Annotated in this window: 34 protein-coding genes and 1 pseudogene (1 of these 35 running past the window's edge); 12 read left to right on the forward strand and 23 right to left on the reverse strand. The window is 62.2% G+C overall.

What is annotated here, in order from left to right; genetic code table 11:
* The 4 genes from FW800_RS25630 to FW800_RS25645 all read left to right on the forward strand — a co-directional run.
* Window positions 1-1,630 (forward strand): RHS repeat-associated core domain-containing protein (locus FW800_RS25630; RefSeq protein WP_446438745.1); only part of this gene is annotated, 1,630 nt, incomplete at its 5' end.
* A complete protein-coding gene (locus FW800_RS25635; protein ID WP_078821558.1) occupies window positions 1,627-1,938 on the forward strand; it encodes a contact-dependent growth inhibition system immunity protein in 312 nt (103 codons plus the stop codon). The genes FW800_RS25630 and FW800_RS25635, both read left to right, overlap by 4 nt.
* A gap of 49 nt (window positions 1,939-1,987) precedes the next feature.
* A complete protein-coding gene (locus tag FW800_RS25640) occupies window positions 1,988-2,272 on the forward strand; it encodes a hypothetical protein (protein WP_446438746.1) in 285 nt (94 codons plus the stop codon).
* Window positions 2,266-2,682, forward strand: a complete 417-nt coding sequence (locus tag FW800_RS25645) for a hypothetical protein (protein WP_446438747.1) — start codon at window positions 2,266-2,268, stop codon at window positions 2,680-2,682. The genes FW800_RS25640 and FW800_RS25645 overlap by 7 nt, the downstream gene beginning before the upstream one ends.
* A 155-nt stretch (window positions 2,683-2,837) precedes the next feature.
* Here the strand turns inward: FW800_RS25645 and FW800_RS25650 are convergent, their stop codons facing one another.
* The 3 genes from FW800_RS25650 to FW800_RS25660 all read right to left on the reverse strand — a co-directional run bounded on the left by FW800_RS25650 (window position 2,838) and on the right by FW800_RS25660 (window position 5,885).
* Window positions 2,838-4,067, reverse strand: coding sequence for a M20/M25/M40 family metallo-hydrolase (locus FW800_RS25650; protein WP_446438748.1), 1,230 nt, complete (start codon window positions 4,065-4,067; stop codon window positions 2,838-2,840).
* Window positions 4,068-4,113: 46 nt separating this feature from the next.
* The gene (locus tag FW800_RS25655) at window positions 4,114-5,172 is read right to left on the reverse strand and encodes a diguanylate cyclase (protein ID WP_005788976.1); all 1,059 of its coding nucleotides are present in this window, start codon (window positions 5,170-5,172) and stop codon (window positions 4,114-4,116) included.
* A gap of 80 nt (window positions 5,173-5,252) precedes the next feature.
* The gene (locus FW800_RS25660) at window positions 5,253-5,885 is read right to left on the reverse strand and encodes a LysE family translocator (RefSeq protein ID WP_446438749.1); all 633 of its coding nucleotides are present in this window, start codon (window positions 5,883-5,885) and stop codon (window positions 5,253-5,255) included.
* A 172-nt stretch (window positions 5,886-6,057) separates the two neighbouring features.
* Between FW800_RS25660 and FW800_RS25665 the strand changes: the two genes are divergently transcribed.
* Complete coding sequence (locus tag FW800_RS25665; RefSeq protein WP_446438750.1) at window positions 6,058-7,494, forward strand: aminotransferase-like domain-containing protein; 1,437 nt, start codon at window positions 6,058-6,060, stop codon at window positions 7,492-7,494.
* A gap of 124 nt (window positions 7,495-7,618) precedes the next feature.
* On the opposite strand, the gene FW800_RS25670 is transcribed toward FW800_RS25665, so the two are convergent.
* Window positions 7,619-8,089: an Lrp/AsnC family transcriptional regulator gene (locus FW800_RS25670; RefSeq protein WP_446438751.1), complete on the reverse strand. Its 471-nt coding sequence runs from the start codon at window positions 8,087-8,089 to the stop codon at window positions 7,619-7,621.
* Between the two features lie 123 nt (window positions 8,090-8,212).
* Between FW800_RS25670 and FW800_RS25675 the strand changes: the two genes are divergently transcribed.
* The gene (locus FW800_RS25675; protein ID WP_248128343.1) at window positions 8,213-9,457 is read left to right on the forward strand and encodes a methionine gamma-lyase; all 1,245 of its coding nucleotides are present in this window, start codon (window positions 8,213-8,215) and stop codon (window positions 9,455-9,457) included.
* A 228-nt stretch (window positions 9,458-9,685) separates the two neighbouring features.
* The gene (locus FW800_RS25680) at window positions 9,686-10,357 is read left to right on the forward strand and encodes a helix-turn-helix transcriptional regulator (RefSeq protein WP_177327439.1); all 672 of its coding nucleotides are present in this window, start codon (window positions 9,686-9,688) and stop codon (window positions 10,355-10,357) included.
* 131 nt (window positions 10,358-10,488) lie between these two features.
* On the opposite strand, the gene FW800_RS25685 is transcribed toward FW800_RS25680, so the two are convergent.
* From FW800_RS25685 to FW800_RS25700, 4 genes are all read right to left on the reverse strand, one after another.
* On the reverse strand, window positions 10,489-12,447 hold the full coding sequence (locus FW800_RS25685) for a MacB family efflux pump subunit (RefSeq protein ID WP_446438752.1): 1,959 nt from the start codon (window positions 12,445-12,447) through the stop codon (window positions 10,489-10,491).
* A 3-nt stretch (window positions 12,448-12,450) separates the two neighbouring features.
* Window positions 12,451-13,602: a macrolide transporter subunit MacA gene (macA, locus tag FW800_RS25690; protein ID WP_005788987.1), complete on the reverse strand. Its 1,152-nt coding sequence runs from the start codon at window positions 13,600-13,602 to the stop codon at window positions 12,451-12,453.
* 866 nt (window positions 13,603-14,468) lie between these two features.
* Window positions 14,469-25,796 (reverse strand): amino acid adenylation domain-containing protein, encoded by an 11,328-nt coding sequence (locus tag FW800_RS25695; protein ID WP_446438753.1) that lies wholly within the window; start codon window positions 25,794-25,796, stop codon window positions 14,469-14,471.
* On the reverse strand, window positions 25,793-38,710 hold the full coding sequence (locus FW800_RS25700; protein WP_446438754.1) for an amino acid adenylation domain-containing protein: 12,918 nt from the start codon (window positions 38,708-38,710) through the stop codon (window positions 25,793-25,795). The genes FW800_RS25695 and FW800_RS25700 overlap by 4 nt, the downstream gene beginning before the upstream one ends.
* 598 nt (window positions 38,711-39,308) lie before the next feature.
* On the opposite strand from FW800_RS25700, the gene FW800_RS25705 reads away from it, so the two are divergent.
* Both FW800_RS25705 and FW800_RS25710 read left to right on the forward strand, forming a co-directional pair.
* Window positions 39,309-39,560 (forward strand): DUF6124 family protein, encoded by a 252-nt coding sequence (locus FW800_RS25705; RefSeq protein WP_446438755.1) that lies wholly within the window; start codon window positions 39,309-39,311, stop codon window positions 39,558-39,560.
* A 201-nt stretch (window positions 39,561-39,761) separates the two neighbouring features.
* Window positions 39,762-40,706, forward strand: coding sequence for an aliphatic sulfonate ABC transporter substrate-binding protein (locus tag FW800_RS25710; protein ID WP_446438756.1), 945 nt, complete (start codon window positions 39,762-39,764; stop codon window positions 40,704-40,706).
* Window positions 40,707-40,873: 167 nt separating this feature from the next.
* Here the strand turns inward: FW800_RS25710 and FW800_RS25715 are convergent, their stop codons facing one another.
* The 3 genes from FW800_RS25715 to FW800_RS25725 form a co-directional block, all read right to left on the reverse strand.
* Window positions 40,874-42,055: a sugar transporter gene (locus FW800_RS25715; protein ID WP_122734009.1), complete on the reverse strand. Its 1,182-nt coding sequence runs from the start codon at window positions 42,053-42,055 to the stop codon at window positions 40,874-40,876.
* 112 nt (window positions 42,056-42,167) lie between these two features.
* Window positions 42,168-42,530, reverse strand: a complete 363-nt coding sequence (locus tag FW800_RS25720) for a type 1 fimbrial protein (protein WP_446438757.1) — start codon at window positions 42,528-42,530, stop codon at window positions 42,168-42,170.
* An 86-nt stretch (window positions 42,531-42,616) separates the two neighbouring features.
* Window positions 42,617-43,615 carry a bile acid:sodium symporter family protein gene (locus tag FW800_RS25725; protein WP_032880734.1) on the reverse strand — a complete coding sequence of 333 codons (999 nt, stop codon included), beginning with the start codon at window positions 43,613-43,615 and terminating at the stop codon, window positions 42,617-42,619.
* Between the two features lie 85 nt (window positions 43,616-43,700).
* Between FW800_RS25725 and FW800_RS25730 the strand changes: the two genes are divergently transcribed.
* Both FW800_RS25730 and FW800_RS25735 read left to right on the forward strand, forming a co-directional pair.
* Window positions 43,701-44,489: an AraC family transcriptional regulator gene (locus FW800_RS25730; protein ID WP_446438758.1), complete on the forward strand. Its 789-nt coding sequence runs from the start codon at window positions 43,701-43,703 to the stop codon at window positions 44,487-44,489.
* 92 nt (window positions 44,490-44,581) lie between these two features.
* Window positions 44,582-45,019, forward strand: coding sequence for a hypothetical protein (locus tag FW800_RS25735; RefSeq protein ID WP_446438759.1), 438 nt, complete (start codon window positions 44,582-44,584; stop codon window positions 45,017-45,019).
* 29 nt (window positions 45,020-45,048) lie between these two features.
* Here FW800_RS25735 and FW800_RS25740 read toward each other — a convergent pair whose 3' ends face one another.
* From FW800_RS25740 to FW800_RS25790, 11 genes and pseudogenes are all read right to left on the reverse strand, one after another.
* A complete protein-coding gene (locus tag FW800_RS25740) occupies window positions 45,049-46,167 on the reverse strand; it encodes a carboxylate-amine ligase (protein ID WP_446438760.1) in 1,119 nt (372 codons plus the stop codon).
* Window positions 46,168-46,173: 6 nt separating this feature from the next.
* Window positions 46,174-47,118 carry a methyltransferase gene (locus tag FW800_RS25745; RefSeq protein ID WP_032880730.1) on the reverse strand — a complete coding sequence of 315 codons (945 nt, stop codon included), beginning with the start codon at window positions 47,116-47,118 and terminating at the stop codon, window positions 46,174-46,176.
* A gap of 11 nt (window positions 47,119-47,129) precedes the next feature.
* Window positions 47,130-48,509, reverse strand: coding sequence for an iron-containing redox enzyme family protein (locus tag FW800_RS25750; RefSeq protein WP_446438761.1), 1,380 nt, complete (start codon window positions 48,507-48,509; stop codon window positions 47,130-47,132).
* A gap of 186 nt (window positions 48,510-48,695) precedes the next feature.
* A pseudogene (locus tag FW800_RS25755) lies at window positions 48,696-48,956 on the reverse strand (type II toxin-antitoxin system RelE/ParE family toxin); the annotation flags it as partial.
* 15 nt (window positions 48,957-48,971) lie between these two features.
* Window positions 48,972-49,166, reverse strand: coding sequence for a type II toxin-antitoxin system RelB family antitoxin (relB, locus tag FW800_RS25760; RefSeq protein WP_078821576.1), 195 nt, complete (start codon window positions 49,164-49,166; stop codon window positions 48,972-48,974).
* 148 nt (window positions 49,167-49,314) lie between these two features.
* Window positions 49,315-51,057, reverse strand: coding sequence for an ABC transporter substrate-binding protein (locus FW800_RS25765; protein WP_003192009.1), 1,743 nt, complete (start codon window positions 51,055-51,057; stop codon window positions 49,315-49,317).
* A 32-nt stretch (window positions 51,058-51,089) separates the two neighbouring features.
* Window positions 51,090-51,362, reverse strand: a complete 273-nt coding sequence (locus tag FW800_RS25770) for a DUF2160 domain-containing protein (RefSeq protein ID WP_003192011.1) — start codon at window positions 51,360-51,362, stop codon at window positions 51,090-51,092.
* 11 nt (window positions 51,363-51,373) lie between these two features.
* Window positions 51,374-52,174 (reverse strand): carbohydrate ABC transporter permease, encoded by an 801-nt coding sequence (locus FW800_RS25775; protein WP_446438762.1) that lies wholly within the window; start codon window positions 52,172-52,174, stop codon window positions 51,374-51,376.
* A 10-nt stretch (window positions 52,175-52,184) separates the two neighbouring features.
* Window positions 52,185-53,051: a carbohydrate ABC transporter permease gene (locus FW800_RS25780; protein WP_005789024.1), complete on the reverse strand. Its 867-nt coding sequence runs from the start codon at window positions 53,049-53,051 to the stop codon at window positions 52,185-52,187.
* Complete coding sequence (locus FW800_RS25785; protein WP_446438763.1) at window positions 53,048-54,145, reverse strand: ABC transporter ATP-binding protein; 1,098 nt, start codon at window positions 54,143-54,145, stop codon at window positions 53,048-53,050. Before FW800_RS25785 ends, FW800_RS25780 begins: the two co-directional genes overlap by 4 nt.
* Entirely contained in the window at window positions 54,145-55,239 is a 1,095-nt protein-coding gene (locus FW800_RS25790; protein WP_446438764.1) for an ABC transporter ATP-binding protein, read from the reverse strand. The genes FW800_RS25785 and FW800_RS25790 overlap by 1 nt, the downstream gene beginning before the upstream one ends.
* Window positions 55,240-55,605: 366 nt before the next feature.
* Here FW800_RS25790 and FW800_RS25795 point away from each other — a divergent pair, with 366 nt between their 5' ends.
* Complete coding sequence (locus FW800_RS25795; RefSeq protein ID WP_446438765.1) at window positions 55,606-57,420, forward strand: sigma-54-dependent Fis family transcriptional regulator; 1,815 nt, start codon at window positions 55,606-55,608, stop codon at window positions 57,418-57,420.
* 1 nt (window position 57,421) lies between these two features.
* Here FW800_RS25795 and FW800_RS25800 read toward each other — a convergent pair whose 3' ends face one another.
* Window positions 57,422-57,671: the 3' end of a TonB-dependent receptor family protein gene (locus FW800_RS25800; RefSeq protein WP_446438766.1), read on the reverse strand. It continues 1,868 nt past the right edge of the window; only the last 250 of its 2,118 coding nucleotides appear in the window; its start codon lies off the right edge, out of view — the gene reads right to left on this strand; its stop codon occupies window positions 57,422-57,424.

Here is a 57,671-nt window from a genome sequence, read left to right on the forward strand (position 1 = left end):
CGACGGTCACTGGGCGTTAGCCTATGAGTACGACAAACAAAACCGCCTCACCGCCGAGCATCAAGGCTGGGGCACCTTGCGCTACGGCTACGACGCCTGCGGCCAGCTGAAAAACCTGCGCCTGCCGGACAACAACCGCATCACCTTCAACCACGACAAAGGCGGCCACCTCGCCACCGTCGAACTCAATGGTGAAGTGCTCACCTCGCATCTCTTCAAGAGCGGCCGCGAACACCAACGCCAACAAGGTCAACTGCTCAGCCATTACCACTACGACGACCAAAACCGCCTACACGCCCACGCCGTCACACAGCAGGAAAACTACCTTTACCAGCGCCAGTACGACTACGACAAATCCGGCAACCTCACCCGCCTGCTCGACACCCGCAAAGGCCAGCACGACTATCGCTACGACCCGCTTAACCGCCTAACCCGCGCCGATCATTCCCAAGACGTCCAGGAGCGCTTCGCCCACGACCCGGCGGGCAACCTGCTGATGCAAGACCGCCCCGGCCCGGACATCGTTGCCGGCAATCGCCTGATGATCCAGGGCGACCGCCATTACGACTACGACGCCTTCGGCAACCTGATCCGCGAACGGCGCGGCAAGGGCCAGCAACTCGTTACGGAGTACCGCTACGACTGCCAGCATCGGTTAATAAAAATCACAAAACCGAACAGCGAAACCGCTAGTTATCGCTATGACCCCTTTGGGCGACGTGTCAGCAAGACCGTGGATGGCAAGACCACCGAGTTTTTCTGGCAAGGCGACAAGCTGATTGCCGAGCACCATGCAGAGCGTCATCGCAGCTACCTCTACGAACCCGACAGCTTCCGGCCACTGGCACTGTTGGAAGGTTTCGGCCCAAAAGAGACCAAGGCCTACCACTACCAACTCGACCACCTCGGCACACCGCAAGAACTGACCGACACCGAAGGTGAAATCGTCTGGTCAGCTCACTACCGCGCCTACGGCCAGATCGCCCGGCTCGACGTAGGCAAAATCGACAATCCGTTGCGTTTCCAGGGTCAATACTTCGATCAGGAAAGCGGCCTGCACTACAACCGCCATCGCTACTACAATCCGGATATTGGTCGCTACCTGACGCCGGATCCGGTGAAGTTGGCGGGTGGGATCAACGGTTACCAGTACGTGCCCAATCCGACGGGATGGGTAGATCCCTTAGGGCTGAGCTGTAAGGTTGGAATTTGTCCTGGCTCAAAAATCGACGCTCCAGCAAAAAAAATACCCAGCGGCGTACTAGACGGGCATGAAAAAGCAGGCGGACATCTGATTAAAAAGCACGTAGAGCGGACTGACTATCAATTGGTAGAAAGGCTTGAGGTGGAGCCACATATACCTGCAGCGTCTACGTTCAAAACTTTAGAAGACGCAGAAGCACTTGTATCCAAAAGCTTGGCTTCGCACAGTCAGGAAATATCCAAATTCCTACAAGGAACGAAGGACAAGCATATTATCAGAGAGCATTCGAGCCAACCCGTAGGGTTGAGCGTTATAAGAGGCACCACAGAATCCATACCTGTTTATAAGTTTATGCTAGTTTTAATTCGAAAACCAAAAATGCCAGACGGCTACCTTTTACTGACAGGATACCCAATAGAAAAATGAACAACCAACTAACTGAACTTCAGCAATTCTTTGGAGCTTACTTCCATCAAGACTGGGTAGATGAGCACGCCACAGCTGACGAGGTCATTGATGCTTTTCTACTAGACTCATCTACGGATGTAATCATCACCGTAAAAGAAGAAATTCTAGAACTGCTCAAATACTATACAAACGAATCAAATCTTTTGGAGAACCTGCTACACAAACAGTATTGCTATTATTACTATCCGCACGAGTGGGCATCAGGGCCGCTTTGGCTGAGCCACATCGTAAGAAAAATTGAGAACTACTTACTCCTCAAAAAATAATCGATCGCCCCCCTAAACAAATCAGCACAGCCACTAAAGGAAAAATCCTATGCAGTTAAGTACGCAGTTTAAAAGTCATCGAGCGCAACTCGCTGTACTAAATGAGGTAAACACCAGAGCAGAACGCAACCTACCGCCTTTTACCGGGGAAGATTACTACGGCAACCCAGTTGTCCGAATCGAAATGCAGGGTTGCGGAAGAGGATACATACCAAACCCTTCTGACCGAAACAATCCAATACTTGATGAAAATATGGATGCAGCGATCGCGAAATTCGATCGCGAAACCAAAGAACTTTATACCGTATTCCCTGTGAGCAATGACCAATGCTGAAACACCCTTTTCTAGATATCCCTTACGCACCGAAACTTCGCCATTTACTCAGCCCGTTCGATATTTATGATCGCGAAGAGACTGTAGGTGAAGAGCTTGCATGTTACGACATCAATCTTGACACAGATAGAGAGCGGCTGATCAAAAAATACATAATTGAGAAATTTTCAGATCTAAGCTATCGACATCGCAAGGTCTTATGCGACAAATTGGGGGCTGCACTTAGCGACGAAACTTATAATTTTTCGCACTTATTGAGACAGGCTCCCGGCTATTACTGCACCCTGCCTTGGGGATGGAGTGACATGGACAATCCAAAAGGCTTTTTCGAAGAAATTTATAGATTAGCTAATGAGTGGTGGAAAGAAGACCTCCAAAAAGCCAGCCTCGAAGACCCTGCCACATGGTGACCCGAGTCTTGGATACACTGAATATCCAATGTGGGAGGGGGCTTGCTCCCGATAGCAGTGGGTCAGCCAATGCATATGCAAGCTGATCCACCGCCATCGGGAGCAAGCCCCCTCCCACATTTGAATCTCCTCAGTACGGCAATCCAACGCTCCGATCAGCGCTTGGCCAGCTCCATAATCATCCGGCTCAACAGATAAACCCGGGGCACCACGCTCTCCACCTCGGCATATTCCTCCGCCGTGTGGATATTGCCCCCCACAATCCCAAACCCATCCAACGTCGGCGTCCCTACCCCGGCCGACAAGCTGGCATCTGCGGCGCCGCCGCTGCCTTCGATGGTCAATTTGCGCCCCAGTTCGCCATAAATACCTTGGGCTATCGCCACCAACTTATCCGATTCGGCCGTCTGCGGCATCGGTGGCAGGCCGCGTTGCAGGCTGGTTTTCACTTCTGTGTCGGGGATCAACGTGTTGGCTGATACCCGCGCCAGATCCTTCTCGATTCGATCGAACTCTTCCGGCACCGCCGCACGTACGTCGGCCTTGGCAGTGGCCTGGTCGGGGATAACGTTGGTGCGGTCACCGGATTTGAGCACGGTGAAGTTGATGGTGGTCTTCTTCTCTTCATCACCGAGCTTGCCCAGTTGCAGGATCTGGTGCGCGGCCTCCATGGCGGCGTTGCGTCCCAGTTCCGGGGCGACGCCGGCGTGGGCGGACTTGCCTTTGACTTCGACCACCGCGGTCGCGCTGCCTTTGCGCCATACCACCAGGCCGTCCGCTGGGCGGCCGGGCTCCAGGTTGAGGGTCACGTCATGGCCCTTGGCGGTTTTACGGATCAGTTCAGAGGCAACCTCAGAGCCGGTTTCTTCGCTGGCGTCGAGCAGGAAGGTGATCTGTGCGTAGTCCTTGAAGCCCTGGTTTTTCAGGACTTTCAGCGCGTAGATACCGGCGACGATACCGCCCTTGTCATCCATCACGCCGGGGCCATAGGCACGGCCGTCCTTGATGTGGAACGGGCGCTCGGCGGCCGAGCCTTCCTTGAAGACAGTGTCCATGTGCGCCATCAGCAGGATCCTGGCCTTGCCGGTGCCTTTGAGGGTGGCAACCACGTGGCTGTTATTGGCCGCCTTGTCCGGTACCAATTCAATGCTGAACCCCAATTGCTTCAACTCATCCACGGCGATGTCACGCACTTGGGTCAGGCCCGGCTCGTAACCTGACCCCGAGTCGATATTTACCAGGCGCTCCAACAGCTTCAGGGCCTGGGCCTTGTACTGCTCGGCATCCGCCTGGATCTGCTTGTGAGGTTCGGCGCTGTAGGCCGGCATGACGAAGGACAACGCCAGGGTGGCGGCCAGCAGGGTACGCGGGAAAGTGAAGAGCATGGAGCGATCCTTTTTTGTTGGAATGGGCTCCCCACACCCTATCTCACTAGACCGACCGCAACCAACCCTCCTGCACGGCGTTCACCCGGTTGCGCCCGCTGCTCTTGGCTTCGTACAACGCCTGGTCGGCATCGTTGAGCCAACCGATGGAGTCAGCGTGGGTCGGCTGGTACGGCGCCAGGCCGATACTCAAGCTGACGCGCAATGCCGGGTCCTGGGCATAGGCCAAGGCGTTGAAGCGATCGCGCAAGGCCTCCATCACTTCGGTGGCGCGATTGAGGGGCATGTCCGGCAGGATCACGCAGAACTCATCGCCGCCATAACGCCCGGCCAGATCGGTGGCGCGCAGGTTCTGTCGCAGCACTTTGCTCAATTGGCGCAGGACGATATCGCCGGTCACATGGCCATAGGTGTCATTGATAGTCTTGAAGTGGTCAATATCAATCAGCGCGATGGCGGCGCCCGCCTGGTTTCGGCGGCAGCGTTGGAACTCGATGTCCAGGTGGTCTTTCCAGGCGCCGTGGTTGAGCAGGCCGGACAAGCTGTCGGTGCGGCTCAAGGCCAACAGCTCACGCTTGTGCCGGGCCAGGGTCACGGCCTGGCGGTAGCAGATCCAGCCCAGCACCAGGGGATACAGCATCAGGATCGGCAGGCAGGCATACAACTGGGCCTGGGTGGTCACGGCGATAAAAGCAGGCGCAAAAATCAGCAGCGCCGCCCCCAGCCCCAGCGCCTGCGCCGCCCACCCCGCCAGCATAAAGCGCGTGCCACCGATGGCCACGTTGTTCATGGTCATCATCGACAGGGTGGTGACGCTGGGCAGTGGGTTGAAGTGCATCGCGCCGACCCAAAACCCGCCGCAAAAAGAATCGAACAACAGGCTACGGCGCTCACTGCGCAGGGTATGGGCTGCATGCAAAGACAATTGAAACGCCACATGCGGCCACACAAAAGCGTTGATCAGCATCCAGGCCCACACCCAAACGGAAGGACTCAGCGGATACATGGCAAATACCACGCAGACGAAGCCGAGGCTCAGCCCCAGAAGACGAGATTTGTACAAGCGCGAAGCGAGCGGAAGTCCCTTTCCTCCTACGGCTGGCATGGTGGGGTGCAATCCTGAGTGAGTGCCTGGAGTCTAACAGGGTAACGTCAAATCGCCACTACTGCTTACACGCTAATGCTTCAGTGTGAAAAGCCACGCGCCAGCATCCATGCAACGCCCAACAGCAGCACTGCGGTGACCCGCTGCAACAACACCCGCCGCTTGGGGTTTTCCAGTACATGCTTGATGCGCTGGCCGAAATAGCAATACAGGCACCCGCTGGCAAATTGCAGCAACAGGAAGGTCGCCCCGAGGATGGCGATGTCCGCCGCCGAACTGTGCTCCCCCGCGCCTGCAAACTGCGGGAACACCGCGCTGAACATGATGATGGTCTTGGGGTTGGAAAACCCGGTCAATAGCCCTTTGCCAAACAGGCTGCGCGAGCCTTCCACGGCGCCCGCGTTGTTGATCGACACGCCGCTGCTGGTCCACTGCTTGTAGGCCAGGTAGAGAATATAGGCTACCCCGACAAACTGGATGGTCTGGGTAATGGCAAGGTTGCCCTTGATCAGCTCCGAGAAACCGACGGCAAAAATCAGGATGGAAATCAGGTACGACACACTGGCGCCGATCTGCGCCGGGATCGAACTGCGCAGGCCGTCCTTCAAGCCCAGGCTCAGCAACAGCAGGGTCATGGGGCCGGGGCTGAAGGTCATCGTGGCGCAAAACAGCAGGAAGTAGAGAAACGAAGACAGGGTTAATGCACTTGTCATGGCCGCGGACCTTGAATGGAAAGAAACACGCCTCAAACGCCCGCCCCATGGCGGTCTTGGCGGTCTGGTTACGGCGCAGTCTAGAGCAGCGGCATTGCACAAGGCAGGTAAAGTGATGCCTAATTCGGCCTGACTTCACCGGTAAAATTACCGGCAAACACAAGGACCCGTCATGTTTGTATCCGCCATCGCTTTTGTGGAGGGCACCCCCAAGGTCCAGCAGATCGTCGAGGCGTTCAGCCAGGCCATCGAGAACGGCGAATGGGCGCCGGGCAGCAAGTTGCCGTCGGTACGGGAATTGACCCAGACCCTGGGCGTGAGCAAGTTCACCCTCAATGAGGCGCTGGACCGCCTGCGCGGGCGCCATTTGCTCACCTCCAGCCAAGGCCGTGGCTACTTCGTGGCGATGGACAGCGCCCGGCCGGCAACGGCGACCTGGGTCGACTTGCTGCCCCAGGACCTGCTCAGCATATTGCGTCGCCCGCTGGTCACCGCCAGTGGCGAACTGCGCCCCGGCGGTGGGCACTTGCCGGAGGAGTGGCTCAATGGCGAAGCGATTCGCCAGGCCATGCGCAGCGTGGTGCGTGCGCCAACGCTGCGCATCGCAGGCTTGGGCACGCCAGCCGGGCTGCTGCCGTTGCGCCAGGCGCTGCAACAGAAACTGCACGGTGAAGGTTTGTCGGTGCCCGTGGAACAGATCATCACCACGCCCAACACTGTGCAGGGCCTGGACATGCTTATGCGCCTGCTGGCCCGACCTGGCGACACGGTGTTGCTCGACGCGCCGTGCTACTTCAACTTCCACGCCAACCTGGCGCTGCATGGGGTCAAGGTCGTTACCACCGAGCGCCGCCCCGACGGTTTCGATTTCGCGGCCCTCGAACAGTTGCTGGCCGAACACCGCCCCAGCCTTTACCTGACCACCAGCGTTTTGCATAACCCCACCGGGCATTCATTCAGCCCCAGCCAAGCGTTTCGCCTGCTGCAGCTGACCCAGCAATACCACTGCCATATCGTCGAGGATGATCTGTATGGCGACCTGCACCCCAACCCTCCCCCGCGCCTGGCTGCCGTCGCCGGGCTCGACCAGGTCACCTACTTGTCAGGGTTCTCCAAGATCCTCAGCGCCAACACCCGGGTCAGCTACGTCGTGGCCGCGCCGCAACTGGCCGCCAACCTCACCAATATGAAGTTGATGAGCGGCGGCGTGACCTCCGAACTGTTCGAACAGATCGTCTACCGCATGCTCACTGAAGGCAGCTATGCCAAGCATCGCAAGCGTATGGTGCAACGCCTGATGGAGGCCGGTGGACGCGTCGAACAATGGCTCAAGCGCTGCGGCTGCGAACTGCCGATGGCCTATGAAGGCGGAATGTTTATCTGGGCGCGTCTGCCGAAGGGGGTGAACGGCGAATTGCTGGCCCAGGAAGCGTTGAAACGCAGCATGGTGCTGGCGCCCGGTGGGCTGTTTGGCTACGACCCGGCCCATCGCGACTCGATGCGCTTCAATGTGGCCCACAGTGATGAGCCACGGGTGCAGCGGGTGTTTGAGGCGTTGTTGCATGAAGTGGCGCAGAGCAATGCCCATGCCGGGCGCGAATCCCTGTAGGAGCGGGCTTGCCCGCTAAGGTCGTCAACGATGACGCGGGTTTACAGCCCAAGCGCGGCGCTCTCAGGTTTTTCGTGAGCAAGCTCGCTCCTACAGAAAAGCCAATTGAGGTGTTTTGAGCCGTTCACCCCGGCAACGGAATTACCCGCAACGGCCGCACCGACTTGTACGAAAAGCTCGAATAGATTTCCTTGACGCAGGGCAAGGTCTGCAAGACTTTGCGGGCAAACTCGCCGAACGATTCCAGATCCTTGGCCACCACTTCCAGCAAAAAATCATAGCGGCCCGACACGTTATGGCACGCCACGATTTCCGGAATCTCCAACAGGCGCTGCTCGAACGCGCGGGCGATTTCCTGGGTGTGGCTGTCCATCATGATGCTGACAAACGCGGTCACCCCATAGCCCAGCGCCTTGGGCGAGAGGATCGCCTGGTAGCCGCTGATCACCCCGCTTTCCTCCAGGGTGCGCACCCGGCGCCAGCAGGGTGAGGTCGTCAAGGCGACCCGCTCGGCCAGTTCGGCCACGGTCAGGCGGGCGTTGCCCTGCAATGCGTTTAAAAGGGCTTTGTCGGTGCGGTCCAGCTTGATGGGCATAACGTGCCTCTAATCATTATTTTTATCGGTGTTTGATTCACAAACGCGGGTTTTTCCAGCAGTTTTTGCAAGGTTCGTCCGTGGTTATGAGCATAGCATTGTAGGAAATAAGGAGCGCCCGACATGACCAATAAACACAACACCTGCGGCTTTTCCACCCGTGCCATTCACCACGGCTATGACCCCAAGGACCACCACGGCGCGCTCGTACCGCCGATTTACCTGTCGGCCACCTTCGCCTTTCCCACGGTTGAATACGGCGCCGCGTGCTTTGCCGGCGAAGCCAGCGGCCACTTCTACACGCGCATTTCCAACCCGACCCTGGCGCTGCTGGAATCACGCATGGCCACCCTGGAAAACGGTGAAGCGGCGGTGGCCTTCAGCTCCGGCATGGGCGCGATTGCCGCGACGTTCTGGACCCTGCTACGCCCGGGCGACGAGGTGATCGTCAGCCAGACCCTGTATGGCTGCACCTTCGCTCTGTTGCACCACGGCATCGGCGAATTCGGCATCAAGGTGCGGCATGTCGACCTGACCGACCTGGCCGCCCTGCAAGCGGCCTTGTCCCCGGCGACCCGCATGATCTACTGCGAAACCCCGGCCAACCCCAACCTGCGCCTGATCGACATCGCCGCCGTGGCCAGGCTTGCCCATCAACAGCCGAATGTCACCCTGGTGGTCGACAACACCTACTGCACGCCCTACCTGCAACGGCCCCTGGAACTGGGCGCCGATGTGGTGGTGCACTCGGCCACCAAATACCTCAGCGGCCATGGCGACATCACCGCAGGCATTGCGGTGAGCAACCAGGCGCTGGCACAGCGCATTCGCCTGCAAGGGCTCAAGGACCTGACCGGCGCGGTGATGTCGCCCCAGGACGCGTCGTTGCTGATGCGCGGCCTCAAGACCCTGGCCCTGCGCATGGACCGCCATTGCAGCAATGCCCAGGCGCTGGCCGAAGCCTTACAGGCGCACCCGGCCGTGGAGAGTGTGATCTACCCCGGGCTGCGGTCCTTCCCACAGTACGAACTGGCGACCCGGCAAATGAAACTGCCCGGTGGCATGATTGCCTTTGAACTCAAGGGCGGGATCGAGACGGGGCGGCGCTTTATGAACGCACTGCAACTGTTCACCCGTGCGGTCAGCCTGGGGGATGCCGAATCGTTGGCGCAACATCCGGCGAGCATGACCCACTCCACCTATACCCCCGAGCAACTTGCGCAGCACGGTATCAGCGAGGGCCTGGTGCGTTTGTCGGTGGGGCTTGAAGACGTCGCCGACCTGTTGGCGGATGTGCATCAGGCCCTGGCCAAGTGCGGCCGCAACACGGTGCGTCAGGCCGCGACAGCGCCCTCTGCTGTGAGATAGCGCCTACACGTAAAGTGATTTTTATCCTGGCGGTGGTCGGACGGATCCGACTACCGTTATGCGTTTTTAATCTGAATTTTATCGATTGGATCCCCCTGCCTTTGCCAGCCTGTACTAGCATGGTGGCGGCGGGGAGGATTATCTGTGCAGGTTATTCATACCGGTTACCTTGTTGACTCCCGCCGCTATAACGCCCAATACCTGTACCCGAAACTCATGGACGAATTGATGAACTCACACCTGTTCCCACATATAGGCAAGGTCATCGCCAGCACCGGCAGCCGCCATTTCCCACGTATGCTGCATGACCTCATCCTCACCCAACTGGCCGTGGACGCCACCCATATCACCCAGCTGCAGGTCAACAGCGAAGGCCACAGCCGCCGCAAGATCAGCCCGGTCTACACCGACTCGGTGGCAACCCTGGGGGCCGAGCAACCCGCCGCACAATTGCACCTCACCCGACACAAGGACGATGTGCGCTACGTGCTGTCGGTGTACCGCTCGCACCCCTCGCAGAGTTTTTCTGCCCAAGAGCGCAGCATGTTGCAGGACTTCTCCACGCTGTTGCTGCCCATGGTGGAAAAACACATCACCGCGATCCAGCCTGGCCGTCAGGACAGCCCGCCGGCAGTGCCACAGCACCAGGGCATCGAAACCCTGCGCCGACGCATCCAGGAGCGCCTGGTGCAATCGGGGCTGACCCTGTCCAACCGTGAACTGCAAGTGTGCGTGGGCCTGCTGGCCGGGCGCACCGCACCGGAGCTGGCCGAACAACTGGCATTGAAGGTCAACACCATCGAAAGCTACCTCAAGCGCGCGGCGATCAAGCTGGGGATCAGTGGGCGGCATTCGTTGTTGCGGTGGATGTACTCGACCCAAGACAGCACCCGTTTCTAGGCGGACGCAGATCAAACTGTGGGAGGGGGCTTGCTCCCGATAGCGGTGTATCAGCCATTACATCTTTGACTGAAAAATTGCTATCGGGAGCAAGCCCCCTCCCACATGGGGTCCTCATTGGCAGATAGGGATCAGTCCCTTGCCAATGCCTCTATCGGGTCCAACCGCGCCGCATTTCGCGCCGGCACAAAACCGAACACAATGCCGATCAGTGTCGAGCAGGCAAACGCGGTAATGATCGAGCCCACCGAAAACACCATTTCCCACTCCTTCACAAACAGCGAAAACAGATAACCGATGGCGTAGGACAACGAGATCCCGATGATCCCGCCGATCAAACACACCATCACCGCCTCCACCAGAAACTGCTGGCGAATATCCGACTGGCGCGCCCCCACCGCCATGCGGATACCAATCTCGCGGGTGCGCTCGGTGACCGACACCAGCATGATATTCATCACGCCAATGCCTCCCACCAGCAATGAAATCACCGCAATCAACGACAACAGCAGCGCCAGGGAACGGCTGGTTTTTTGCACCGTCTGCATGATGCTGTCGAGGTTGTTGGTGAAGAAGTCCTTGGTGCCGTGACGTTGCAGCATCAGCTTGTTGACGTTGTCTTCCACCACCTTGCTCGGCTGGCCGTCTTTGATGCGCACGGTGATGCTGTCCAGATGACGCTGGCCCAACAGGCGCCCCGCCGCCGTCTCATACGGCACCCACACGTTCAGCGCCTTGCTGGCGGCGAACATGTTCTTGTTGTCCGCCGTCACGCCGATCACCGTACACGGCAGGTTGCCCACCAGGATCACCTGGCCCAGCGGGTCGATGTTCGGCCCGAACAGCCGCTGGCGGGTGTTGTGGTCGATCACCACCACCTGGGCCTGGCGTCGCGCATCGCTTTCACTGAAGGCAATGCCGGCTTCCAGCTTGAGGCCCTTGACCTTGAAGTAGCGATCACTGACGCCGTTGACCTGGGCATCCACATCGATGTTGCCAAAGCGCAGCAACAGGTTGCGGCCCACCACCGGCGTGGCGCTGTCGACGTAATACAGCTGGTTCAGCGCGTCCACATCCGAGGGCATCAGCGTCTGGATCGCCGAGGCGCGACTGTCACCAAAGCTGGTGCCGGAAAAGATATCGATGGTGTTGCTGCCGATCGCCTGGATGTCCTTGAGCACATAGCGCTTGGCGCCTTCGCCGATGGCCGAGATCGACACCACCGAGGTGATCCCGATCACAATGCCGAGCATGGTCAGCAAGGTGCGCATGCGGTGCGAAATCAGCGCCACCCAGGCCATGTTGAAGGCTTCCTTGAATAGCCCCAGGCTCGCCACCAGGCGCCGCGCACCGCTGCGCCTGGGCTCGATCGGCGCTTCGCTGGGCAGCTCCAGGTCAACGCTGTCATTGACCTTGTCGCTGACGATCTCACCGTCACACACCTCGACAATGCGCTGGGCATTCGCGGCGACCTTGGGGTCGTGGGTGACGATGATCACCGTGTGCCCGGCCGCGTGCAGCTCTGCGAGGATACGCATCACTTCCTTGCCGCTGTGGGTGTCGAGGGCGCCGGTGGGTTCGTCGGCGAGGATCACTTCGCCGCCGTTCATCAGGGCCCGCGCGATACTCACGCGCTGTTGTTGCCCGCCGGACAGCTGGCTGGGCCGGTGGGAGATATGCCCGGACAAGCCCAGGCGAGCGAGCAAATCCCGCGCGCGGCTGTGGCGCTGGCCTTCAGGAGTACCGGCATAAATCGCTGGCATTTCCACGTTGTGCAAGGCGCTCAGGTGAGCAAGCAAATGGTAGCGCTGGAAGATAAAGCCGAAGTAATCACGGCGCAGCTCAGCCAGTTGCTCATCGCCCAGGGAGCGGGTTTCGATGCCATTGATCTTGTAGCTGCCGGCGGTGGCGTAATCCAGGCCGCCAAGGATATTCATCAGGGTCGATTTGCCCGAGCCCGAGGCGCCGATGATCGCCAGCATTTCCCCGGCATGAATCGTCAGGTCGATGCCTTTGAGCGCGATGAATTCACGCTCGCCGGCCATGAAACTACGGGTAATGCCCTTGAGTTCCAACAGAGGCTGAGTCATGGATCAGCTCCCTGCCACGGCGGGTGTGGCGTCGCCGATCACCACCTTGTCGCCCTCGGCCAGGCCATCCAGAATCTGCACTTTGACGTTGTTATTGATGCCGGTCCTGACGTTGCGCTCTACCGCTTTGCCCTTGGCATCCAGCACCCGCACCGGGTAACTGCCGTCGGCATTGCGTGCTCCCAGCGCCGCCACCGGCACCATCAACGCGGCCTCGGCGGTGTCGAGCACAATGCGCACCTGTGCGGTCATGGCGATGCGCAGGCGATGGTCAGGGTTGGGCACGTCGAACAGCGCGTTATAAAACACCGCGGTATTCTGCTTGGGGGTGCCGGCGGTCTGGGTTTCGAGGAAGTTCTGCGGGGCTGGTTCAGTACCGCGCAGTTTGGCGTAATAGCGTTTGTCCGCCTCGCCGAGGATGGTGAAGTACACCTGCTGGCCGGGGCTGATATGAATCACATCCGCTTCCGAGACCTGGGCCTTGACGGTCATGGTGTCCAAGTCCGCCAGCTTGAGCAGTACCGGTGCGAGCTGGCTGGCGATCACGGTCTGGCCTTCCTGGGTGACGATGCCCACTACGTCGCCGTCGATGGGCGCGTTGATGCGGGTGTAGGCCAGGTTGACCTTGGCGGTGTCGATCTGGATGTGTGCGCTTTTGATCTGTGCGTCCAGGGACAGCAGGTTGGCCTGCTGTACCTGGAAGCTTGATTCGGCGTCTTCGAAATCCTGGCGTGACACCGATTCGTCGGCCTGCAGACCCTTGTAGCGTTCATAGACAGACTTGGCCTGCTTGAGCTGCGCGGCGGTTGCGCGGCGTTGGGCCTGGAGGTTTTCTTCGTCGACCTGGGCTTTGCGCAGGGTGTTCTGCAGGATCAGCGGGTCGATTTCGGCTAGCCACTGGCCCTTTTTTACCTTGTCGCCGACTTTGACTTTCAGCGATTTGAGCTGGCCGGAGACTTGGGCGCCGACGTCGACCTGCTTGATGCCTTCGAGCAGGCCGGTGGCCAATACTGCGTTTTCGATATCGCCGCGTTCGGTGGTGGCGGTGAGGTATTGGGGGGCGTCGGCGGGGGCCTTTACCGTGTAGATGATCAGGCCGATGGCGACGGCCAATGCTGCCAGGAGGCCGATTTTGCGGAATTTAGACGTTTGCATGGTTGGCTTCTTGATTGAGTACAGATCCGTTGGCCGGGTAGACGCGGCATCGGGTTGCAAAAGCAGAGTGAGGTTTCATTGACTTGCACAGCTTAAAAATGTGGGAGGGGGCTTGCTCCCGATGGCGGTCTGTCGGTGTACATATCCGTTTCTTTGGTAACGGCCGCTTATGGTTCCGCTCTTACAGCGGCTCACTTTTGAAAAGCGCAAAAGTAAGCAAAACGCTCTTGCCCCACCACTCGGCACCTCGCTCAGGCTCGGTGTGCCCGTAATCCAACAGGGATTTGGGGGGCCGCCGCCACGCGCCATCCATGGCGCGGGGCGGCTAAACCGGCATCCCTGCCGGTTTACCCCCCAAATCCCTGTCGAATTCCGGCCAGCGTGGTTTAACGGGGCGCCTAAGATCAAAAACAGATCAAGATCAAGATCAAGGGCGGCTCGCTTCGCATCGTGGTTACCGGGGGCAAGCGCCCTCCCACATTTCTTGCGGTACTCGGCCTCACAAACCGGTCGGCTATAAGGCCGCCGCGCTGTGCTTTTGATCTGGCATCGCCCCGTTAAACCACGCTGGCCGAACGCGGACTTTGGAGCGTGGGTAACCCGGCAGGACGCCGGGTTAGCCGCGCTGGGCCATGGATGGCCCATCGCGGCGGCCCACGCTCCAAAGTTCGCGTTCGGGCACACCGAGCCTAGGCGAGGTGCCGAGTGGTGGGGCGAAGGCCTTTTGATTACTTTTGGGCCTTTCCAAAAGTGACCCGCTGTAAGAGCGGAACCATAAATGGCCGTTACCAAAGGAACGGATATGTACACCGACAGACCGCCATCGGGAACAAGCCCCCTCCCACATTTGGATCGATGTGCAGCCTTCAAGACACCACCTCCCCAACCCCAACCCCTTCCACCCACCACTTGGCCAAACCCGAAACATTCGGCACCTTGAGCAAGGTGAAGTGATTACCCCCGCCATACCAAACCTCCAACCCACTCCCCTGCCCCCGCCACCCCTCAACCATCAACCCCTGCTCACGCTGGTTCCCCGCCGCATCCAAGGCCGGATCCTGCGCCAGCACCAGGCGCACCACCCCGTCATACCGCGCCTGCGGCCGATAAACCGTGCGCAACGCCGCCGCATAAGTACGCGCAGGCCCATCCATTGCATCCACGGCAGCACGCGCCGGCAGTAAGCCAACGCCGATCATCCCCATATGCAGCCACTGTCGCTGCGCCACCTCATCGCGCCCGGCGAAGTCCACCGGATCAATCCCCAGCGACTTCCCGGCCGCCAACTGCATCGCCTCGATCAACCGCAACAGCGCCGCCGTCGAGGTATAGGGCTTGCCATCACGCCCCGGCGCCTCACTGTCGATCACTGTCAAAGAGCCCACCTCGCGCCCCATCGCCTGCAAGCGCAGGGCCATTTCCAGCGCGACCCAGCCGCCAAACGAATGCCCGACCAGATGCACCGGCCCGTCCGGGCACTCCTGCTCCAACGCCGTGAGATAACACCGCGCCGCCGCTTCCACCTGGCTATGGGGCACCGCCTCGCCATCCAACCCGCGGGGCTGCAGGCCATACAGCGGCCAATCACGTCCCAGGGCGTCGCTCAAGCCCACGAAACCGGTCACGCTGTCACCTGCTCCAGGCACGCAGAACACCGGGGCATAGCCGGCGCGCCCAGTCTGGATGCGCAACAACGGCTGATGGGCCGCGCAACTCACCGGCGTACTCGTCGCCAGCGCCTCGGTCATCGCCCGGCCCAGGCCCTGGATATGCGGCGCCTGCATCATGCTCTGGTGATCCCCAGGCACGTGCACCTGGCGCAGTTGCCCGGGCGCCAAAGCCGTGTCCCAGCCCAACGCCATACTGCGTTGCGACAGTTCGGTGGGGCGCTGCTCGGCGCTGAACAAGTGCACCGGAATCGGCAGCGGGAACAGGCTGTAGTGGGCCAGGGCGTGCCCGTGCCCGACTTCGCGCTGAAGAAAACTCAACAGGTCCGCGTCCGACGCCGCCGCCATTTGCGCGTATAGCAAACCTTGATCGCGACAGCGTTGCAGCAGATCCGCAAAGTCCAGCTGTCCAATCCGCGCCTCCAGTTGTTCAAGGCTTGCCAGCTCATTTACACCTCCCTGTGCTTTCCAATAAGCCGTGCATTGCAGCAACAAATGCCGCTTGAATGCATCCGGCCCGCTCCAGCGCGCTTTGCCCTGGTCAGTCAGGCGCGGCACATAGCTGTCGATCAAACCGAGGAAGGCCACGCTTTCATCCAGCCCCAGCAGTTGCATGGCGATTTCATAGGCCAGCACCCCACCAAAAGACCAGCCCGCTACCCGATAGGGACCGTGGGGCTGAATCTCGCGGATCAGCCCGACCATGCGCGCCGCCAGGCCTTCCATGCTGTTCAGGTGGGCCTCGCCGAGCGCCAGCCCCGGCAGGCCGTAGATCGGATAATCACCCGGCAGATGCTGGCCCAGCGCCGGGAAATACACGTCCATGCCGCTGAACTCATGCACCAGAAACAGCGGTGCCTGCGCCCCGCTGCTGCGCACGGTAATCACGCGGGTGTCGGGCAGTACATCATCCCCGCGCTGACGCAGCATCGCCGCGACGCCGGCCACGCTGGCATGTTGGAACAGCTCGGCCAACGACACCGGCAAACCGGCCTCGTCCAGCAGGTTGACCAGGCGAATCGCCAACAGCGAATGCCCGCCCAGTTCAAAGAAGCTGTCATGCCGCCCCACTTGTTCGAGTTTCAACACCTCGGCCCAGCGTTGCGCCAACGTCTGCTCCAGGGCGTCGGCCGGCGTTTCGAACGTGCGGCTGGTCGAGGCGTCCCAGGCAGGCACCGGCAAGGCGTTACGGTCGATCTTGCCGTTGGCGGTCAACGGCAATTGCTCCAGCGCGACGTAGGCGGACGGCACCATGTACTCGGGCAAGTGCGCGTGCAGGTAAGCCCGCACCGACTCGACAGCAACGGGTTCGCCCGCCCAGGTGAAATAGGCCACCAGGCGTTTGTCCCCCGGAACTTCTTCACGGGCCAGCACCACGGCATCCTGGATGCCTGCGAACGTCGCCAGTCGCGCCTGGATTTCACCCAGCTCAACACGAAAACCTCGGATCTTCACCTGGTCGTCATTACGCCCGATGCACTCCAGCAGGCCGTCGGCCGTCCAGCGCCCGAGATCGCCCGTGCGGTAAAGCAAGGCGCCTGGGTTGAACGGGTCCTGCACAAACTTTTCAGCCGTCAGCTCGGGGCGATTCAAATAGCCCAAGGCGACGCCATCGCCGCCAATGCAGATTTCACCGATGATACCCAGCGGTACTGGCTGCTGCTGCGCATCGAGCACATACACTTGGGTGTTGGAGATCGGCCGCCCCACCGGCACGCTGTCGGCATCATCGGCAATCGTGTGCACTTCGCAGGTGGTGGCGTAAGTGGTGGTTTCGGTCGGACCATAGCAATGCACCAGGCGCAACGCGGGTGCCTGCGCCAACAGCGTGCGGAACGCCGCCGGATCGGCCCGCTCCCCCCCGCATAAAAGGATGCGCAAGCCAGCCAGGGCCTGGGGAATCAATTGCACGTATTGGTTGAACAGCGCGGTGGTGACAAACAGCACCGTCACGCCCTGCAACGCCTGGGCGAAAGCGCTCGGATCGAGCAAGGTGGCGTGGTCAATCACCTGCACCTGGCCGCCATTGAGCAGTGGCCCCCACACGTCCATGGTGCTTGCATCGAACGCTGGGTTCGACGCAAAGGCCACACGGTCGGCGGCATTGAAATCGGCATAGCCGTTGTTGAGCACCAGGCGCGTAATGCCGCGATGGGGCACCAGCACGCCCTTGGGCTGGCCGGTGGAGCCGGAGGTGTACATGATGTACGCCACGCTGTCCGAGGGTTGCGACAGGTCCGGGTTGTGGCTCGGTTGCGGGGCGAGGCCAAGCGTGTCCAGGTCCAGGCGACGCACCCCGCTCTCTATGACGCAATCGCTGCGGGTCAGCAACCAGGCCGCGCCACAGTCTTGCAGCATGAACCCCTGGCGTTCAGCCGGTGCATTCACGTCCAACGGCACATACGCGGCGGCGCATTTGAGGATGGCCAATTGGCTGACCAGTAACTCCAGCGAACGCGGCAGCAGGATCGCCAGGTGATCGCCAGGACGCACACCCAGGCCGAGCAGGTGATGGGCCAAGCGGTTGGCGCGGGTATTGAGTTCGCCGTAGCTCACCCGCCGCTCGTTGTGCACCAGCGCCACCGCGTCGGGACGCGCCATGGCCTGGGCTTCGAACAGGCGCTGCACCGTGTGCTCACGCGCGAATGTACGGGCAGTGGCGTTGAAGTGCTCAAGCACCCGTTGGCGTTCGGCCTGCGACAGAATCGGCAAGCGGTTGATGGCGATATCGCGATGACCTTCCAGGGCCTGCACCACCTGCGCCAGCGCGATTTCCAGGTAGTCGCACAAGCGCCGGGCGCCCTGCCCCATGACGGTCAGGCTGAACCCTTCACCGAGGTCATCCACGCTGACCGCCACGCCGTAGTGCGTGTGCTCCTCGGCCTTGAACAACTCGATCCCCTGCCACGCCTCGGCCACGCCACCGGCCTGGGGTGCGCTGTGACGATAGTTGAACAATACGCTGAACAACGGCGTCGCCACCGGCACACCACTGCAACGCTGGGCCAACGCCAGGGGCGCATGTTCATGACCGAGCAGCTGAGTCAGGCGCCCATGGGCGGTACGCAGTGCCGTCAGCACTGAGTGTTCCCCCAGGTCGACCCGCAGCGGCAAGGTATTGATAAATACGCCCATGGCCCGCTCGGCGCCTTCGCCGCCTTGCAGGCGGCCGAGCATCACCGTACCGAACACCACCTGCTCGCGGGCGCAAACCTTGCCCAGTACGTGAGCCCAGGCCAAATGCATCACGCTGGCCGCACTGACCCCCGCCTGGCGGGCCTGGCTGCGCAGGCGTCGGCTCAGCGACAGGTCGAGACCCACGCGTACGTTTTCCTCGGCCCCCAGATTGGGCACCTCGGTGGGTTCGTCGACCTCACCGAGCATCTCGCGGAAAAACGTCTCGTGATCCTCAGCGCCCAAACGGGTCTGGGCCACGTAGTTGCGATACGGCACGGGCGCGGCCAGGGTGTCCTGAGTGCCCAGCAGAAACGCCTGCAGCTCGTGCTGCAGGATATCCAGGGCAACGTGGTCCATCACCAGGTGATGAAACAGCAACGTCGCGACCACCCGTTGCGATTGCTCGGCGTACACCAACCGCATCAGCGGCGCCTGGCCAAGGTCCAGGCGTGACGGCAGCGGACCGCTCTCAACACTTAGCCGGGCGTGGCGCCACACCACCTGCACCGGTTCTTCCAGGCCCTCCCAATGCAAGGATGAGCGCAGGATGTCATGACGCTGGATCACCGCCTGCAATGCGCTGGCGAAGGCATCCAGGCGTGCGCGACTGTCAAAGGCAAACTGCGCCTGTAACACATAGGCGTCATCACCTTGCGCAGCGCGATGCTGATACAGGATGCCGGCCTGCAACGGCGCCAGCGGGTAGATATCCTGCACATTCGCCGCACCGCCGGGGATGCTGGCGACGATGCGCTCGATAGCTGCTTGATCCAGGCTGACCAGCGCCAGCATGTCTGGCGTGATGCGCGCGCAATCGGCCGCAATGCCATTGGCCGGCACCGCCACTTCACGCCCGCCGCCCAAAGCTGCCGCCAGGGCAGCCAAGGTCGGTTGACCAAACAGCACTTTCACGTCCGCCGACAAGCCCAGGCCGCGCATACGCCCGACCAGGCTGACCGCCAGCAACGAGTGGCCGCCCAGTTCGAAGAAGTTGTCGTGCCGGCCCACGCGTTCCACATTGAGCAACTCGGCCCACAGCGCGGCCAAGGTGATTTCCGTGTCGCCCAGCGGCGCCTCGTACTCGCGCACCACCAACGCCTCCAGGCCCGGTGCCGGCAATGCCTTGCGGTCGAGTTTGCCATTGGGGCTCAGCGGCAGCGCCTCCAGGTGCACGAAGCTGGCCGGCACCATGAACTCCGGCAGGTGCAGCAGCAAATGGGCGCGCAGGCTTTCAATTTCACTCGGCACGCCGGTGTAGTAAGCGATCAGGCGCTGCTCGCGGGCAATCACGGCGGCTTCCTGCACCGCCGGATGCTCGGTCAGGCGTGCCTGGATTTCGCCCAGCTCAATGCGCAGGCCACGGATCTTGACCTGGTCATCATTGCGCCCCAGGTACTCGATGTTGCCATCCGGCAAGTAGCGCCCGACGTCACCGGTGCGGTACATGCGCCCAGGGGCAAACGGGTCATCGAGGAAACGCTCGGCGGTCAGTTCGGCACGGTTGAGGTAACCCCGTGCGACTTGCGCCCCCGCGATAAACAATTCGCCCACCACGCCCAACGGCACAGGCTGCAACTGCCCGTCCAGCACGTACATGCGCGTGTTGGCGATTGGCTTGCCGATGGGGGTGTTGTCGGGCACGTCAAAGCCTGCGCAGTGCCAGGCAGTGACATCCACCGCCGCTTCGGTGGGCCCATAGAGATTATGCAACTGGCTGCCCGGCAACTGTTGTTTGAAGCGGCGTACCAGGCTGCCCGGCAAGGCTTCGCCGCTGCACATCACCCGCACCAGCCCGCCCGCCTGGCTGACGTCACCGTGGGCGAGGAAGACATCGAGCATCGACGGCACGAAGTGCAAGGTCGTGACCCCTTCGGCTGCGATCACCTGGCACAGATACTCAGGGTCTTTATGCCCATCCGGGCGCGCCATCACCAGGCGTGCGCCGGTGAACAGCGGCCAGAAGAATTCCCACACCGACACATCGAAACTGAACGGGGTTTTCTGCAACACCGTATCGCCTCCCGTGAGCCGGTATTCGTCCTGCATCCACAGCAGGCGGTTGACCACCCCGGGGTGTTCGTTGATCACGCCTTTGGGCTGGCCGGTGGAGCCGGAGGTGTAGATCACATAGGCGGCCACCCCGGCCACCGCTGGGTTGGTGATGGGCTGGTGCTGCCAGGTGGGCTGGTCCAGATCGACCACCGGCACCTCGCCCAGCAGCCCGAGGGTGCTGCCCTGGGCCAGCACCACCGCTGGCGCGCTGTCGTGCAGCATGTAGGCGATACGCTCCAGCGGGTACGCCGGGTCCAGCGGCACATAAGCGGCGCCGGCCTTGAGGATCGCGTACAGGCCAATGACCATGTCCAGGCCACGCTCCACACAGATCGCCACCCGCGCCTGCGGCTGCACGCCAAGGGCTTGCAGGTGGTGGGCCAGTTGGTTGGCGCGAGCGTTCAGTTCGGCGTAGGTCAGTTGCTGCTCGCCGGCCTTTACCGCCACGGCCTGCGGCGTGCGCAGTACCTGCGCTTCGAACATCCCGTGCAGGGTCTGGTCGAGCTGGTAGTCCACAGTGGTAGCGTTGAAATCCACCAGCAACTGCTTGCGCTCACGCTCATCCACCAGCGGCACATGCGCAAGCACCGCCTGGTCGTTAGCGACCATGGCCTGCAACACGCGGGTGAAGTAGCCGAGGTAACGCCGTATCGTCGATTCATCGAACAGCGCCACGGCATATTCCAGCGCGCCGAGAATACTGCCCTGCACTTCCCCCAGGTTCAGCGACAGGTCGAACTTGGCGAAATGGCTGTTTTCGACAATGCCTTCCAGGGCCAGGTCGCCCAACGCCAGGGTTGGCGCGCTGCTGTCCTGCCAGCTCAGCAGGGTCTGGAACAGCGGGCTATGGGCCAGGCTGCGCGGCGGCCGGGTGATTTCCACCACCTGTTCGAACGGCAAATCCTGATGGGCCTGGGCCGCCAATGTCAGCGCCTTGACCCGAGCCAGCAGGGCCTCGGTGCTCAACTCGCCCGAGGTGTCGATGCGCAGCGCCAGGGTGTTGACGAACAAACCGATCAGCCCTTCCACCTCGGTGCGCGTGCGGTTGGCTACCGGCGTGCCGATCACCAGCTCCGGCTGTCCGGACATGCGCGCCAGCAACGAAGCCCAGGCGCTCATCAAGGTCATATAGAGGGTGGTGCCATGGCGCTGGCTCAAGGCCTTGAGCCCGGCAGTAAGGCGTTCATCCAGGCGCACTTCGACGCTGCTGCCGGCGTAGTCCTGCTGCGCCGGGCGCGGGCGGTCGGTGGGCAGGGTCAGCAACGCCGGCGCGCCGGCCAGGGTCTGCTGCCAATAGGTGCTTTGGCGGTGCAACACTTCACCGCTCAGCCACAGGCGTTGCCACACGGCAAAGTCGGCGTACTGGATCGGCAAGGGCGGCAGCGGGTCGGATTGGCCGTGGCTGAAGGCTTGGTACAGCGCCATCAGTTCACGGGTCAGCACGCCCATGGACCAGCCATCGGAGACGATATGGTGCAGGGTCAGCAGCAGCACATGGTGATCGTCGGCCATCACCACCAGGCGGCCGCGCAGCAACGGGCCACGCTCCAGGTCGAAGGGCGCCGAGGCTTCGCCGTGGATCAGCGCGTCCAGCGCCTGTTGCGGTTTCGCGTGGCGACGCAAGTCTTGCACCTGCAGCGGTAACACCTCCTCGGCCGGCACGATCAGCACCTGGGCCTGGTCGCCGTGTTGGGCAAAGCGGCTGCGCAGGGTTTCATGCCGCGCCACGATCCGCGCCAGCGCCCGTTGCAGTGCCTGCACATGCAACTGCCCGCGCAAACGCAGGCCGATAGGAATGTTGTAGGCGGTGTTGGCGCCCTCCATCAACGCCAGGAACCACAGGCGCTGCTGGGCAAACGACAGCGGCATCTCTTCATCACGATTGGCCGGCAGGATATCCGGCAAGGTGCTGCGCCCGGCCTGGGCCAGCAGTTCGGCGACCGCTGCCAGTTCGGCGTTGGCGAACAGGTCGCCCAGCGCCAACTCGACCCCCAGCCGCTGGCGGACCTGGGAGACCATGCGCATCGCCAGCAGCGAGTGCCCGCCCAACTCAAAGAAATGGTCACGCCGCCCGACCCGTTCCACTTGCAACACCTCGGCCCAGATCTGCGCCAGCGCGGTTTCGATCTCGCCCTGGGGCGCTGCGTATTCGCGGGTAAACACGGCGGCCATGTCCGGTGCCGGTAGCGCCTTGCGGTCGAGCTTGCCATTGGTGGTCAGCGGCAGCACGTCGAGCTTCATGAAGGCGACCGGGACCATGTAGTCCGGCAACTGCGCCACCAGGTGAGCGCGGATTTCGCCTACCGTCAGCGCGTCAAGTTGCGGGTTTTCGGTGAAGTAGGCCACCAGGCGATCTTCACGCACCAGCACCACCGCTTCCAGGATGCCAGGCAATTGGTTGAGCCGGGTTTCGATTTCGCCCAGTTCGATGCGCACGCCACGGATTTTGACCTGGTCATCGTTGCGCCCCAGGTAGTCGAGCGTGCCATCGGGCAACCAGCGCACCAGGTCGCCGGTGCGGTACATGCGCCCGGGGTTGAATGGGTCGCGCAGGAAGCGCTCGGCGGTCAGTTCCGGGCGGTTCAGGTAACCGCGCGCCACGCCCTTGCCGCCTACGTACAACTCCCCCGCCACCCCCAGTGGCACCGGGCGTTGATGTTCATCGAGCACGTAGACGGTGACATTGGCGATGGGCTTGCCGATATGCAACGGCTGGCCCGCCTCGACCTTGCCCGACGTGGCGACCACCGTGGCTTCGGTGGGGCCATAGTTGTTGATCAATTCAAAGCGCTGCGCCCGGCCGAACTGGCGCAGGCGATCGCCACCGACCAGCAGGGTGCGCAAGGTCGGGTGCTCGATAGTCTGGCTGAACGCGTACTCGGCCACCGGCGTGGGCAGGAAGCTTACGTCCAAAGGCTGTGCGCACCACCAGGCCAGCAGCGCGTCGACATCTTCAGCACCGTCATGGGCCGGCGGCAGGTGCAGGGTGGCGCCCACACACAGCGCCGGCCAGACCTCCCAGGCCATCGCATCAAAGCCGAAACCGGCAACACTGGCGGTATGCCGCCCGGCGCGCAGGTCAAAAGCGCTGCAATGCCAGTCCACCAGGTTGGCGACGGTGTGGTGCTCCACCATCACACCTTTGGGCAAGCCGGTAGAACCCGAGGTGTAGATCACATACGCGAGGTTCGTCGGGCCGACAGCGACCTTGGGGTTGCTCGCCGAGTGATGCTGCCAGGTGAAGCGATCGAGGTTGATCACCGGCACCTCGAGCTCGGGCAAACGAGCCAGCAACGCGTGTTGGGTGAGCACCGCCACCGGGGCGCTGTCGCTGAGCAAATAGCTCAAACGCTCGGCCGGGTGGGACGGGTCTACCGGCACATAACCGGCACCCGCCTTGAGGATCGCCAGCAGCCCGGCCAAGGTGTCGAGCCCGCGCCGCGCCACAATGGCCACGCGATCATCGGGCCGAACCCCCAGCGCCAGCAGATGATGGGCCAGCAGGTTGGCTTGCTGGTTGAGTTCGGCGTAGGTCAGTTGCCGCCCTTCGTGCACGGCGGCGATGGCGTCCGGCGTGAGCGCAGCCTGGGCTTCGATACGCCCGTGCAAGGTGGTGCCTTGTGGGAACACGGCCTGGGTGGCGTTGAACTGTTGCAACAGCAGGCGCTGTTCGGCGGCGGGCACTACCGAAAGTTGGTCAAGCGCAGTGTGCGGCGCCTGCTCCAGCGCGGTAACCAGGTTTTCCAGCGCGGTGTGCAAGTAGGCGCAGACGCGGTGGGGGTCGACCTGGGTGCTGGCCAGCAAACTGAGGCCGAAGCCTTCGCCCAGGTCGTCCACACTCAGGGTCAACGGGTAGTTGGTGCGTTCCTCGGCGCGCAGTGCGGTAATGCCATGCCAGGCCGACACTGCCTCGGCACTGGCAGCGGGAGCGCTGTGGCGGTAATTGAGCAGCGCACTGAACAGCGGCGTCGGGGCGATCACGCCGCTGCAACGCTGGGCCAATGCCAGGGCCGCGTGCTCATGGCGCAGCAGCGTGGTCAAGCGTGCGTGGGTGGCCTTGACCCCGCTGCGTACATCCTGGGCGTCGATATCCACACGAAACGGCAAGGTGTTGATGAATATCCCCAAGGCGCGGTCAGTCGCATGGCTGCCTTGCATACGCCCCATCAACACGGTGCCGAACACCACCTGCGCCTTGCCGGCCAACACCGCCAGTACCTGGGCCCAGCCCAGATGGAACAGGCTGGCGGCGCTCGCCCCCAGTTGCCGGGCCTGCACGCGTATACGCTGCGCCAGCTGCGGCGCCAATGGCAGGCTGACCTCAGCAATGGCGCGAGCATCGCCCTGCACATCCTGCAGCCCGAACGGCAAGGTCGGCTCGACGATATCGCCGAGCATCTGCCGGAAGAAACTTTCATGCTCCTGCTCGCTGATGCCCAGCCGCGCCTGTGCCACGTAGTTGCGAAACGGTACGGCCTGGCCGAGAGCCGCGCCTTGCCCCAACAGACACGCCTGCATTTCATGGCATACCACTTCCAGGGCGCTGTGATCCATCGCCATATGGTGGAACAGCAAGGTAGCGACGATGCGCTGGTGGGTCGGGTCTTCAGCATGTACCAGACGCAACAACGGTGCCTGGGTCACGTCGAGGCGATAATGACGGGCATCGAACAAGTCATGCAGCTGTGCGGCGATATCGCCGTCGGCCGGGTCGAGCATCAAGGCTTGCACCGGTAGGCGCGCCTGGCGCCACACCACTTGCGAAGATTGCGCCAGGCCATCCCAGACCACCCCGGTACGTAAAATGTCGTGGCGGTCCATCACGCTTTGCAGCGCCTGGGCAAACGCCTCGAAGCGCTCCAGGCTGTCAAACGCGAACTGCGACTGCATCACGTAGGGGTCGCCCTGCTCGGCGCTGACATGGTGAAACAGAATGCCTTCCTGCAATGGCGCCAACGGATAGATGTCCTGGATATTGGCGACACCGCCCTGCACGGTGGCGATGATGCGCTCGATCTCGTCCTGGCTCAGGGTCGAGAGGGTCAGCATGTCGGGGGTGATGCGCTCGGCGTTGGCGGGAATGCCATTGGCCGGCACGACCACTTCGCCAACCTTGGCAGCCGAGTACTCACCGGCTTTGATCAGCTCGATCAGCGCCGGTTTGTGCTCGCGCAAGGCGGCCAATATTGCCGGGTCGCTCAAGGCTTGCCGGTTGCCGTTCACCGACAACTGTTCGCCCTTGAGCGCCAGTTGCACGTCCTTGGTTTTCAGGGTTGCCAGCAGCTCGAGGATGTTCACAGGACGATCTCCATTCGTTCGGTCATTGCGGCGTAGCCGGCCAGGGTCGGTTGTTCGAACAACGCTCGCACATCGGCTTCCATGCCTTCCTGGCGCAGGCGCCCGATCAAGCTCACAGCGAGCAGCGAGTGCCCGCCCAGTTCAAAGAAATTGTCATGCCGGCCTACCCGATCCACCTTGAGCAGCTCGGACCACAACCGGGCCAGCAGGATTTCGGTATCGCCTTGGGGTGCTTCGTACTCACGCACCGTCAGTGCGTCCATACCCGGTGCGGGTAACGCTTTGCGGTCGAGCTTGCCGTTGGGGCTCAGGGGCATGACGGGCAGGTGCACGAACAGCGCGGGCACCATAAAGTCCGGCAGGTGCTGCAACAGTTGGGCGCGCAGGCCGTCGATGTCGCTTGGCAGGCCAGTGTAATAGGCGACCAGGCGCTCATCGCGAACCACCACCACCGCGTCGTTGACCGCCGGATGCTCGATCAGCCGCGCCTGGATTTCCCCCAGCTCGATGCGCAGGCCACGGATTTTCACCTGGTCATCGTTGCGCCCCAGGTATTCGATATTGCCGTCCGGCAAGTAGCGGCCCACGTCACCGGTGCGGTACATCCGGCCAGGCGCAAAAGGGTCATCGAGGAAGCGCTCGGCGGTCAGCTGCGCACGGTTCAGATAACCCCGCGCCACTTGCACGCCAGCGATGAACAGCTCACCGACCACGCCCAGGGGCACCGGCTGCAACTGCCCGTCCAGCACGTACATGCGCGTGTTGGCAATCGGCTTGCCGATGGGGGTGTTGTCCGGCACGTCCGGGCGGGCGCAATTCCAGGCCGTCACGTCCACCGCCGCTTCCGTGGGGCCATACAGGTTGTACAAACCAATGCCCGGCAACTGCTGCTTGAACCGACGCACCAGGCTGCCCGGCAGCGCCTCGCCGCTGCACATCACGCGCACCAACCCGGCCGCCTGGCTCACATCGCCATGGGCCAGGAACACGTCAAGCATCGACGGCACAAAGTGCAGGGTGGTGATATTTTCTGCCTCGATTACTTGGCACAGGTACGCAGGGTCTTTGTGCCCACCCGGGCGCGCCATCACCAGGCGTGCGCCGGTAAACAGCGGCCAGAAGAACTCCCACACCGACACGTCGAAGCTGAACGGGGTTTTCTGCAAGACCGTGTCGTGGGCCTTGAGGCCATAGGCGTCCTGCATCCACAACAGACGGTTGACCACCCCGGCGTGTTCATTGATCACGCCTTTGGGCTGGCCGGTGGAACCGGAGGTGTAGATCACGTACGCCGTGTGCCGGGCAGTGAGGCCCGCGACCTGCGGGTTGACGCAAGGCTGCTGGTGCCAGGTGCTCTGGTCGAGGTCGATCACGGTCACGTCGCCCAGCAAGGCACGAGTGGCGGATTGGGCCAGCACCACCACCGGCGCGCTGTCTTGCAGCATGTAGGCGATGCGTTCTTGCGGGTAGGCCGGGTCCAGCGGCACATAACCGCCACCGGCCTTGAGGATGGCGAACAGGCCTATCACCATGTCCAGGCCACGCTCCAGGCAAATGCCTACCCGTGAGTCCGGCTGCACGCCCCTTTCACGCAGGTGATGGGCCAGGCGGTTGGCGTGCTCATTGAGCTGTTGGTAACTCAGTTGCTGTTCGCCCGCCTTTACCGCCACGGCGTGCGGCGTGCGCAGAACCTGGGCCTCGAACATCCTGTGCAGGGTCTGGTCGAGGTTGTAGTTGACCTCGGTGGCATTGAATCGCACCAGCAACTGTTGCCGCTCTTCTGGTCCCAGGATCGACAGGCGATTGATCGCCTGCTGGGGTGCCTGCTCAAGGGCCTCGACGAGCGCGGACAAGGCGTTGTGCATATAACCGCAGAGCCGTTGCGCATCCACCTGGGCCAAGGCCGTGAACGCGTAACCATCACCCAAGTCATCCACGTTCAGGGTCAACGGGTAATTGGTGCGCCCGTCATTGACCAGGGTCTGCATACCTTCCCACGCCAAGTGCGCATCCGCCGAACGGGTGGCGGCGCCGCGATGGCGATAGTTGAGCATCGAACTGAACAACGGCGCCGGTGCCGCCACGCCGCTGCAACGTTGGGCCAGGGCCAGCGAGGCGTGCTCATGGCCGAGCAATTGCGTGAGGCGCGCATGGGTGGCCCGCACGGCGGCGCGGGCGCCCTGGTCATTGATGTCCAGGCGCAGCGGCAAGGTATTGATAAACACGCCCAGGGCCCGATCAGCACCCTCGCCACCTTGCAGGCGGCCCACCAGCACGGTACCGAATACCACCGTGTGGCGTGCCGATACCGCGGCCAGCACCTGCGCCCAGGCCAGATGAAACAGGCTGGCGCCGCTGACGCCCAACAGCCGCGCCTGGCTGCGCAGGCGCCGGTTCAGGTGGTTGTCCAGTTGCAGGGTATGTTCTTCAATCGCACTGCCGTCGCCGCGTACATCCTGCCAACCGAATGGCAGCGTCGATTCATCCACATCGCCGAGCATTTGGCGGAAGAAGGCTTCGTGCTCCTGCTCGCTGACACCCAGGCGCGCCTGGGCCACATAGTTGCGATACGGCATCGGCGCGGTGGTTGGCGCGGCGTGGCCGAGCAGGTAACCCTGCATTTCCCGCAGCACCACGTCGAACGCGGTATGGTCCAGGGCGATATGGTGGTAGAGCAACACCGCCACCACGCGTTGGTTGGCCGGGTCCTGGGCATACATCAGGCGGATCAACGGCGCCTGGCTGATATCCAGGCGATGATGCCGCGCATCGAAACGCTCATGCAGGCCGGCAAGCACGTCGCCGTGCAAATGCAGCTCCTGAACGCTCAACGCCGCCTTGCGCCACACCACTTGCAACGGTTGCGCCAGCCCCTCCCACACCACCCCGGTGCGCAGAATGTCATGGCGGTCGATCACCTGTTGCAGCGCCTGCGCGAAGGCTTGCAAACGCTCGACACTGTCAAACGCCAGGTGCGATTGCAGCAGGTACGGGTCGCCCTGCGCGGCCGTGAGGTAGTGGTAGAAAATGCCTTCCTGCAACGGCGCCAGCGGGTAGATGTCCTGCACGTTGGCAGCGCCGCCTGGCACCTGGGCGACTACCTGATCAATCGCGCACTGGTCAAGGGCCACCAGCGCCAACATGTCTGGGGTGATGCGTTGGCACTCGGCACTGATCCGGTTGGCCGGTACTTGCACCTCGCGACCACTGCCAACGGCAGCGGCCAGCGCGGCCAGGGTGGGCTGGCTGAACAGCACGCGCACGTCGGCGCTGAGGCCAACCTGGCGCATACGCTCGATCAGGCTGACGGCCAGCAATGAATGGCCGCCCAGTTCGAAGAAATGGTCATGACGGCCCACCTGCTCCACTTGCAGCACCTCGGCCCAGATACGCGCCAGGGTGGTTTCGACCTCGCCCTGGGGGGCCTGGTACTCGCGGCTGAGCACGGCGGCCTGATCAGGATCGGGCAGTGCCTTGCGGTCCAGCTTGCCGTTGGCGGTCAGGGGCAACACATCGAGGCGCATGTAGGCGACTGGCACCAGCGCATCGGGAAGCTGCGCCTGCAATTGCGCGCGCAAGGTCTCGATGGGGAGTGCACGTTGCTCGGTGAACCAGGCCAGCAGCCGGCCTTCGCGCACCAGCACCACCGCTTCGCGAATGTCGTCCAGCGCCGCCAGGCGGCTTTCGATTTCGCCCAGCTCAACCCGCACGCCACGCAGTTTGACCTGGTCATCGTTGCGGCCCAGATACTCCAGATTGCCGTCGGGCAACCAGCGCACCAGGTCGCCGGTGCGGTACATGCGCCCCGGGCTGAACGGGTTTTGCAGGAAGCGTTCGGCAGTCAAGTCCGGGCGATTCAAGTAACCCCGTGCCACACCGCTGCCGCCCACATACAGCTCACCGGCCACACCGACCGGCACCGGGCGCAACTGCGCATCCAGCACATAGCTGCCGGCATTGGCGATGGGTCGACCAATATGCAACGCCTGCCCGGCCCGCACGCGACCGGAGGTGGCAACCACCGTGGCCTCGGTGGGGCCATAGTTGTTGATCACGGCAAAGCGCCGTTCCTGAGTGAACTGGCGCAGGCGATCGCCGCCAATCAGCAGGACGCGCAAGGTGGGGTGTTGCAGGTGTTGGCTGAACGCGTACTCGGCTACCGGCGTGGGCAAAAAGCTCACGTCCAGCGGCTGCGCCCGCCACCAGGCCAGCAATTCATCGATGTTTTCATTGCCCACTTCGGCGGGCGGCAGGTGCAGGGTCGCACCGACGCACAAGGCCGGCCAGACTTCCCAGGCCATCGCGTCAAAACCAAACCCGGCCACACTGCTGGTGTGACTCGCAGCAGCCAGGCCAAAGGCTTCAGAGTGCCAATGCACCAGGTTCTCCACGTTGTGGTGTTCCACCATCACGCCCTTGGGCTGGCCGGTGGAGCCTGAGGTGTAGATGACATAGGCCAGGTGCGCGGGCGTCAGTGCGGGCAGCTGTGGATTGTTGACAGGCAGGTGCTGCCAGGCGAGGTCATGCAAGTCGACCACCCTGACTGTGCCCAGCAGGTCGCGGGTACTGGCCTCAGCCAGTACCGCCAACGGGGCGCTGTCCTGCAACAAATAAGCGATGCGTTCGGCGGGATACGCCGGGTCAATCGGCACATAGCCGGCGCCGGCCTTGAGAATGCCCAATAGCCCCACCAGCATCTGCGGGCCACGACGGCAGCACAGCGCCACGCGGTCATCCGGTTGCACGCCGAGTGCCAACAGGTGATGGGCCAGTTGGTTGGCACGCTGATTGAGCTGCTGATAGGTCAGCGCCTCGCCGCCCTGCTGCACGGCAATGGCGTGGGGTTGGCGCTCAGCCTGTACCTCAAATGCGCCGTGCACGGTGTGGCCACGAGGGAAATCCTGGGCCGTGGCATTGAATTCGCGCAGCAGGGTTTCACACTCCGCCGCGGGCAGGATCGGCAGGCGATTGAGTGCCGTGTCCGGCGTGCACTCCAAGGCTGTGAGCAACTGCGCCACAGCGTTGTGCATGTAGTCGCACAGGCGTTGCGCACCGATCTGTGGCACCGCCAGCACGCTCAGCCCGAAGCCGTCGCCCAGGTCATCCACGCTCAGGGTCAATGGGTAATTACTGCGCTCCTCACCGCCCAGCAGCTGCACGCCCTCCCAGATGCCGTGGCCGTCGCGGGCCATCTCGGCGGGGTTGCTGTGACGGTAATTGAGCAAGGCACTGAACAATGGCGTGCTGGTCGGCACACCGCTGCAACGCTGAGCCAGGGCCAGCGAGGCATGTTCATGCCCGAGCACGGCGCTCAGGCGTGCATGGGTGGCCTTGACCGCCGCTGACGCCCCGGCGGCAACATCGACCCGCAGCGGCAAGGTGTTGATAAACATCCCCAGCGCGCGGTCTGCACCTTCACCGGCTTGCATACGGCCCATCAGCACCGTGCCGAACACCACGTCATCGCGGCCCGACACCAGCCCCACGACCTGGGCCCAGGCCAGGTGCATCAGGCTCGCGGCGCTCACACCCAACTGTCGCGCCTGCTGGCGGACCCGCTGCGCCAGCGCGGCGTCCAATGGCAGCCCGGCCTCCTCGATGGCACGGCCATCGCCCTGCACATCCTGCAAACCAAACGGCAAGGTTGGTTCATCCACATCGGCGAGCATGTCGCGAAAGAACTGCTCATGCTCGGCCACACTGACGCCCAGACGCGCCTGGGCCACATAGTTGCGAAATGGCGCGGCAGCGGGCAAGTCCTGGGCCTGGTTGAACATAAAGGCGCGCATTTCCTGGCCGACCACCTCCATGGCTGTGTGATCCAGCGCCAGGTGGTGAAACAACAGGATCGCCGCAACACGGCTGTGCGTCGGGTCATGGGCATAGACCATGCGCAGCAACGGCGCCTGGGTGATGTCCAGCCGATAGTGCCGGGCATCGAAGCGAGCGTGCAGTTGTTCGATGATGCCGCCGTCGGCCGGGTCCAGATGAACCTCCTGCACCCCCAGTTGCGCCTGGCGCCACACCACTTGCACCGGGCTGTCCAGGCCCTCCCAGACCACACCCGTGCGCAGGATATCGTGGCGGGCAACCACCTGTTGCAGCGCCGCCATGAACCCGTGCAAGCGGTCGAGATTGTCGAACGCCATGCGCGATTGCAGCAGGTACGGGTCGCCGTGTTCGGCGCTGAGGTGGTGGTAGAGAATGCCCTCCTGCAACGGCGCCAGCGGGTAGATGTCCTGCACATTCGCCGCGCCACCCGGCACGCTGGCGACGATACGCTCGATGGCATCCGGAGTGAGCTGCACCAGGCTCAGCATCGACGGTGTGATCTGTGTGCAACCGGCCGGGATGCCATTGGCCGGCACCACGATTTCGCGACCACTGCCCACCGCCGCCGCCAACGCTGCCAGGCTCGGCTGGTTGAACAACACGCGCACATCGGCACTGAGGCCCACTTGGCGCATACGTTCGATCAAGCTCACCGCCAGCAGCGAATGCCCGCCCAACTCGAAGAAATGATCGTGACGCCCGACGCGTTCGAGCTTGAGCACGTCTTGCCAGATCTGCGCCAGTAGGGTTTCCACCTCGCCTTGCGGGGCTTCGTAGCCACGACTGAGCAAGGCCGACGGGTCCGGTGCCGGCAAGGCTTTGCGGTCGAGCTTGCCATTGTTGGTCAGGGGCAGACTGGCCAGCGGCATATAGGCCGACGGTAGCATATAGTCCGGCAACTGCCCTTGCAGGTGGGCGTGGACCAGCTCAATGCCCAGGTCTGCCTTGGCCCAGGTGAAGTAGGCGACCAGGCGTTTTTCACCTGGCATATCTTCCCTGGCCAACACGGCGACGTCCTGGATGCCCGGGCAACTGGCCAGGCGCGCCTCGATCTCACCCAGCTCGATACGAAAGCCACGGATTTTCACCTGGTCGTCGTTGCGACCCAGGCATTCGAGCAAGCCGTCTTGCGTCCAGCGCCCGAGGTCGCCGGTGCGGTACAGCAAGGCGCCCGGGTTGAAGGGGTCCTGCACAAACTTTTCAGCCGTCAGCTCGGGGCGATTCAAATAGCCCAGGGCGACGCCATCGCCGCCGATGCAGATTTCACCGGTGATGCCCAGCGGCACCGGTTGCATCTGTGCATCGAGCACATAGATCTGTGTATTGGAAATGGGCCGCCCCACCGGCACGCTGTCGGTATCCGTACCGACCTCGCGCACTTCGTGGGTGGTGGCGTAGGTGGTGGTTTCGGTCGGCCCGTAGCAATGCACCAGGCGCAGCGTCGGTGCACGCGCCAACAGGCTGCGAAATGCCGCCGGGTCAGCACGCTCACCGCCGCACAGCAGGATGCGCAAACCGGCCAACGCCTCGGGGATCAATTGCACGTACTGGTTGAACAGTGCGGTGGTCACGAACAACACCGTCGCGCCCTTAAGCTCGGCGCCGAACGCCAACGGGTCGAGCAAGGTGGCATGGTCGATCACCTGCACTTGCCCGCCGTTGAGCAATGCGCCCCACACATCCATGGTGCTCGCATCGAACGCCGGGTTGGAGGCGAAGGCCACGCGGTCGCTGGCATTGAAGTCGGCATAGCCATTATTGATGACCAGGCGCGTGATGCCGCGATGGGGCACCAGCACGCCCTTGGGCGTGCCCGTGGAGCCGGAGGTGTACATGATGTACGCCACGTCCTGCGCAGACCGGGCCAGCCCCGGGTTGTCCGCCGGCAGGTCGGCCAGGTCCAGTTCGGCAAGGTTGTCCAGCACCTGGCGGGCGCCGCTGTCCTGCACCATGAAGGTTCGACGTTCGAGCGGCGCGTTGACATCCAGCGGTACGTACACCGCCGCACACTTGAGCACCGCCAACTGGCTGACGACCAGGTCGATGGAGCGCGGCAGCGCCAGGGCCACCGCTTCACCTGGCCGCACGCCACGGCCAATCAAATGATGGGCCAGGCGATTGGCGCGGCGATTGAGGTCACGGTAGCTCAGCGACAGCGGGCCATGCACCACCGCCACGGCTTCAGGCCGGGCCAGTGCCTGGGCTTCGAACAGTTGAGCTACGGTGAGCTGCGACGGGTATTCCCGGGCGCTGGCATTGAAGTCTTCAAGCAGTAAGCGCCGCTCGGCGGGCGGCACAATCGACACCTTGTGCATGGCGGTGGTGGGCGCGTGTTGCAGCGCGCTCACCACATGGCGCAACGCGGTGAGCATGTACTCACCCACGCGTTGCACATCCAGATGGGCGACACCCTGCACCGTCAGGGCAAACCCCGTGCCCAGGTCATCGACGTTGAGTACCAGCGGGTAGTTGCTGCGCTCTTCGGAGCTGAGGATCTGGATACCGAACGCGGCAAAGGGGTTGTCCCCCGGCGCGTCATCGGGTGCGCTGTGCCGGTAGTTGAGCAAGGTGCTGAACAACGGCAACGAACCCGGCACGCCGCTGCAGCGCTGGGCCAGGGACAGCGCGGCGTGTTCATGTGCGAGCAACTGCGCCAGGCGCGCATGGGTGGCGCGCACGCCGGCTTGCACGCCGACGCTGCCAAGGCTGACCCGCAGCGGCAAGGTATTGATGAACATCCCCAGCGCGCGGTCGGCGCCCTCGCCGCCCTGCATACGCCCCAGCAAGACCGTCCCGAACACCACGTCCTGCTGGCCCGACACCTGGCCCAGCACCTGGGCCCATGCCAGATGCACCAGGCTCGCCGTGCTGACGCCCAGTTGCCGCGCCTGTTCGCGCAGGGCCAGGCTGAGGGCCGGTTCCAGCGGCAGATGGGCCTCATGGATGCCGCTGCCGTCGCCGTTCACATCCTGCAAGCCGAAGGCCAGGGTGGGCTCGTCGATATCGCCGAGCATCTGGCTGAAGAAGGCCTCGTGCTGCGCCTGGGTCAGGCCCAGCCGCGCCTGAGCCACGTAGTTGCGGTACTGCACCGCGTCAGGCAGTTGCGCGCGGTTGCCGTGCAGGCTGGCGCTCATTTCTTCGACCAGCACTTGCAGCGCCGTGTGGTCGAGCAGGATATGGTGCAGCAGCAGGATGCCGACCAAGCCGTCCGCCTCTTCAGCGTAGGCCAGGCGCATCAGCGAAGCGCGAGACAGGTCCAGGCGGTAGTGGCGAGGGTCGAAACGCTGTTGCAACTGCGCCAAGGCATCGGTGCCCTGGGTGTCCAAGCGCTCAACGGCCAGCGGCGCCTGGCGCAACACCACTTGCACCGGTTCCTCCAGGCCCTCCCAGAGAATCGCAGTGCGCAGGATATCGTTGCGTTCGATGACGCTGTGCAGCGCCTGAATAAAGCCATCCACCGCGCCCTGGTCGTTAAAGCGCAACTGCACCTGCAACACGTAGGGGTCGCCCTCGCTGGTTGCCAGGTGGTGGTAGAGAATACCGGCCTGCAACGGCGCGAGAGCGTAGATATCCTGCACGTTGGCCACGCCACCGGGCACGGCCTGGAGGATGTGATCGATGGCGGCCTGATCCAGCTCGACCAAGGGCAACATGTCCGGCGTGATGTGCTCACTGTGTTCCTGAATCAGATTGGCCGGGACCTGCACCTCATGGTGCCCGCCCACCGCCGCTGCGAGGGCTGCCAGGGTCGGCTGGCCGAACAGCACGCGTACATCGGCACTCAGCTCTACCTGGCGCATGCGTTCGATCAGCTTGACCGCCAGCAGCGAATGCCCGCCCAACTCGAAGAAGTTGTCGTCACGCCCCACCCGGTCGAGCTTGAGCAGGTCCTGCCAGATCATCGCAATGGCGTTTTCCACCGCACCTTGGGGCGCGGCATAACTGCGCCGGGCCAAAGCGTCGGCATCGGGTGCGGGCAGGGCTTTGCGATCGAGCTTGCCGTTGGTGGTCAGGGGGAACGCCTCCAGGCGCACGAAGGCGCTGGGCACCATGTGTTCGGCCAGGCTCTGCAGCAAGTGATCGCGCAAGGCGGCGACGCTGGGCTCACCCTCGGTGATCACGTAGGCCACCAGACGCTTGTCACCCGGCTCATCCTCACGGGCGATCACCACCGCATCGCGCACGCCGTGGGCGGTGGCCAGGTGCGCCTGGATTTCGCCCAGCTCGATACGGAAACCGCGAATCTTGACCTGGTCATCGTTACGCCCCAGGTACTCGACACTGCCGTCGGCCAGCAGGCGGCCGAGGTCACCGGTCTTGTACATGCGCAGGCCGGTGGCCGGGTCCGCGAGGAAGCGTTCGGCGTTGAGTGCCTCGCGGTTCAGGTAACCGCGCGCCACCCCGGCGCCGCCCACGTACAGCTCGCCCACCACACCGTATGGCAACGGCTCGTGTTGTTCATCCAACACATACAGCTGCAAGTCGGGGATGCGTACGCCAATCGGGCTGACGCCCACCAGTTGGGTATCCGCCGCCTCCAGCGCACGATAGGTCACGTGCACGGTGGTTTCGGTAATACCGTACATGTTTACCAACTGCGTACCGGCATTCACCGCTCGCGCGTACCATGGCTTGAGCATGGCCGGTTCAAGGGCCTCACCACCAAAGATCACCTGCCGCAACGAATGCGCCTGGGTGCTGTGGCCCTGGGCCGCGATCAACTGGCGGAACGCGCTCGGCGTCTGGTTGAGGATGCTCACTTCGGCTTCGCAGAGCAGCGTGTAGCACTCATCCGGCGAGCGGCTGACCAGTTGCGGCACGATCAGCAACTGGCCGCCGTGCATCAGCGCGCCCCAGATTTCCCACACAGAAAAATCGAATGCGAAGGAGTGGAACAGTGCCCATACATCGTGCGGGTTGAACCCGAACCAGTGTTGAGTGGCACTGAACAGGCGGGCCACCTGACGATGCTCGATCATCACCCCCTTGGGTTGGCCGGTGGAGCCGGAGGTGTAAATTACATAGGCCAGATTGGCCGGGCTCAGGTGCAGCCGTGGATCGGTGATGGGCAACTGGCCCAGGCTGTCGAGGTCAAGCTGCGCCAGTTCGCCTACCCGGTGACGAGTGCCGGCCTGTACCAGCACAACCACCGGTTGACTGTCGGCCAGGGTGTAGGCAATGCGTTCCTGCGGGTAAGCCGGGTCTATCGGCACGTAGCCGGCACCGGCCTTGAGGATACCGAGCAGGCCGATGATCATCTGCGGGCCGCGCTCCACGCAGATCGCCACGCGGCTGTCAGGCTCCACGCCCTGGGCTAGCAGTGCATGGGCGACCTGGTTGGCGCGTTCGTTGAGTTGACGATAGGTGAGGCGCTGCTGCTCAAAGCGCACGGCAATGGCTTCAGGCTGGGCGGCGGCGTGGGTTTCGACTTGCTGGTGGATCAACGCGGTATCGGCGTAGTGCGTGGGGCTGTGGTTCAAGGTATGCAGCAGGGCGTGGCGTTCAGCGTCGGGCAGGATGTTCAGGCCGCAGAGCGGCTTGTCCGGTCGCTGCTCAAGGGCGTCGGCCAGGCTTTGCAGCGCGGTGTGCAGATAGCCGGCAACCCGCAGTGCACCGATGGCCGCATCCACCATCACCGTCAGCGCGAAGTCTTGCCCCAGGTCGTCAACGTTAACCGTCAGCGGGTAGTTGGTGCGCTCCTCGGCGCCCAGGACCTGGATGCCTTCGGCAACCTCGATCACGGCGGCCATGTCGGTGGCCGCACTATGGCGATAGTTGAGGATCGCGCTGAACAACGGTGTGGGTGCTGCCACCCCGCTGCAGCGCTGGGCCAGTGCCAGGGACGCATGTTCGTGATCGAGCAGGCGCGTAAGACGCTCGTGGGTGACTTGCACCGCAGCGCGCACGCTTTGCGCGCCAACATCAACCCGCAACGGCAAGGTGTTGATGAACATGCCCAAGGCCCGTTCACCGCCCTCGCCTGCGCCCATGCGCCCGAGCATCACGGTGCCGAACACCACCATCTCGCGACCGGAAATCACGCCCAACACCCGCGCCAACGCCAGGTGCATCAGGCTCGCCACGCTCACCCCCAACGGCCGCGCCACGCTGCGCAGGCGACGACCAAGGGCGCTATCGACGGGAATGCGCGCTTCATCAATGCCCTGACCATCGCCCTGCACATCTTGCAGGCCGAACGGCAGCGTCGGTTCATCGATATCGGCGAGCATGTCGCGAAAGAACGCCTCATGGGCCTGTTCGCTCACACCCTGGCGCACTTGGGCGATGTAGCTGCGAAACGCTACCGGCGTGCCCGCTTGCGCGTGCTCACCGGCCAGGTACAGCTGGATTTCATGGCGCACCACGTCCAGGGCGGTGTGATCGAGAATGGTGTGGTGGAACAACAGCATCGCCACCACGCGCTGGTTGGCCGGGTCCTCGGCGAACACCAGACGCAGCAGCGGCGCCTGGCCAAGGTCCATGCGATAGGCACGGGCGTCATAGCGCGCGAGCAATTGAGCGAGACGGTCGCCGCCATCAAAATGCGCTTCTTCACACGCCAGCTGCGCCTTGCGCCACACCACTTGCAGCGGCTCGTCGAGGCGCTCCCACACCATGGAGGTGCGCAGGATATCGTGGCGGTCAATCACCCATTGCAGCGCCTCGGCAAAGGTTTGCAGGCGTGCGCGGCTGTCGAACACAAACTGCGCGTGCAGCACGTAGGGGTCGCCCTGCGCGGCAGAAAGGTGGTGGTAAAGCATGCCTTCCTGGAGCGGTGCCAGGGGGTAGATATCTTGCACATTCGCCGCGCCGCCGGGGATGGACGCGACGATACGGTCGATGGCCGGCTGGTCGAGGTTGACCAGCGCCAGCATGTCCGGGGTGATGCGATAAGCCGGGCTCAGCCAGTCACCGCCATGCTCGGCGACCAGGGCCAGCAACTGGGGTTTATGCGCGATCAATTGATCCCAGAGCGCGTCATCCAACGCCTCGTCATCGCCCAGGACGATCAGGTCGCCTTCTTCAGTTTGCAGACGGATCGCATGGGTGGAGATCGCTGCTAGTAAGTCGCTGAACTGCATGGGGTAACCTGCCTGATAAGTCACGGTTTAAGAGAATGTCCGTATTCAGTTTTGCCGCTAGGCGCGGCGCCCTTGAAAAACAACGGGCGCAGCCGGGGGCCTGGAGGGGCTTCCGGCAGGCTTGAAAAATTAAGGGATTTGCGCGGTGGGGGGTGACATGGGAAGCGGGGACAAGTGTCGGGTGGGAGGGTTCCCGTGTTTGCTCGCGGCTCTTCAACTTTGCTGAGTTTTACCAGTACTGCGGCGATGATCGTCCCTCCCACATTTTGGCCTGTGTCGCCTGTTTGACATGCATTGTTAAAGGCCAGCAATCCATATCCCTTTAATTTGCAGGACGTTTCCTAGACAATCCTTCGGCCTTGCGCCTGCTCAATCCACTGGCTAGCCTTCGCTTCGTCGCTGCACATCAGCGATCGGGTGTGAGATCCCGTGTATTTGCAGGCGCCATGCGCTACAACCGTCTATGGCGGCTATGTGCGGGCAGACTTCGGTCTGGCCGGGTCCTGCTTTCCGGTATCTCACCCCGCACATAGCTGCCACCTTTTGACGTGTGAGATCGGCAAAAGAATGGCTCCCAATCCAAGCAGGAGCTCCACCCATGAGCAAAGTCGTCCCCGATCCACCCTATCCCGTTTTTGTCGCCCACGAAGACCTGAGCTTCGAAGACGCGATCGCCAGCATTTCCTCGCTGCTACGCTGCGCCACCACCACCGCCACCGAAACCGCCGAGGGCCTCAAAGGCAGCCAACGCGACATGGCCTGCTCCACCACCCACTTGATCGGCATGGCCCGCACCCTCGCCGACCGAGCACTGGATTGCCTGCAACCCACACCCACCAACACCCCATAACTTTTGTGGGAGGGGGCTTGCCCCCTCCCACATTGGCCTGTGTCGCCTCAACGGATGATTGCTCACGGCCCGATTTGGTTGATGCACATTCAGTCAACGGACAATGCCTCAAGTGTCCTTAAGCTCAGATCGAAAGAGTATTTATCAAGCGGTTTTCAGAACCTTATGCTTCGGCTCATTACGTTGAATATCGAGCCGCTCATGACCCTCCGCCACCCGCTTGCCGCTGTATTAGGATCGCTGGTTTTCTCCATCGCCGTGAGCGCCGACGCTCAGGAGACCCTGCGCATCGGCTATCAGAAATCCTCGACCCTGATCACCCTGCTGAAAACCCAGGGCACCCTGGAAAAAGCCCTCAACGCCAACCACATCGACGTCAGCTGGCATGAGTTTCCCAGCGGCCTGCCATTGCTGGAGGCGCTGAACGTTGGCAACGTGGATATCAGCGCCGACGTCGCCGACACGGTGCCGATCTTCGCCCAGGCAGCCGAGGCCCAGCTCACCTACTTTGCCCAGGAAGCGCCCTCGCATGCGGCCCAGGCCATCGTGGTGCGCAAGGACTCGCCGATCCAGCAATTGGCGGACCTCAAAGGCAAGAAAATCGCCGTGACCAAGGCCGCCGGCGCCCACTATTTACTCATCGCCGCGCTGAACAAGGCCGGCCTGGCGTTCACCGATATCCAGCCGGCGTACCTCTCGCCAGCTGACGGTCGCGCCGCCTTCGAAAACAACAAGGTGGATGCCTGGGTCACCTGGGAGCCCTTCCTCACCAGCGTGCAGCGGCAACTGCCGACCCGCACCCTGGCGGACGGTGCCGGGCTTGCCAGCTACAAGCGTTATTACCTGACCGGCACGCCTTACGCCAAGGCCCATCCTGAAGTGCTGAGGGTGGTGTTTGCAGAGCTGGAAAAAACCGGCCAATGGGTGAAAGCGCATCCGCAGGAGGCGGCAACAGTGCTCGGGCCGTTATGGGGTAACCTGGACGCTGCGACGGTGGAAGCCGCTAACGCGCACCGCAGCTATCAGGTGCAGCCGGTGACGCTGGAACAGTTGGGTGAGCAGCAGCAAATTGCCGATGCGTTCTTCAAGGCTGGCCTGCTGCCCAAGGCGGTGGATGCCAAGGCGGTGCAGACCTGGCAACCCTAGGTAAACAAGGCGTGCGGGTGGTCTGATGCCGACCGTCGAAGGAATGTGGGAGGGGGCTTGCTCCCGATGGCGGTGAGTCAGTCACTGATGTGTTGACTGACACTCCCTCATCGGGAGCAAGCCCCCTCCCACATTTAGTCTGTGGTCACCCGCTGGATACTGGTCGATCAGCTCGGCACACCCGTCCCAAACCGCCGAATCGCCAGGCAATATCCCACCAACGCCAGCGCCGCCAGCAACCCACCCGCCGCGCCGATCCAGGCGAAGCCGAAGTGGCTGCCGACCCAACTGCCCATCAACGCGCCACCGCCGATGCCGATGTTGTAGATACCGGAGAACATCGCCATGGCCACGTCGGTGGCGTCCGGTGCAAGCACCAGCACTTTGGACTGCATGGCCAGGCCAAAGCCCATGATTGCCATGCCCCAGAAAATGCTCAGCACCACCAGGTAAGACTCGGCGCCGCTCAACGGCAGCATCAGCGCCAGGCACGCGGCGAGGATGAACACTGCGCCGATCACGAACAGGTGCGGGTTGAAGCGGTGCACCAGGCTGAACAACAACGAGCCGATGATGCCGGCCCCCCCGAACACCAAGAGAATCAACGTCACCGCACTGCCACCCAGCCCGGCGACGCCTTCGACGAAGGGTTCGATGTAGCTGTAAGCGGTAAATTGCGCGGTGACGGTCATCGCGGTCAGCACATAGAGCGCCACCAGTGCCGGGCGCTTGAACAGCAGCGGCAGGCTACGCAGGGAGCCGGAATTCTGGCTCGGCAACAGCGGCAAGGTGCGCGCCAGCCAGAACACCAGGGCGGCGGCGAACGCGGCGATCACCAGAAAGGTAGTGCGCCAGCCCATGGCCTCGCCGAGCAGGCGGCCCAAGGGAATGCCGAGCACCATCGCCAGGGACGTGCCCGTGGCCAACAGGCCAAGGGCCTGCACCTGCTTGCCTTCGGGCGCCAATCTTACGGCCAGCGAGGCAGTGATCGACCAGAACAGCGCGTGGGCCAAGGCAATGCCGACACGACTGACCATCAGCAAACCGAAGCTGGTGGCCACGCTAGAGAGAATATGGCTGGCGATAAACAGACCGAACAGTACGATCAGCAGCTTGCGCCGTTCGACGTTGCGGGTCAGCAGCATCACCGGCAGCGAGGTCAGGGACACGATCCACGCATAGATGGTGAGCATCAGACCGACGCTGGCCACGGGCATGTCGAAGCTGGCGCCAATGGCGCTGAGCAACCCGACAGGCACGAATTCGGTGGTATTGAACACAAACGCAGCCAGCGCGAGGGCGATGACCGGTTGCCAATTGGCTTGGGGGGTTGCGGCTGAAAGGCTCATTGACGGGCGGGGTACTCTGGCGATGATCAAGCGGCCACCCAGGACAAGCGCCGCCGCCGAGCATTCTATAGGTTTCTCGCACGGCTGTTGATGCGGATCGTCGCCCGATGGCTCATGGCGACGTCATGGTAATGATGTAGTTGCCGGACTGAATGGGCTTGCCAGCGGCGTCTACCAGCAGATAGCGCTGGTCGTAATAGCGCCCCTCGCCGCTCTCTGCCACCAGCCGCACGTGGGCCGCGTTGACGCTGGCCACCGGCGCCACATGGCGCACCTCGAAGCGGCTACCGCGACTCACTCTGGCACAGCCGCGCAGTTCCATCACCGACCCACTGCGCGCATTTGTCGCACACCCTGACTCGACAATGGCGCCAGTGAACCTGATGGTGCCCTGCCCCACCGTCTGCGCCGCGCCGCAGGTGCTTGCCCATAGGCAAAGAAGGCCTGTCACTACCGCAAATCGACGAACGTTCATGCCGAGACTCCTTCTTGGGTTAGTAAGAAGTTAGTCGTCGGCGCAGCGGTTAACTTGAGCTTATTTGTCTGGGAATGAGAGGTGCATCACGGATCCACCTGCCCCATCAACTCGGGGATGCTTTCCGGGCGCTGGGCATAACGCTGAGCCAGCGCCGCGCACACCATCAGCTGGATCTGGTGAAACAGCATCAACGGTAAAATCAGCACGCCCATGCTCGCCCCGGCGAACAGCACCTGGGCCATAGGGACGCCGGTGGCCAGGCTTTTCTTCGAGCCGCAGAACAGGATGGTGATGCGGTCTTCCTGGCTGAAACCGAATGCCTTGCCCAACAACGTGGACGCTACCAGCACCAACGCGAGCAATACGCAGCAGGCAACTACCAGACCGCCCAGTTGCCACAGAGGGATCTGGTGCCAGATGCCCTCATTGACCGCTTCGCTGAATGCGCCATAGACCACCAGCAGGATCGAGCCCTGGTCGACAAATTTCAGCCAGGATTTGTTGCGCCCGACCCAGTCGCCGATCCAGCGGCGGGCGATTTGCCCGGCAATGAATGGCAGCAGCAACTGCACGCTGATCTTCAGGATCGCGTCGACGGTGGAGCCGCCATCGCCGTGTACGTTTAGCAGCAGCGCCACCAGCAGCGGGGTCAGGAAGATACCGAACAGGCTGGAAGCCGCCGCACTGCAAATCGCCGCCGGGATATTCCCGCGGGCCAGGGACGTGAAGGCAATCGCTGATTGCACAGTGGCCGGCAACGCGCACAGATAGAGCATGCCCATGTACAGCTCAGTGCCGATCAGCGGCGACAGCACCGGCTTGAGCGCCAGGCCCAGCAACGGGAACAGCACAAAGGTCAGGCTGAACACCAACAGATGCAGGCGCCAGTGGCCGGCGCCAGCGACGATGGCCTGGCGCGACAGCTTGGCGCCGTGCAGGAAAAACAGCAGCGCGATGGCCAGGTTGGTCACCCAGCCGAAGGCCACGGCGGTCTGGCCGCTGGCCGGCAGCAGGGAGGCAAGGATCACTGTGGCGATCAGGGTCAGGGTGAAGTTGTCGGGCAGAAAGCGCGGGCGGGTCATAAGCAAATCTTCCAGGGGTTGCCAAGAGCGTCCCGGCGACTCTAACGTAACGATCCTTTACCGACTAACGCCAATGAGCCAGTAAATGCCGCCAAAAGGACATGAAAAAACCGTGCGGCGCAGTGTGCCCGGGCTTTACAGCCTGCCACGGCCGGTGTATGGGCGTACCGAGTCCTTGCCCAATCGGGCGCTGACAAGACGGCACAGCCACCCGTGGGTGCAGTTGTCCTACGCGATTTCCGGGGTGCTGGAGATCCACACCAGCGTCGGCCGTTTCGTCGCGCCCCCGCAGCGCGCCGTCTGGATTCCGGCAGGCATGCCCCATCGGGTGTTCAGTTCGCCCCATACCGAAATGCGCAGCTTGTACCTCGATTGCAGCGTCACCGCCTGGGCGGCCGAACGGTGTCAGGTGCTGGAAGTGAGCAGTTTGTTGCGCGAGTTGATCCGTAATTTCAGCCAGGTGCCGGTGGAATATGACGAAGATGGGCCGGATGGGCGCCTGGCCCAGGTGCTGCTCGACCAACTTGCAGCCGCACCGCAGGTGGATTTGATGTTGCCACTGCCTCACGACCCACGGCTGCGACAGATCTACCGCAGCCTCAACCTGCATCCCGAGCAGCAGACGACGTTGGGCGAGTGGAGCCGCAAGCTGGAGGTGAGTGAAAAGACCCTGAGTCGGGTGTTCCTGAGTGACACCGGGCTGACGTTCCGCGCGTGGCGCCAGCGCCTGCGCCTGTTGAGCGCCCTGCCCGCCCTGGAACAAGGCGAGCGGGTGACGGATGTGGCATTGGGGTGTGGCTATGAATCGACCTCAGCCTTTATCAATGCATTTCGTCAGCAGTTCGATTCCACCCCCGGTGAGTTCTTCCGCTGACCCTCCCACGACGCAAATAATCCCCAAACCCACGCTCGGCTGGTATTGTGCCGCGCTCTGAAATACCGCCACCGACTGCGAGGAAATGGACGTTGAACACTGACGAAAAAATGACCGGGGACCTGTTCGAGGTCGATAAGCGCCTGTCACTCAAGCCCGTGGTGGACTTCAACGCCTACCTGCGCAGCGCCTTCGGCGATGGCCCCTGCACGTGCGTGCGTTGCGCTGCCAGTGGCGGTGACGAAAGCGGCTATGAGTTCCAGCACGCCTTCACTTTCGACGCCAAGCCGGTGCATCGCCGTTTCGCTTCGACGGCGGGCAGCGATGTGTTGATGGCGTTGAAAAAGGCATGGCTGTCGTACACCAAGGCCGAGTTGCCGCTCAGTGGCGTGCTGGTGCTGGTGCTGGACACGGTCAAGGAATTTGTCGAGCCGCAGTTGCACAAGCGCCTGGCGCCGTTGTTCGTGGCCAGTGGCTTGGTCAAGGATGTGGACGGCGAGTTGCGTATTCAGCCGCAAGCCATGGCCTGACATATCAAAATGCGCCTGTGCGCAGCCCATCAATGGTCGCCTCGACTCTGAGCGAGCAGATGGTCGACCACACTGCCCAGGCTGCCCACCTCATCGGCACCGTCGGCGCGGGCCTGGGCGTACCAACGCAACTGTTCGGTGGCACTGTTACCGCGCCGCAGCAGCGCTTGCAGCGTATCGAACAGCCGCGGCTCGCCCATGGCCTCTGCGGTGGCACCGAACGTCTGGCGCGCGCAGTGCAACCATTGTTCGGCGCTGCCCATGGCGCCGGTGTCGTCCAACGCAAAGTGGCCGCCCGCGCCGTAGCGTTTGGCCTGCCAGCGATTTTCCTTGAGCAGCCAGCGCGTTTGCGCATTGAACCCGGCGCCGGGTCGCTCCAGGCCGCAGGCATGGGTGACCATGACGCGAAACAGCGTGGCAAGGGCCAGGGCATCCGCCAACCGCGGGCAGGCGTCGGTCATGCGCAGTTCGAGGGTTGGGTAACGCGCCGCCGGGCGGATACCCCACCAGCCGTTGCCATCGGCCTTGATTGCACCCATCCGATGCAGCAACGCGAGGTAGCGCAGGTATTCGTTCCAATCGGCGAAATGTTCCGGCACGCCCATGCGCGGCCATTCATCACAAGCGGCCTGGCGGTAGCTCATAAAGCCGCTGGGCGCGCCATCCCACAATGGCGAGGAGCAACTGAGCAGCAACAGCAGCGGCAGCCACGGTGACACCTGGTTCATCACGGCAATGCGGTCATGGGTGTGCGGCACCTGCACGTGCACATGCAGCCCGCACAACACGCTGCGCCGCGCTACGTATTGAATCTCGTCGAACAACTGCTGGAAATGGGCTTGGTCAGTAGGCTGCTGTTCGCGCCAGTCGGCCAACGGATGGCTGCCGGCACACACCACGCCGAGGCCAAATTCACCCAGGCGCTGCGCCAGTTTGCGGCGCACTGTCGCCAGGTAATCCGCGGCTTCAGCGCTGGCACTGAATACCGGTGACGCAACCTCGATCTGGCCCTGGAACATTTCATACGCAAAGCCCGCGCCAATCGCCTCGCGACAGGCCGCCAGCACCGCTGCCGAAGGCTCGCCGAGCATCCGGCGAGTGTGCAGATCGGTGATGAAGTATTCCTCTTCGATGCCGAAAGTGAGCATCGGGGGTCAACGCAGTCGGGTGACGGTGAGCGCAACCACCGCGATGCGCTCCACACGTTCATAGCCAGGTTTTTCCAGCTCCTCGCCGAAGACATCAGGATCCAGTTCGCGGTAGGTCCAGCCGTAGGCATCACGGCCCAGCAACGGCTTGACCGCGTCAAGGAAAGGATCGCCACCCGCCACCATCGCCACTCCGGTATACAGCAACAGGCTGCCGCCCAGAGCCAGGCGTGCGAGGGACTCGCTGACGATGCGCACCGACAACTGCTCCCCCAACGCCCCGCCACCATGGCGATAGGCACGCTGGCGGTCATCATTCATGTACGGCGGGTTGGCGACGATCAGGTCGAACTGCCCTTCGACGCTGGCCAGCACGTCACTGTGGTACACGCTGACATTATTCAACCCGGCCAGCTCGGCGTTCACGGCGGTCAGGCGCAGGGCACGCGGGTTGATGTCCACCGCCAGCACCTGGGCGTCATGCCTGGCCCGGGCAACCACCAAGGCACCCACACCGGCGCCACAGCCAATGTCCACCGCACGCTTGAGCGGTTCGAAACGCTGCTGCAAATGCGCTTCGATCACCTGGGCAAAACGGTAGCTGTCGGGGCCGAAGAACACCGCGTCCGCTTGCACCGTGGGATACGGCGAATGGGCGAACAGCAGATCGTCGAGGCTCGACCAACGCACCGTGCTGCGCCATAAGGCATCGTGCTTTTCGATCACATCGGCTTGCTGCAACTCTTCGCGAAACGCCTCGGGCAACAGGTCGTGGTCGAACGGCATCGACCAGCCGAATACGTCGCGCAGCGTCATCGCCAGCGGCGTCGCCAAACGCCGGTAGACGCGCTCATGGGTCAAGGGCGTCGGCGTAATGAAGCGGTAACCGCTTTCCTTCAACCCCCGGCCCAGGTTCAGCAAGGCACGATCAGCGAGTTGTTGGGCAGACATAGGCACATTCCTTAGCGCAAACGCGCACGCAGTTGGATAAAGCGGCGGGTGGCGTACAAGCCTGCGGGACTGCTGTGGCGCCGCGCTGACATCCATGGGATCAGCGCATTGAGCTGTTGCTCGTCGGGCAGGTTCCACAGTGAATCGGCCAGGGCCTGGGTGTCGGGGTCCGCCGGGCATTGCTGTTCGCGGGCAAGCCGACTGCCGCGCCCCGGCCGTACCGGCGGCACGCGCTGGCCGCTGGCCCAGTCACCGGCGATCCAGTCATGCAGCAGCTGTTTTTCCGCCGCGCTGAATACCCCGAACATCGCCGCGCCGGCCCCCTCGATCAACTGCCAGAAACGGCTGTCGGCGGGGTCCTGGTTGCGCTTGATCCAGCCCTTGTCCTGCAAGGCTGTGAGGAAATCGCCGATCTGCCCCGGCTTGGCCAGCCATTGGTTGACGGTCTTGCCTTCGAAGCGGCAGTAGTCCGAGTGCATGTGCTGGCCGAAGGTGCGCTTGCGCTCAAGCATCGCGACTACTTCGTCGTGCAGGTTGAACTGCTGGATGACAGCCGTGGTACCCGGGCCAAGATCGTTGAGGCGATACCCAGCGGCGACGCGGCGGTAGAACGCGGCCCTGCCCTCGCCCAGCGGCAGCAACCCCAACACCGATTGCGCGGCCTTGCTGGCGTGGCCGCTGCTGGCGTTATCGATGGTCACGTGGAGGGTGAAGTAATAGGGGTCGATGCCCAGTTCGCTGAGTTCGTAAGCGGTGATCAGCAGGTGCAGCGGCAACTGTTCGTAGCCCAGGTTATAGCCGATGACTTCCGGCAGGAATTGGTCGGCGCACAGGCCCAGGGCCAGTTGCAGCGCACCTTGCAGGTAGTGCTCATCCTCAAGGCCGGCTTCGCTGTCGGCATCGTGGTCGCTGAGCAACTTGCGATAGATCACCACGTGGTTCTGCGCGGCTTCACCGTCGCCCAATTCCTCCAGATAGGTAGTGAGCAAGCCGTCGAAGCGCTGGTCTTGCCAATAGTGCAGCAGGCCGCAGAGCCAGGCGCCATCCACCTGTTTGGTCGGTGCCACACGCTGCAGGACATACAACGCGTGGGCTTTGTTGTGAAAATAGCGCCGTGGCCGGCCTTGCTGGCGCTGCTCAAGGTAGTCGGCATAGGCCTGGGCCACGACGGCGCAGCGCTGTTCGACCCAGGCCGCCAGGTGTTCGGGCGACTCAGGCAAGTCGCAGTCGGTTTCGTCTACCTGGGCCAATTGATCCTGCAGGTAGTCACGCGCCAGTTCGGCGGCGTCTGGCGTTTCGCCGTACAGCTGTCGATACACCCGTTGATGGTGGCCTTGGGCCGAGTCGGTGAGAGAGGCCGGCTGGCCTGACAGCGCTGTAAGGAGTGTCATGATGGCAGTTTCCGCAAAGTCCGTTACAACGGGCCTTCCACAAGGTGGCCCCGCAAGAGCGCTCAACTTCACGCGCTTCTAGAATGCAGAGCGTCGGGGCGTGCGGAAAATTCAAATGAGGTTATGAAGGGGGGGATAAGCGGTCGCAGTGAAGGCGCTCGCTGATGAAATACGAAGGCGGGAGGCTCAGGGATATTCTTGCCGGGCGTGCAATACGTTGACTATTTCGATCCGCTCAGCAGTCACTCTATACACCAGCACATAATTGGGATGTACAACCACCTCACGAGTACCTGGGACCCGGCCGCACGGATACAGATAGGGGTGCTCAGCCAATGGTAGAGGCGCGCCTTCCAGGCGGGTCTTGATGCGTCGTGCAGCGCCGGGGCTTTCTGCTGCGATAAAAGTCACGATATCAATCAGGTCGCCGATGGCTTCGTCAAGCCAAACAAACGGCCAACATCAAGCCTTGGCCCGCTGCTCAAGCTCAGCTTGCAGAATAATCGCCTCAACTCGTGCCATGACCTCGTCATGAGGTACACCGGGGCCGGGGTTGGCCAAGCTTTTTTCGACTTTTTTACGAAACCAGAGATCATGACTACTCGCCTGCTCTTCGGTTTCAAACTCGGAAACAATTGGGGAAAGTTGAACACCCATCAGATAACCTCCTGTATGAATGCTCAGCAGTTTAGTCGCAACCTGGCGGGCTGTCTCGAACCACCGGATGAAATGCAAGGCGTCGCACTTCAAGCTTCAAACAAAACGGCACGTAAACGTGCCGTTGCGTCGTACTCACTCAGCGCTGTTACTTGCGCGCCGCCTCCCACTGCTTGAGCAGATCGTTGTAGTTCACGGTTTCGCCCTTGGGCTTCTCGTTTGCCAGTTTCGGCTTCGGCGCGCCCGGCTGGTCGAACCAGTATTGCGCGTCACGCTCGGGGTTCATTTTCGGGCCGCACACCGGTTGCACCTTGGAGCGTTCCAGGCGCGTCATGATCGCGTCCTGCTCCTTGGCCAGATTGTCCAGCGCCTGTTGCGGGGTTTTCTCGCCGCTGGCGGCGGCGGCGATGTTGCTCCACCACAGTTGCGCCAGGCGTGGGTAGTCCGGCACGTTGGTGCCGGTCGGCGACCACTCGGTGCGCGCCGGGCTGCGGTAGAACTCCACCAGGCCACCGAGCTTGGGCGCCATGTCGGTCATGGCCTGGGAGTTGATGTCAGACTCCCGAATCGGCGTCAGGCCAACGATAGTCTTCTTCAGCGACACGGTTTTGGAGGTCACGAACTGCGCGTACAGCCAGGCCGCGAGTTTCTGCTTCTCAGGCGTTGACTTGAGGAAGGTCCAGGAGCCTACGTCCTGATAGCCCTTCTTCATGCCCTTTTCCCAGTACGGCCCGACCGGCGACGGCGCCATGCGCCATTTCGGCGTACCGTCGGCATTCACCACCGGCAAGCCCGGCTTGACCATGTCGGCGGTAAACGCGGTGTACCAGAAGATCTGCTGGGCAATGTTGCCCTGGGACGGCACCGGGCCGGATTCGGAGAAGGTCATGCCCGCCGCTTCCGGCGGCGCGTAGGCTTTCATCCAATCCACATATTTTTGTGTGGCGAACACCGCCGCCGGGCCGTTGGTGTCGCCGCCGCGGGTCACGCTGGAACCCACCGGGTGGCAGTCCTCCACACGAATGCCCCACTCGTCCACCGGCAAGCCGTTGGGCAAGCCCTTGTCACCGCCGCCGGCCATGGAGAACCACGCATCGGTAAAGCGCCAGCCCAGGGACGGGTCTTTCTTGCCGTAGTCCATGTGCCCGTAGATGCGCTTTCCGTCGATTTCCTTGACGTCTTCGCTGAAGAATTTGGCGATGTCTTCATAGGCCGACCAGTTCACCGGGACGCCGAGGTCGTAGCCGTATTTTTCCTTGAACTTGGCTTTCAGCTCCGGGCGTTCGAACCAGTCGGCGCGGAACCAGTAGAGGTTGGCAAACTGCTGGTCGGGCAGCTGATAGATCTTGCCGTCCGGCGCGGTGGTGAAGGACAGGCCGATAAAGTCCTTGAGGTCCAGGGTTGGCGATGTGAAGTCCTTGCCTTCGTTGGCCATCAGGTCGGTGATGGACTCGGTCTTGCCGTAGCGAAAGTGCGTACCGATCAGGTCCGAGTCATTGACCCAGCCGTCATAGATATTCTTGTCGGACTGCATCTGGGTTTGCAGCTTCTCCACCACGTCGCCTTCCTGTAGCAGGTCGTGGGTCAGCTTGATGCCGGTGATTTCACTGAACGCCTTAGCCAGTACCTTGGATTCGTACTCGTGGGTGGTGAGGGTTTCCGACACCACGTTGATCTTCATCCCACGGAAGGGCTCCGACGCCTTGATAAACCACTTCAACTCCTCAAGCTGTTGGGCTTCGGTGAGGGTCGAGGGCTTGAACTCGCTGCCGATCCATTTTTTCGCGGCATCTTCATACGCATCGGCCCAGGCCGAAGCGCTCAAACCGCTGAGGGCCAGTACGGCGGCCAATGAAATGCTATGTCGCAGCTTATTGTTTTTATTCAACATAGAGACCTCCTGGTTGTTTATTCATAAGGGCATTAGCCCCAACGCATCACACTCAACAGCCATAACAGGGAGAGCGCGGACGCCACCCAGATGCTCCAGTCGGTAACGCCGATGACCAGCAAATGCAGGTAGGCGCTGCCGAGAAGACCGATAAACAAGCGATCACCACGGGTGGTGCTGATCGGCAGCAACCCGCGCCGCGGAATGCTCGGCGAACGCAGTTCCCAGGTGGTCATGCCCGCCAGAATCAGGGCGATGCCACCAAAGAACAGCGCAGTGGGGGTGGTCCAGGCCATCCATTCCATCATCGATTCCTCTAGACCCGGCCCAGGGCAAAGCCCTTGGCCACGTGGTTGCGAACAAACCAGATCACCAACATGCCCGGGAGGATAGTCAATACCCCCGCTGCCGCCAGTACGCCCCAATCAATCCCCGACGCAGAGACCGTGCGGGTCATTACCGCCGCGATGGGCTTGGCGTTGACCGAAGTCAGCGTGCGCGCCAGCAGCAGTTCGACCCAGGAAAACATAAAGCAGAAAAACGCCGTGACGCCGATGCCGGAGCCGATCAACGGGATAAAAATCTTCACGAAGAACTTGGGAAAACTATAGCCATCGATATAGGCGGTTTCGTCGATTTCCTTGGGCACGCCGGACATGAAGCCTTCAAGGATCCACACCGCCAACGGCACGTTGAACAGGCAGTGAGCCAGGGCCACGGCGATGTGCGTATCGAACAGGCCGATGGAGGAATACAGCTGGAAAAACGGCAGCAGAAACACCGCCGGCGGCGCCATGCGGTTGGTCAGCAGCCAGAAGAACAGGTGCTTGTCACCCAGGAAGCGGTAGCGCGAGAACGCATAGGCTGCCGGCAGCGCCACGCTCAGAGAGATCACCGTGTTCAGGCTTACGTAGTACAGCGAGTTGAGGTAGCCGGTGTACCAACTCGGGTCGGTGAAGATCACTTTGTAGTTGGCCAGGGTGAAGTCCTGGGGAAACAGGGTCAGGCCGCCTAGGATTTCGGTGTTGCTCTTGAAGGACATGTTCAGCAGCCAGTAGATCGGCACCAGCAGGAACAGGACATAAATCAGTAACGGGATAAGCTTGCGCTTGCTCATGTTGGCGGCCTCAGCGGTTGGCGTCGGAATGGGTCATGGCGGTGTAGAACAGCCAGGACACCAACAGGATGATCAGGAAGTACACCAGCGAAAACGCCGCTGCCGGGCCCAGGTCGAATTGGCCTACGGCCATCTGGGTGAGCGTCTGACTCAAGAAGGTGGTGGCGTTCCCCGGCCCGCCCCCCGTGAGTACGAAAGGCTCGGTGTAGATCATGAAACTGTCCATGAAGCGCAGCATCACCGCGATCAACAGCACGCTTTTCATCTTCGGCAACTGGATATGTCGGAACACTGCCCAGGCCGATGCACGATCAATCCGCGCGGCCTGGTAGTAGACGTCCGGAATGGCCCTTAAACCCGAGTAGCACAACAGCGCCACCAACGAGGTCCAGTGCCACACATCCATCACCAGCACGGTGACCCAGGCGTCCATGGTGTTGGCCGCATAGTTGTAGCTGATGCCCATGGCGTTGAGGGTCGAACCCAGCAGGCCGATGTCGGCACGGCCAAAGATCTGCCAGATGGTGCCGACCACGTTCCACGGAATCAACAGCGGAATGGCGAGAATGATCAGCACCAGCGATGACCAGCGACCCTTGGTCGGCATGGTCAAGGCGATGGCGATGCCCAGCGGGATTTCAATCAGCAGCACACAGGCCGAGTAGATGAACTGGCGCAGCAACGAGTCGTGCAGGCGCGGGTCGAGCAGCACCTGCTTGTACCAGTCGGCGCCGACGAAATAGCGGCTGGACTGGTCGAAAATATCCTGCACCGAGTAATTGACCACTGTCATCATCGGGATCACCGCACTGAACGCCACCAGCAGGAACACCGGCAACACCAGCCACCAGGCCTTGTTGTTCTGCACCTTGTTCATGGCGCCACCTCCAGCAGGTAATCGTCGGCGTAAAGCATCAGCCATTGCGCGGGGAAGCTGATGGACGCCCTGCCCTCCGGCACCGGTTTGTCTTCGGCCAGGCGCACTTTGAGCGTGGCGCCGTCGAGGTTGAGGGTCATGATCTTGTAGGTGCCCAAGTCCTCCAAATGCGTGACGTCGGCTTGCAGGGCGTCAGGATTGTGGTCATCCCATACATGGATAAATTCCGGGCGGATGCCAACCTGGAGTTTTTGGTAGTCGGTGCTGCTGATACGTTGCTGCAGGGCCTCGGACAGCGGCAGCAGCGTGTCGGCAAAGCCAACGCCGCCGGGCTTGGCCTGCACCTCAATCAGATTCATCCCTGGGCTGCCGATGAAATAGCCGACAAAGGTATGGCTCGGGCGCTCGAACAATTCACGCGGGGTGCCAAACTGCACAATCTGCCCGCCGTACATCACCGCGATCTTGTCGGCGAAGGTGGAGGCTTCCAGTTGGTCGTGGGTGACGTAGACCATGGTGATATTGAACTGCTCATGGATCTGCTTGAGCTTGCGCCGCAGTTTCCATTTCAGGTGCGGGTCGATCACCGTCAGCGGCTCGTCGAACAGGATCGCCGACACGTCATCGCGCACCAGGCCACGGCCCATGGAGACTTTCTGTTTTTCGTCGGCGGTGAGGTTGCGGGCTTTTTTGCTCAGCAGGGTTTGCAGGTCCAGAACTTCGGCGATTTCCTGCACCTTGCTGTGGATTTTCGCTTCGGCCATGCCCTGGTTTCGCAGCGGGAAGGCCAGGTTGTCGAACACCGTCATGGTGTCGTACACCACCGGGAACTGGAACACCTGGGCGATATTGCGTTTCTCCGGCGTGAGGTCGTTGACCACCTGGGTATCGAACAGCACCTGGCCCTCAGAGGGGCTGAGCAGGCCGGAGATGATATTGAGCAGCGTGGATTTGCCGCAGCCCGACGGCCCGAGCAGCGCGTAGGCACCGCCCTGCTCCCACACATGGTTCATTTCCCGAATGGCGTAGTCCTCAGGCCCTTTTGGCGTGGGGCTATAGCTATGGGCAAGGTTACGCAAATGGATCTCGGCCATCAGGCAACCCTCGCGACACGGCGCCCGGGGGCCTGGACCAAACGGCCCTGTCCATCGAACACAAACAGTTTATGGGTGGGGATATACACGCGGATCGGCGCGTCCACATCGTACTCATGCACCCCCGGCAAGTGCAGCACCAGCAGGAAGTGCTCGCTGCGCACATGCAGGAAGGTTTCCGAGCCGCTGATCTCGGCGACTTCCACGGTCACCGCCAGCTCCAGGTCATCGTCATTGCTCGGTACCAGGCTGATATGGCTGGGACGCACGCCGAAACGGAACTCGCCCTCGCCGATGGGGCGCAGGTCGACGTTGAGTGGGAAATGCACGAAATTGGCGAAGCTCACTTCGTTGCCGCTGATGCGCCCTGGCATCAGGTTGATCGGCGGTTCGGAGAACAGCTCAGCGGCCAGAACGGTTTGCGGCTGGTGATAGACCTCGGCGGCCTTGCCGCTCTGGATCACCCGGCCTTCGTGAAGAATGGTGGTGGTGCCACCCAGGGCCAGGGCCTCGTTGGGTTCGGTGGTAGCGTAAATGGCGATGGTGTGGCGCGCTTTGAACAGTTCGCGCATTTCCTGACGCAGCTCTTCGCGCAGTTTGTAGTCCAGGTTCACCAGGGGCTCATCGAACAGAATCAGTTCGGCGTCTTTGACCAGGGCGCGGGCCATGGCGGTGCGCTGCTGCTGGCCACCGGACAGTTCCAGCGGGTGGCGTTGCAGGAACTTCTCGATGCGCAGCATCCTGGCGGTTTCCTGCACCTTGCTCTGGATCAGCTCGTTGGACACACCGGCCTGGCGCAACGGCGAGGCGATGTTCTCGAATACGGTCATGGTGGGATAGTTGATGAACTGCTGGTAGACCATCGACACATTGCGCAGGCGTACCGGCTTTTGCGTAACGTCTACACCGTTCATCAGGATGCGGCCGCTGTCGGGCTTGTCCAGACCGGCCATCAGGCGCATCAGACTGGTTTTGCCCGACAGGGTGCGACCGAGCAAGACGTTGAAAGAGCCGGCTTCAAAACGCAGGTTGGCGTCGTCGATCCAGGTTTGGCCGTCGACAACGCGGGAGACATGTTCCAGGGTCAATGACATGACACGACCTTTTTATTATTGGAATGAATCTGGCCAGGTGTCAGAGCGAGTTTCGTGCCAAAACTGCAAGCGCTTGATGCGTAAGGGAATGGGTTAATGGTGATGTTCAGGAGTGAACAAAGTGGCTGAACAACTGAACACTTTCGGGGTTGACAATGAACAGTTCTGAACAACACTCTCATGACCAACACAAGATAAAAATGTGGGAGGGGGCTTGCTCCCGATAGCGGTGTATCAGTCAGCATCTTTTCACTGACATACCGCTATCGGGAGCAAGTCGAATCGTCGCACCGCCCCTCCCACACTTGAACCCATTTCAATGGTTGAATGTGCACATCCAATAACAATAAAAATGAAGGTCGCACCATGGCCGAACCACTGGCACACGACACCCTTATCCAGGAATCCTGGCGCCGTTGCCGCGCCTTCGGCCTGGACCACCAGAGCACGCCAAGCTTTGACCAACTGCCCGCCGAAGGCATCAGTCAACTCCTGGAAAGCCAGCATTCACTGGTGCAGACCACGCACCAGGAAGTACTGCCCTACTATGAAAACATCCTCAGCAACTCCAACTGCCTGATCATGCTGGCTGACAATCAGGGCCAGGTCCTGACGTCGTGGGGCACCCAGCGGTTTATCGAACCCAAGCTGGCCCGTGGCTTCAGCCCCGGCGCCAGCTGGGTGGAACGTGCCAGCGGCACCAATGCCATCGGCACCGCGCTGGCCTGCGCCCAGGCCGTGCATATCGAGCACGATGAACACTTCCTCAAGGCCAACCGTTTCATGACCGGTTCCGCGGCGCCTATTTTCGACGCCCAGCGCGAAATCATCGCGGTGCTGGATGTGTCCAGCGACAGCTACCTGCCGCCCTCCCATACCCTGGGCATGGTCAAGATGATGAGTCAGACCGTGGAAAACCGGCTGATCCTCAACCTGTTCCGTGGCGAACATTTCCAACTGACCTTCAACACCGGCTTGAGCAACCTCGACAGCCAGTGGGCCGGCCTGCTGATCTTTGATGAAAGCGGCCAGGTACTATCAGCCAATCGGCGTGCGGATAACCTGCTGGGCATCAGCCTGTCGCGGGTGATGATCGACAGTCTGTTCAAGGTGTCGCTGCTGGAGTTGCTCAACCAGCCCGAAGGGTTGCCGTTTGCGTTGCAGGCGGCTGGGCGCAACCGCTTCCAGTGCCTGTTGAAGCGACCCAGGCAGATGCCAGTGCAGGCCAGGGTGTTCAGCCAACCGCCGCCAGCGCCGACCTCGATCAACCTCAAGACCCTGCACTTTGGCGATGTGCGCATGGAGAAAGCCGTGCGCCAGGCCGAGCGCCTGCTGGAAAAGGACATTCCGTTGCTGATCCACGGCGAGACTGGGGTGGGCAAAGAGGTGTTCGTCAAAGCCCTGCATCAGGCCAGCTCGCGCAGCCGACAGGCATTGATCGCTGTGAACTGTGCGGCGATTCCCGCTGAGCTGGTGGAATCGGAACTGTTCGGCTACGAAAAAGGCGCCTTCACCGGCGCCAATCAGAAAGGCAGCATTGGCCTGATTCGCAAGGCGGACAAGGGCACGCTGTTTCTCGACGAGATCGGTGATATGCCCTTGCCGACCCAGGCCCGCCTGTTGCGGGTGTTGCAGGAGCGCTGTGTGCAACCGGTGGGCAGCAGTGAGGTGTTCCCGGTGGATTTGCGCATCATCTCGGCGACCAACCGTGCACTGCGCGAGCTGGTGCAGGCTGGGCGCTTTCGCGAGGATTTGTACTACCGCATCGGCGGCCTGACCCTGGAGTTGCCGCCATTGCGCGAGCGCACCGACAAGCAAGCGTTATTCCAGCAACTGTGGCAGCAACATCGCGAGCCGAACCAGTGGGCCGGGCTGAGTGCCGAGGTGCTGGGCTTATTCGAGCAACATCCGTGGCCGGGCAATTTGCGTCAGGTGAGCAGCGTGTTGCAGGTGGCGCTGGCGATGGCCGAGGAGCAGCCGATCCGCGCAGAACATCTGCCCGATGATTTTTTTACCGATTTGAAGCAAACGGCGCCGCTGCCCACCTGCGAGCGCCTGGATGAAAACCTTGACCTCAACCAACGCCTGCAAGCCGTGGGCGGGAATATTTCCCACCTTGCGCGGGAGTTGGGAGTGAGCCGCAACACCCTGTACAAGCGCCTGCGCCAGCACGAAGGTTGATTTAACGCCAGCTCCACGACACGCCGGTGTAGATACCCCGCCCATCGGCAGGGGTAGAACGTGCTGCGTCCACGCCTTCGTCGTCGTACCCCGGCGTAACGGTATTGGCATAGCGACGGTTGGTCAGGTTGCGCAGATCGACCCAGGCTTGCAAGTCTTGCTTGGGCGCGTCATAGCCGAACGTGGCGCCGAGGGTGGTGTAGGCCGCGGCGTAGTAGGAGTTGGCGTAGTCCACCGCTACCCGCGAGGCA

Source organism: Pseudomonas sp. 910_23 (assembly GCF_052850795.1).

What these genes read in the sequence shown, in the direction of transcription:
- FW800_RS25635 (WP_078821558.1), top strand. Translation starts at nt 1,627, where the DNA reads ATGAACAACCAACTAACTGAACTTCAGCAATTCTTTGGAGCTTACTTC.
- FW800_RS25640 (WP_446438746.1), top strand. Translation starts at nt 1,988, where the DNA reads ATGCAGTTAAGTACGCAGTTTAAAAGTCATCGAGCGCAACTCGCTGTA.
- FW800_RS25645 (WP_446438747.1), top strand. Translation starts at nt 2,266, where the DNA reads ATGCTGAAACACCCTTTTCTAGATATCCCTTACGCACCGAAACTTCGC.
- FW800_RS25650 (WP_446438748.1), bottom strand. Translation starts at nt 4,067, where the DNA reads ATGCTCTTCACTTTCCCGCGTACCCTGCTGGCCGCCACCCTGGCGTTG.
- FW800_RS25655 (WP_005788976.1), bottom strand. Translation starts at nt 5,172, where the DNA reads ATGCCAGCCGTAGGAGGAAAGGGACTTCCGCTCGCTTCGCGCTTGTAC.
- FW800_RS25660 (WP_446438749.1), bottom strand. Translation starts at nt 5,885, where the DNA reads ATGACAAGTGCATTAACCCTGTCTTCGTTTCTCTACTTCCTGCTGTTT.
- FW800_RS25665 (WP_446438750.1), top strand. Translation starts at nt 6,058, where the DNA reads ATGTTTGTATCCGCCATCGCTTTTGTGGAGGGCACCCCCAAGGTCCAG.
- FW800_RS25670 (WP_446438751.1), bottom strand. Translation starts at nt 8,089, where the DNA reads ATGCCCATCAAGCTGGACCGCACCGACAAAGCCCTTTTAAACGCATTG.
- FW800_RS25675 (WP_248128343.1), top strand. Translation starts at nt 8,213, where the DNA reads ATGACCAATAAACACAACACCTGCGGCTTTTCCACCCGTGCCATTCAC.
- FW800_RS25680 (WP_177327439.1), top strand. Translation starts at nt 9,686, where the DNA reads ATGAACTCACACCTGTTCCCACATATAGGCAAGGTCATCGCCAGCACC.
- FW800_RS25685 (WP_446438752.1), bottom strand. Translation starts at nt 12,447, where the DNA reads ATGACTCAGCCTCTGTTGGAACTCAAGGGCATTACCCGTAGTTTCATG.
- macA (WP_005788987.1), bottom strand. Translation starts at nt 13,602, where the DNA reads ATGCAAACGTCTAAATTCCGCAAAATCGGCCTCCTGGCAGCATTGGCC.
- FW800_RS25700 (WP_446438754.1), bottom strand. Translation starts at nt 38,710, where the DNA reads ATGCAGTTCAGCGACTTACTAGCAGCGATCTCCACCCATGCGATCCGT.
- FW800_RS25705 (WP_446438755.1), top strand. Translation starts at nt 39,309, where the DNA reads ATGAGCAAAGTCGTCCCCGATCCACCCTATCCCGTTTTTGTCGCCCAC.
- FW800_RS25710 (WP_446438756.1), top strand. Translation starts at nt 39,762, where the DNA reads ATGACCCTCCGCCACCCGCTTGCCGCTGTATTAGGATCGCTGGTTTTC.
- FW800_RS25715 (WP_122734009.1), bottom strand. Translation starts at nt 42,055, where the DNA reads ATGAGCCTTTCAGCCGCAACCCCCCAAGCCAATTGGCAACCGGTCATC.
- FW800_RS25720 (WP_446438757.1), bottom strand. Translation starts at nt 42,530, where the DNA reads ATGAACGTTCGTCGATTTGCGGTAGTGACAGGCCTTCTTTGCCTATGG.
- FW800_RS25725 (WP_032880734.1), bottom strand. Translation starts at nt 43,615, where the DNA reads ATGACCCGCCCGCGCTTTCTGCCCGACAACTTCACCCTGACCCTGATC.
- FW800_RS25730 (WP_446438758.1), top strand. Translation starts at nt 43,701, where the DNA reads ATGCCGCCAAAAGGACATGAAAAAACCGTGCGGCGCAGTGTGCCCGGG.
- FW800_RS25740 (WP_446438760.1), bottom strand. Translation starts at nt 46,167, where the DNA reads ATGCTCACTTTCGGCATCGAAGAGGAATACTTCATCACCGATCTGCAC.
- FW800_RS25745 (WP_032880730.1), bottom strand. Translation starts at nt 47,118, where the DNA reads ATGTCTGCCCAACAACTCGCTGATCGTGCCTTGCTGAACCTGGGCCGG.
- FW800_RS25750 (WP_446438761.1), bottom strand. Translation starts at nt 48,509, where the DNA reads ATGACACTCCTTACAGCGCTGTCAGGCCAGCCGGCCTCTCTCACCGAC.
- relB (WP_078821576.1), bottom strand. Translation starts at nt 49,166, where the DNA reads ATGGGTGTTCAACTTTCCCCAATTGTTTCCGAGTTTGAAACCGAAGAG.
- FW800_RS25765 (WP_003192009.1), bottom strand. Translation starts at nt 51,057, where the DNA reads ATGTTGAATAAAAACAATAAGCTGCGACATAGCATTTCATTGGCCGCC.
- FW800_RS25770 (WP_003192011.1), bottom strand. Translation starts at nt 51,362, where the DNA reads ATGGAATGGATGGCCTGGACCACCCCCACTGCGCTGTTCTTTGGTGGC.
- FW800_RS25775 (WP_446438762.1), bottom strand. Translation starts at nt 52,174, where the DNA reads ATGAGCAAGCGCAAGCTTATCCCGTTACTGATTTATGTCCTGTTCCTG.
- FW800_RS25780 (WP_005789024.1), bottom strand. Translation starts at nt 53,051, where the DNA reads ATGAACAAGGTGCAGAACAACAAGGCCTGGTGGCTGGTGTTGCCGGTG.
- FW800_RS25785 (WP_446438763.1), bottom strand. Translation starts at nt 54,145, where the DNA reads ATGGCCGAGATCCATTTGCGTAACCTTGCCCATAGCTATAGCCCCACG.
- FW800_RS25790 (WP_446438764.1), bottom strand. Translation starts at nt 55,239, where the DNA reads ATGTCATTGACCCTGGAACATGTCTCCCGCGTTGTCGACGGCCAAACC.
- FW800_RS25795 (WP_446438765.1), top strand. Translation starts at nt 55,606, where the DNA reads ATGGCCGAACCACTGGCACACGACACCCTTATCCAGGAATCCTGGCGC.